Genomic DNA, 56379 nt, shown 5'->3' on the forward strand with positions numbered 1-56379 from the left:
GGCCGCCCAGAGGCTCGTCCAGCGCGCCCGCGATGACGGCCGTGAACAGCGCTTCCTTGCTGCCGAAGTGGTTGTAGACGGTCACCTTCGACACGCCCGCCTCGGCGGCGATGGCGTCCATCCCGACGCCGAACCCCTCCCGCAGGAACGCCTCACGGGCGGCCTCGACGATGGCCCGCCGCTTGGCCTCGGCGCGCGGCCCGCCGGGGGGCTGCTTCGCGTTCCCCCGGCGGCTGCTCTGCATGGTCATGGGGCAAGACTAACAGTCAGCTGAACTGAACAGTTGAGTTCATGTGAACTGATCCGTACAGTTCAGTTCATGAGTCCGCATGAGACGCACGTACAGCAACCTGCCGAACATCAGACCGGGCATCCGCCCGCCCACCCGCGTCGCTGGGCGACGCTCGCCCTCGTCTGCGTCGCGCAGTTCATGCTCGTCCTCGACGTCACCGTGGTGAACGTCGCACTGCCCGACATGGCCGCCGACCTGCACTTGGGCCGCACCGCCCTGACCTGGGTCGTCACCGCCTACACCCTGTGCTTCGGCGGGCTGATGCTGCTCGGCGGCCGGCTCGCCGACGTCCTCGGCGCGCGCCGTACCCTCCTTGCGGGGCTGGCCCTCTTCACCGTCGCCTCGCTGGGCACCGGGCTCGCCGACGGCGCCCCGGTGCTGATCGGGGGCCGGATCGCCCAAGGAGTGGGGGCGGCGCTGCTGTCGCCCGCCGCCCTGTCCCTCGTCACCACCTCGTTCCACGGCGCGGAGCGCAACAAGGCGCTCGGGGTATGGGCGGCGATCGGCGGGACCGGGTCGGCGATCGGGGTGCTGCTCGGCGGTGCGCTGACCGGCGGTCCCGGGTGGCAGTGGGTCTTCTACATCAATGTGCCCGTCGGGATGGCCCTGCTCGCCGCCGTGCCCGCCCTCGTCCCGTCGCGCGCCCCCCAGCCCTCCGCCCGGCTCGATCTGCCCGGCGCGCTCCTGGTCACGGCCGGTACCGGAGCGCTCGTCTACGGACTGGTCGAGGCGGGGGACGCCGGGTGGGGATCGGCTGCCGTCCTTGTGCCGGTTGCGGGGGCCGTGCTCCTGTACGCGGCGTTCGCGGGCGTCGAGCGGGCGGCGAAGCAGCCGCTGATGGATCTGCGGATGTTCACCCGGCGGCCGGTGCTCGCGGGCGCGTTCCTGATGCTGGTCGCGACGGCGCTGCTGATCGCCTTCTTCTTCCTCGGGTCGGTCTATCTGCAGCATGCGCGCGGGTTCACCCCGATGCGGACCGGGCTGGTGTTCCTGCCGGTGGCCGTCGCGGTCGGGCTCGGCGCACATCTGGGGTCGCGGCTGGTCGGGACGGCCGGAAGCCGCGGGACAGCGGTCGCCGGGATGGTGATCGCCGCCGCCGGTTCCGTACCGCTGACCCGGCTGGGAGCGGACAGCAGCGTGTACGGGGCGCTGCTGCCCGGTCTCTCCGTCGCCGCGCTCGGCCTCGGCGCGGTCTTCGTCACCGCGACCACGACGGCGCTGGGCATGATCGGGCACCACGAGGCGGGGCTCGCGTCCGGAGTGGTCAACACGTTCCACGAGGTGGGCGGCGCGATCGGGGTGGCGGTCGTCTCCACGGTCGCGGCAGCCGGGATCGAAAGGGGTGCGGTGGGCGGGTTCGCCGACGCTTTCACGGTCTGCGCGGCGGCGGCCGGTGCCGGCGCGGTCGTCGCGGTGGGACTGGTGCCGCGGGGGAAGCCGGAGACGGCGGGCGGGCCGCACGTGCACTGAAGCCTGCTGTGCGGATGCGGGGCGGGGCGGGGCGGCCGACGATGAAGACCGGGTAATCGGGTGGTCCGGGCCCCGCCCCAGGAGGTTCCCTTGCAGGCCGATGCGCACGCCGACAGCCCGCCACCGCTCGACCTCGCAGTCCTGGCGGCGCTTCTCGACAGCACCATGGCAGGGGTGGGCGTCCTCGACACCCGGCTGCGCTACCTGTACGTGAACCCGGCCCTCGCACGGCTCAACGGCATCCCCGCCGCCGAACACCTCGGCCGCACCGTCTCCGACGTCCTGCCCTACGTCGACGCCCGGGAGGACATGATGCGGGCGGTCCTCGCCGACGGGAAACCTCGCGAGATCACGTCCAGCGGCTTCACGCCCGCGGCGTCCGGCACAGCCCGGCGGTACTGGCACGGCGCGTACCACCGGCTGGAGGTCGAAGGGCAGGTGGTGGGCGTCGCCGGGATCGTGCTGGAGGTGATGGCGCCGGACAAGGAGCAGCGCGAACTGGAACAGGTGCGACGCCACCTCAACCTTCTCGACTCCGCGGTCACCCGGATCGGTACCACGCTCGACATGGACACCACCTGCGCGGAGCTCGTCGACCTTGTCGTCCCCGCGCTGGCCGACGTCGCGGCGGCCGAGGTCTTCCCGCCCGACGTGGCACCTCCCGTACGCCCCGCGCCTCCCGGCATGCTGCGGCTGCGCCGGGCCGCACTGGCGGCGGTCCCCGGGCTGCGGGAGGGGATGGCGGAGTTCGGGCTGTCCGGCGAGTACATCGACTACCAGGACGGCGCGGCCGTACAGCGCTGCCTGGCGACCAACCAGCCCGTCGTCCGGAACCTCACCGGCGACGATCTGCTCGGCCGCTCGGCAGCCGGTCCGGGACGGGTCGCCGCCTACCGCGCCCTCGGCATGCATTCGTCGGTCATCGTGCCGGTCGCCGTACGCAGCCGGCCGCTCGGCGTCCTCAGCCTGGTCCGGGCGGGGGACTCGCCTGCGTTCTCGGACGAGGACGTCGTCGTCGCCAGGGAACTCGCCGGACGGGCCGCGGTCGGTCTGGACCATGCCCGCAGTTACGCCCACGAGCACACCATCGCCCTGGAGCTCCAGCGCTCCCTGCTGTCCGAGCCGCGCCCGCCGCACCCGCACATCGAGATCGCCACCCGCTATCTGCCGGCCGACCGGAGCGTGATGGTCGGCGGCGACTGGTTCGACGTCATCCCGCTGCGGGACGGGCGTCATCTGAAGGCCATCGGCGACGTGATGGGGCACGGGGTGGAGGCGGCGGTCGCGATGAGCCACTACCGCTCCCTGCTGCGGCTGCTCGCCGACGACGACCTCCCGCCGCACCGCATCCTGGAACAGCTCGACCGGATGGTGGAGCGGTCGGGCCCGGACCGGGCGGCGACATGTCTGCTGGCGGTCGTCGACCACTTCGGCGGGATGTGCGAGGTGGCGAGCGCGGGGCATCTGCCGCCGGTGTTCATCGACCCGGGCGAGGCGGGGACCCGGGTGGGCGACGTACCGGCGGGGCCGCCGCTCGGCACCGGGTTCGGCGGGTATGCGACGACGGCCGTGGAGGTCGGTCCGGACACGGTGCTGTTCATGTACACCGACGGTCTCGTGGAGCGGCGGGACGAGGACATCGACGTATCGGTGCGCCGGCTGGAGCAACTGACCCTGCCGGCGAGCGGAAGCCTCGACGATCTGCTGGACGAGGTGCTGGAGAGGTTCGGTCCGGGCGCGGAGGACGACATCGCGGTGCTTGCCTCGCGGAAACGGACACGGATCGGGAAGGAGAGCGGGTAGCAGCCGCGTTGTCGGTGGGCCCTGCGAGGATCGGTGTCATGGAGACCTCGGAGCCGTTGCTGCTCGTCGATATCGAAGCGGCTGTCCGCGCCGGTTGGGGGGCCGACACGGCCACGCCCGATCACCGGCCGCACTGGACGCCGGACAACCCGGCCCGGGACCAGTGCGGGGTCACCGCCCTGGTGCCGGGCGATCTGCTGGGCGGTGAGCTGATCCGCGGCGAGGTCCGGGTCGACGGTGAGCGCACCGACTTCCACTGGTGGAACCGGCTGGGCATGGGCGTGGAGATCGACCTCACGCGGGAGCAGTTCGGGCCGGAGGAGATCGTCACCGGTGGCACGGTGATACCCCGGCCGGCGGAGATCGTACGGCTGCGCGAGGAGTACGAGCTGCTCCGCGGCCGGGTGCTGGACCGGCTCGGGCGGTAGCGGGACGGGCAGAGGCCGACGGCGGCGGTGGGGGCGCCCGTCGGTCAGCCGAGTTCCAGGCTGGTGATGCCGAACAGCCCGGTGTGGTCGACGTCCGGCGTCGGACCCGTGTACATGCGGGCTGTCTCGAACGACGGGGTGAGACCCAGCTGCTCGGCGAGTCGGACCGCCGCCGGATTGATGTCGGGTACGTCGACGGCGATCTCCGTCTCCGGGTCAGTGGCCGAGAGGGCGCTCACCAGGGCGGCGGCCACCTCGGGCGACGTGGCGTGCAGCGGGCCGATGCGTGACGACGTACGGCACGGGCGCAGCACGGCGAAGCCCTGCACCTCCCCGTCGGCCACGGCGGCGAGAGCGGTGCGCATGGGGGTGGCGATCCACAGGGCCAGAAAACTGTCGCGCTCGGCGGGGAAGTAGCGGCGGTCGAAGGCGGCCAGCCGGCCGAAGGGGAGCGACCGGGCGTCGACGAGGGAGACACCGGGCGGTGCGGTGATGTCCGTCGGCGGCAGTCCGACCCGGCGCATGTTCGTCCACGCCGGACGGAAGCCGGATTTACGGTAGTTGGACTGCTGGGCGACGACGCCGTCGAGCCCGACGTTGCGCCCGGCGAGCCGGTTCATTCCGGCGCGCCAGACCTGGGTCCCGTAACCCTGGCCGCGCAGTTCCGGGCGGGTGAGATAGAAGCCCAGGAAGCCGAAGCCGGAGCCGTAACGGATCACGGAGACGGAGGAGACGGGCTCGCCGTCGAGTCTGCCGATCAGAAAGCCGCGAGGGTCGGTGGCGAAGAAGGCGTGGCTGTCGGTGCGGCCCGGATTCCAGCCCTCGGCGTGGGCCCACTCGCCCAGCATGTCGATGTCGGCGGCGCTTGCGGTGGTGATCTCGAATGTCGGCACGGGGCAACCTGTACCCCGTGCGTGATGGGTTCAATGTGCTCCCCGAACTCACCACCCGGTCCAGAGCAGGTGGTTGACGAGCAGGGCGACGACCGCCTGCGCGGCCAGCCAGCCGCGGCGGGCGGACGGGGGGAGCAGGGCGGCGGCAGGCAGCAGCCAGAGGACGAACGGCTGCCAGATGCGTTCCGTCTCGGCCTTGCTCATTCCGGACAGATCGGCGACGAGGAGGGCGAGGAGCGCGGCCAGGGCGAGGAGGCTCAGCCGCTGCGGTGCGGAGGTGGTGCCGGTGCGGACGGCGCGGACGGCGGAGGGGGCACCGGCCGCGGCCCGGCGGAGACCGGCGACGGTGGCGAGCCCGGCGGCGATCGTGGTGGCCGCGAGGTTCCCCCAGACCCAGTAGGCGTACGGACGGATCCCGCCCGCGCCCTGGTAGTAGCGCTGGACCAGCAGCCGGTACGCCTCCCACCAGTTGAAGCCCGCCAGGGTGAAGGCGACCGGGACGACGAGCGCCCCGAGCAGGAGAAGCGGAAGGGGGCGCGCGGTGCGGGCGAGGAGAAGGACGGCGAGGAGCAGGAGCGCGATGAGCGTCAGGCCGTACGAGAGATAGCAGGTCAGGCCGTAGAGGAGTCCGGAGGCGAGGGCGGCCGCGACGGCACGGCCCGGCCGGGTGGTCCGGCGGGTTGCCGCCAGGGCGAGGAGGGCGACCGACCACGCGGCGACCGCGGCGAACCAGGCGTCCGCCGAGGCGCCGGTCCAGACCGCCATCGGCGCGAGGACGAGGAACGGGGCGGCGCGGCGGGCGAGGTGTTCGTCGGCGAGGGCGCGCACCGTGATCAGGGCGGCGACGACCGCGGAGCCGCCGAGCACGATGCACCAGACGCCGGCCCAGCCGCCGCCGCCCAGTCCGATCCGGTCCAGCAGCACGAAGGTGAGCGTGGCGCCCGGCGGATGACCGGCGACATGGGCGGGCCAGTTGCCCGGGGGGCCGATCAGGATGTGCGAGTCGAATCCGCGCAGCGCTGCGCCGATATCGTCGAAGCGACTGATGACCTGCAGGTATTCATGCTTCGTGGTGAGCCGCTCGGCGATGCCTCGCCTCCAGCCGTCGATCATCGCCAGGGAGAAGATCCAGCCGAGGGAGGCGGCCCACGCGGTCGCGAGCAGACCGCGCCAGGGCAGCCGGTCGGCGAGGACCGGCCCGTACGCGACGACGGCCGCGGCGACGACCACGGCGGCCGGGGTGCCGGGGCCGGTGTGCGGGTACCAGGACGCCAGCAGGGGCGGCCAGTGGACGACGAGGCTGCCGTCGGCGTCCTGGATGGCCCGGCCGATCAGCACGGCGGCGGTGACCAGCAGGACACCTGCGGCGGCGGCGATCAGGTCGAGGCGTCGGCCCATGGCGCGGTGGTTGCGGCCGGCGGTGCGCTGCTCACGTTTCACGTGCTCCTCGGTCTTCACACCGGCACGCTATGCAGGGCGGGGCGCTGACGGGCGGTGCCACCGGGGCGCGTCATCGAACTGTCAGTTCTTGGCCCGGTTGGCGGTCATCGGGAGTGACGTCAGAGTTTCGTCAGGAGTCGTACGCGCTCCGGCCCGAGACGCCGGGCTTAGCGTCGGACCATGGGCGACAGGCGTCACAACAGAGCGTTTCGGTTCCCGTTCCGCTTCGACGGGAAGGGCCGTGCCGGGCCATCAGGTGACGGACCGTCCGCGGGGCGGGTCCCGGCCGTTCTCGAACGGCTCCGGACCACGGACCGGCTGCCCTCCTCCCCCGGGTTCTGGCGCAGCTCCGTGCGCGGCGTCCGGTTCACGGCGGTGCTCGGGCTCGTCCTCCTCGTTGGGCTGACGCTGGTGTTCGTGACGGGGCTGCTGTCGTACGCCGCGTACAACCCGGATCTTGCGCCGGTCAACGACAAGACGCCGGGCAAGGGGGTGCTGGGGTTCTACCTGTTCGCCTGGCCGACCGGACCGCACTGGCTGTACCGGCTGACACAGGGGCTGCACGTCACGGGCGGCATCGTGCTCGTACCGGTGCTGCTGGCGAAGCTGTGGTCGGTGATCCCGAAGCTTTTCGCGCTGCCGCCGGCCCGGTCGGTGGGGCACGCCCTGGAACGGGTGTCGTTGCTGCTGCTCGTCGGCGGGGCGCTGTTCGAGTTCATCACCGGGCTGCTCAACATCCAGCTGGAGTACGTGTTCCCGGGGTCGTTCTATCCGCTGCACTTCTACGGTGCGTGGGTGTTCTTCGCCGGGTTCGTCGCCCACGTCGGGCTGAAGCTCCCGAGGGCCGTACGGGTGCTGCGCAGCGGTGAACTGCGGGGTGAGACCGATGAGCTGGCGTCCCCCGCCCCCCATACGCCGACCATCTCCCGGCGCGGCGCCTTCGCCATGGTGGGCGCCGGGTCGCTCCTCCTGCTGGTCACCTCGGTGGGCCGGAGCTTCGACGCGCTGCGCAGCACCGCACTCCTCACCCCGCGCGGGGTCGCCGACCCCGGGACGGGGCCCAACGGCTTCCAGATCAACAAGACGGCCGCGTCCGTCCGGATCACCCCGGCCGACACGGGTGAACGGTGGCGGCTGACCGTCAGCGGACCCGCCGGGGATCTTGCGTTCACGCGGGAACAGCTCCTGGCCATGGACCAGTACAGCGCGGCGTTGCCGATCGCGTGCGTGGAGGGCTGGTCGACCGCGAACCAGTGGTGGCGCGGGGTGCGGTTGCGGGATCTGGCAGCGCTCGCCGGGTATCCGGACCGGCCGCCGGGGGTGTTCGTGGAGTCCGTGCAGCGCAGCGGGCCGTTCCGGAAGGCCGCGCTCCGCGACAACCAGGTGCGCGACCCGCGCTCGCTGCTGGCGCTGGAGGTCAACGGCGAGACGCTGTCGCCGGACCACGGGTACCCGGCGCGGATCATCGTGCCGGCCGCACCCGGCGTGCTCAACACCAAATGGGTGACCCGGCTGACGTTCGGAGAGCTGTGATGCGGAAGGCGAATGGCCCGCGGTCCGCGGCGGTCTTCAGGCGCTGGTACGGGGAAGGGCCGCTGCATCTCCTGCTCCTGGCCGCCACCTTCGCCCTCGCGGGCTACGCGGGTGTGCGGCTGCTGGAGGGGGACACGTTCGGTGTCGCGGTGTGGTTCGTCGGCTCGGCGCTGGTACACGACCTTGTGCTGCTGCCGGTGTACGCGACGGCGGACCGGGCCGTGCGCGCGGTGCTGGGACCGGGCTCCGGGCTGGTCAACTTCGTCCGCGTGCCCGCCTTTCTCTCAGGATTGCTCCTGCTGATGTGGTTCCCGCTGATCAGCAGGCACGCGACCCATTACAAGCCGGCGAGCGGGCTCTCCCCCGATGTGTTCCTCGGGAACTGGCTGCTGATCACGGCGGCGTTGTTCGCGGTGTCGGCGTTCTGGCTGGGCGTCCGGACCCTCCGGGTGCGGCGCAGGGCGATGAAGGGGCGGCCGTCCGCCACCCACTGATCGACGGCCCGCCAGGCATTCGGCTGCGCGTACCGGAGCAGGGCCGGGGTGCCGAGCCGGGCCCAGGGGAAGAGCGCGCCCTTGGTGGCGGCCCGGTCCTCCTCGCCGGTCCCTTCCGGTGCGAGGCGACCGTCGTACAACCGGACCTGGACCCGTTCGTCGATGTCCAGCGGCGACGTCTCCGCGATGAGGAGCCCGCCGGGGGCGAGGAGGTCCGCGGTGCGCTGCAGGAGACCGTGCGGGTCGCCGCCGATGCCGATGTTGCCGTCGATCAGCAGCACGGTGCCCCAGCGGCCCTCGCCGGGAAGCGGGTCGAAGACGGAGCGGTGCAGCGCCGAGCCGCCGACCCGGAGCGTGTGGGCGACGGCGGCGGCGCTGACGTCGATGCCGAGTGCGCGGTGGCCGCGGGAGGCCAGTTCCGCGACGAGGCGGCCGGGGCCGCACCCGATGTCGAGGACCGGCCCTTCGCAGCGGCGCAGCGCCGACAGGTCGGCGGCGTCGGCCTCCGCGCACCAGCGCTCGACGTCCAGGGGCAGCAGCCAGCCGTCCGTACGGCGGAGGAAGAGCGGGCCGTGGCCGTTGCGCAGCGCATCGGTGTAGGGGTCGGTGGACCACGGGGCGAGGTTTTCTCGTTCGGAACCTGCCGTGCTCGTGGCGTCGCGGTCCGCAGCCGTACCGCTCATCGGGCCGCCGCCGCGGTCAGCCGGGCCAGCGCGGCGGCGAACTCCCCCCGCGGTGCGGCGGCGGCGACGTGCGCGGCGTCCGCCGCGGTGTCCACGTCCCGCAGCCGTGGCAGATCACGCACGGTCAGTCCGGCGTCGACGAGACGCCGCCGCTGGACCGCACCGGTCTGCGGGACGGACATGGGCACGCCGCGCACCAGGGCCGGGTCGGGGGCGGCCAGGCCGAGTGCCCAGAAGCCGCCGTCGTCGGCGGGGCCGAACCAGGCGTCGCAGTTGTCCCAGGCGTCCGGGGAGAGCGCGGGTGCCAGATGGGCGGCGGTGATCTGCGGGGTGTCCATGCCGATGAGCAGGGCCGGACCGGTACAGCCGGCGAACGCCGCCGCGAGTCGCTCGTCGAGTCCGCCGGAGCTCTGCGCCACCACGTCGACGCCGGCCGGCAGCCAGGGCCCCGGCCGCCCGTCGAGCACGAGTACGCGCCGCCGGGCGGGCAGCGAGAGCATCGTACGCAGCGTGTCCCGGAGCGCCGCTTCGGCGAGCTGCGCCGCCTCGGCGGGGGTGAACGGCGGGGTGAGCCGGGTTTTGACGAGTCCCGGCAGCGGTTCCTTGGCGATGACGAGGAGGGCGGTCGGTCCGGGCATGCTCACCGGGACGCCTCCCGTCGGGCCGTCCCCGCGGTTGTCCGTTCCGGCGGCCTGTGCAGGACCGCGCGCATGTCCCGTACCGCATGCCAGGTCCCCCGCCAGGTGCCGGTCACCTTGGACCTGCCCGTACGCGGCAGGTACGGGACATCGGTCTCGGTGACCCGCAGCCCGGCGTCCGACGCGCGCACCACCATCTCCAGCGGGTAGCCGCTGCGCCGGTCGGTGAGCTCGAGAGCCAGCAGGTCCGCCCGGCGCCCCGCCCGCATCGGGCCGAGGTCGTGCAGGCGCAGTCCCGTCCGGCGGCGCACCATCCGGGCCAGGGCCAGATTCCCGGCGCGGGCGTGCAGCGGCCACGCGCCACGGCCCTGGGGGCGGCGGCGCCCCAGCAGCAGATCGGTCTCGCCGTCGGCGATCCGGCGTACGAAGCCGGGCAGCAGACCCGGGTCGAGGGAACCGTCGCAGTCGCAGAAGCAGACGAAATCCGCCTCGGCGGCGAGCAGTCCGGCTTGGCACGCGGCGCCGAAGCCGCGTCGCGGCTCATGTACGACGGTCGCCCCGAGCGAGCGGGCGAGCTCCGCCGATCCGTCGGTGGAGCCGTTGTCGACGACGACGGCGCGCCAGCCGTGCGGGATTCGGCCCAGCACCCGGGGCAGCGCGGCGGCCTCGTCCAGACAGGGGAGGACCACGTCGGCGTGGGGGGAGCGGGCGGAGTAGGAGTCGGTCACCCCGCTCACACTACGGAGCGAAAACCGGCATTTCGGGCTTCAGGTTCTTACGGAAGACGGACGTCGACCCTTCGGCGGACCGCCGAGTGCCCGACCCGGTGGCCGGGATGCCAAGGTGACCGTATGGAGAACATCCCGGACCCCCCGGGTCCCGGACCCGCCCCCGGCGGGCCGCGCGGCCATGTCCTCGTCGTCGACGACGATCCGACGGTCGCCGAGGTGGTCGTCGGCTATCTGGACCGGGCGGGTTACGACGTCCGGCGGGCCGGTGACGGTCCGTCGGCGCTGGAGTGCTTCGCCGGGCGCCGGCCCGACCTGGTCGTCCTCGATCTGATGCTGCCCGGCATGGACGGTTTCGAGGTCTGCCGCCGGATGCGGGCGTACGGGCCCGTGCCGGTCATCATGCTGACGGCGCGTGGGGACGAGGACGACCGCATTCTGGGCCTGGAGACGGGCGCGGACGACTACGTCACCAAGCCGTTCAGTCCGCGTGAGCTCGTGCTGCGCGTCGACTCCGTGCTGCGCCGGTCCGCGCCGCCCGCCGCGGGCTCCGCCCGTTCCCCGCTGGAGGGCGCCGGACTCCGTCTCGACCCGGCGGCCCGCCGCGCGACCCGTGACGGTCATGAACTGTCCCTGACCTTGCGGGAGTTCGACCTTCTCGCGTTCTTTCTGCGCCACCCCGGGCAGGTGTTCACCCGGGAGGAGCTGATGCGGGAGGTCTGGGGCTGGGACTTCGGTGACCTGTCGACGGTGACGGTCCATGTGCGGCGGCTGCGGGGCAAGGCCGAGGCGGATCCGGGCCGTCCGAGGCTCATCCAGACGGTGTGGGGTGTGGGCTACCGCCTGGACCTGACCGGGGGGACGGCGGCCGAAGGGACGACGGCCTGGGGCGGGGCGGACGGCTCATGACCGACCTCCTCCTCATCGCCCTCTTCGCGTTCCTGGGCGCCGCGGCAGCCGGACTGCTCGGCGCGCTGGTCCTGCGGCTGTTCCGGCACCGTTCGCTCGTGGTGTCGCTGACCGTCGTCGCCGCCGTCGCAGTGACCGCGATGCTCGCCGGGACCCTCGCGGTCGCCTGGGCGATGTTCCTGTCGCCGCACGACCTGGCCGTCGTCACGACCGTCGTCGCGATGGCCGCCGTGGTGTCCCTCGGCACCGCGATGCTGCTGGGACGCTGGGTGGCGGCCAGAAGCAGGGATCTGACGCTCGCGGCCCGTTCGTTCGGCGACGGCGGTACGTTCGCCGCCCCCGAGGAACGGGCGACCGCCGAACTCGCCTCCCTGGCCAGGGAACTGGCGGCCACCAGCGCCAAGCTCGACAGCTCCCGGGAGCGCGAACGCGCACTGGAGACCTCGCGTCGCGAACTCGTCGCCTGGATCTCGCACGATCTGCGGACACCGCTCGCCGGGCTGCGGGCCATGTCCGAGGCGCTGGAGGACGGCATGGCCGCCGACTCCGGCCGCTACCTGCGGCAGATACGGACCGAGGTGGAGCGGATGAACGACATGGTCGGCGACCTCTTCGAACTCTCCCGGATCCACGCCGGATCGCTCACCCTGACCCCGGCCCGCATCTCCGTGTACGACCTGGTCGGCGACGCCCTCGCAGGGGCGGACCCGCTGGCGCGGGAGCACGGGGTGCGGCTGGTCGGCGACCGGATCGACCCGGTGCCGGTGGAGGTCGACAGCAAGGAGATGAGCCGGGTCCTGGGCAACCTCCTGATCAACGCGATCCGCCGCACCCCGGCCGACGGCACGGTCGCGGTGGCCGCGCAGCGCGCCGACGGCGCGGTGGTGCTGTCGGTGACGGACGGCTGCGGGGGCATCCCCGAGGAGGATCTGCCGCGGGTCTTCGACACGGGCTGGCGCGGCAGCCACGCGCGCACGCCTCCGGCGGGGGCGGGGCTGGGGCTGGCCATCGTGCGGGGGATCGTGGAGGCGCACGAGGGCCGGGCGGAGGTCCGTAATGTGAGGGGCGGCTGCTGCTTCGAGGTCACGCTTCCGGTGGCACGCCGGCCGGGCCGTCCGGAGACGGAGCGGCCGCCGGTCAACCCGTAGCGACCGCCCCTCTCAACGCCGCCCCGGCGAACTCCTCCATCCCCTCCGCGAACCCCACCTCCGGGCGCCAGCCGAGTTCCTCCCTCAGCCGTCGCGAGTCCGCCGTCACATGGCGTACGTCTCCGAGCCGGTACCCGCCGGTGATCTCCGGTGCCGGACCACCGTGCGCGGACGCCAGCGCCGCCGCCATCTCGCCGATCGTGTGCGGATCCCCGCTCCCCGTGTTGTACGCGGCGAAACTCCCAGCCCCGCGTCCCCCCACGGCCTCCAGCGCCACCGCGTTCGCGGCCGCCACATCCCGTACATGGACGAAGTCCCGCCGCTGACCGCCGTCCTCGAAGACCTGCGGCGCCTCGCCCCGCTCCAGCGAGGAGCGGAAGAAGGAGGCGACCCCCGCGTACGGGGTGTCGCGCGGCATCCCCGGCCCGTACACGTTGTGGTAGCGCAGGGCCACCGCCCGGCCGCCCGTCGCCCGCGCCCACGCGGCGGCCAGATGTTCCTGGGCGAGCTTCGTCGCCGCGTACACATTGCGCGGGTCGGTGGGCGCGTCCTCGCCCACCAGCCCCGGCGTCAGCTCCGCCCCGCAGTCCGGGCAGCGCGGCTCGAACCGGCCCGCCGCCAGATCGTCCACGGCCCGCGGCCCGGGCCGGATCCGCCCGTGCCGGGGGCAGTCGTACCGCCCCTCGCCGTAGACGACCATCGACCCGGCGAGCACCAGATTCCGCACACCGGCCGCGGCCATCTCCGCCAGCAGGACGGCGGTCCCGAGGTCGTTGCAGCCGACGTACTCCGGGGCGTCCGCGAAGTCCTTGCCCAGACCGACCATCGCGGCCTGATGGCAGACCGCGTCGACGCCCCGCAGCGCATCGGCCACCGCCGCCCGGTCCCGGACATCGGCAAGGATCAGCCCGTCCCGGCCGCCTGCGGCGCCCACGCCGTGCGCCGACTGCAGCAGCGCGTCGAACACCACCACCTCGTGCCTCCGCGCCGCCAGTGCCCCGGCGATGTGTCCCCCGATGAAACCGGCTCCGCCGGTGAGCAGTACACGCATGTCCGTCACGCTAGGTCGCGCCACCGGCTCGGGCCCGGCGCCGTGCGGGCACGTCACGGAATCGTCAGACCGAACGGGCGGCGGCGGGCCGGGACATCACGGTGGCGACGTCCGGGGCGTCGGTGTCCAGGACCGGCGCCGGGGTCCGGAACGCGAGACGGCGTCGTGCAGGCGCAGTACGCGGCGGCGGAACCTGGTGGCCGTCAGACGAGCAGGAACGCGGCCGCCGTCCCCGCACCCAGCGCCGAGCCCGCCACCGTCTGGGCGACGCTGTGGTAGCCGAGCGCCACCCGTGACCAGCACACGGCGGCCGTCATCGCGTACGCGAGCAGCCACCACGGTGAGTGGACCGCGGCCAGCAGCGCGACGACCGCCGAGGCGACCGACGCGTCCACCGAGATCTTCCAGACGGTGTTGACGGCCAGCAGCACGACCGTCATCGCCCACAGTGCCAGCATCGCCACCAGGATCCCGGTGGGCGCGTGCCCGAGGACCATGACGACCGAGCCCGCGCCGATCGAGCCGAGGATGACGAGGAAGATCGGTGCGCGCTTCGTACGGTCGACGACATGCCGGTCGCCCCAGGTGCCGCGCCCCCGCTCCCACTCGATGTATCCGGCCGGGACGGTCCCGGCGCACAGGGCGCCGAGCAGGCCCCACAGCAGACCGGTCCAGTGGCCGGCGGCGGCCAGCCCGATGGCGAGCATGCCGGCCAGCAGGAGGTTGCGGGGCTGCAGCGCGTCCGTGACCGCGCGGGCGGTCGAGGTCGTCGTGTCGGAGCCGGTGGCCGAACCGGTGGTCGTCATGCCGTCCTCTCCATGGCCGCCGAAGCCGCGAGTATGTCCCGGGCCCGGTCCTCGGTGACGGTCCGGTAGGCCGTCGCCACCTGCACCAGCCACGCCACCTCGCCGTCCTGGTCGGTGGCGTGCTGGGTGCCGACCGCCGCGGCGCTCCCGGCGGGAGCGCCGGTGTTCATCGCGGTGAGGGCGGTCTTGATCCAGTACGCGTCGGCGAGCGGACCGGCCTTCTCGGGGGCAGGGCTGTCCGCCGCGGCAGCTGCCGTGGCGGCCGGGAGCAGGCTGTCCGGTACGTAGTGGCGCAACTTCTCGACCGCGTCCGCGATATCGGCGGCCCACCGGTCGATCCGGAGATCCGCGGGAGTGTCGAACCGGGTCAGTTCGCGGCGCAGCGAGGCCGGGGGCTCGAACGGCTGGTCGGGGAACGCCGTCATCAACTCGTACCAGAGCGCGTGCAGTCGGGTCTGGGCCCGCCACAGCTTCGCCCGGCGCCGCCCCTTGCTGAGGGCGGGGACGGAAGCGCCGACCGCGAAGAACGCGAACAGCACGACCTGCGCGGCCTCGGTGACCTCGTCGAACTCCAGTGCGAAGGCGGCGCTCGGCTGGTCGACGACGCTGACCCACAGGAACAGGGTGCGGCTGACCGTGTAGGCGACCCCGATGAACATCGCGAACGTCATCATCGCGAGCCCCACCCGCAGATGGCGCAGCCCGGCACCGGCGGTGGCCAGCGCCCACTGGTAGGCGCAGACCGCGGACGCGGCGCCGAGGTAGAGGTAGAACACGCTCATGTACAGCGTGGCGCCCCACTGGCCCGCATGGTCGGCGACGAAGCGGTCCGACGGCACGGAACGGTCGACGACGGTGAAGAAGAGCACCGTCAGCAGGATCAGCGTGGCGACGGACGCCTTGGCCGCCACCTGCTGGACCGCCCGGGCGAACCGGACGTGCCGCGGGATGTCACCGGCGTCGGGGTACTGGCCGTAGATGGCGACGATGTAGCTGAGGATCGCCAGGATCGCGATCGTCGCCGTGTAGTGCTTGATCAGAACCGAGAGGTCGGTGACCGGGCTGTCGTTGAGCCCGATCCGCACCACCTGGGTCTTGGTCCACAGGGCGGCGGCGAATCCGGCGTAGCAGCCCCACAGGGCGCGGCGACGCTTGTCCTCCTCGTCGCCCCACAGGGCGGCCGGCATGCGCCACACGGCGACAGCCGTCATCAGGACGGCTATGAGATAGCCGGCGAGGTCGAGCGGGGTCACGGCGGGATTCCTCTGGATGGGGGGAAGGGGACGGGGTCACGTACGGCGGAACAGTCCGCGGCGGCGGTGCGCGACCGGGCGCGACAGCGAATTGGCGAGGCGTCCCACCATGTCGTCGCTGGTCACGTCCCTGGCCATGCGGGGGATGAGCGAGGCGCCGAACTCGGCGATCCGCTCGTCGTGCGTGTCGTACTGGGCGCGGGCCTGGACGGTGGAGTCGCCCGCGCGCAGTGCGTCGGCGACGCCGGAGTCCACGACCCGGGAGATCAGGGACGTGTCGAAGACGGGCAGCAGCCGCTGGAGCTGGTCCGCGTCGAGCGAGGTGCCGTGGTCGAACCACTCGTGGCACAGCTCGTGCAGGATGACGTGCTGGGTCTGGTACGCGGTCGGGCGCCGCCGGTAGAGCACGAGGCTGGTCGAGCCGGAGGCGAGGCGCAGACCGCAGGCGGCATTGACGCGCGCCAGCCGGTCGGGCATTTCGTGCAGCACGATGGTGCGGCCGCGGGCCGCCTCCATGTTGGCCACCAGGCCAGCGATCGAGAACGGTGCGGGGATGGGGAGGTCGGCGAGTCCGGCCTCGCACTCCTTCCGCAGCTTGCGCAGGGACACGGCGGCCTACTGCGCCGAAGGGCCGTCGGTGGCGGAACCGCTGCCCTCGCCGTCGGCGGGGGCGCCGGACCGGTTCTTCGAGTCCTCCAGGAGCGAGATCGCGAACTGCAGCAGTTCCGGCGGCAGACCGTCGTCGGCCAGGCCGCGTCCGGCGAGCCCGCTGATCTCCCCGGTACGCCGCTTGGCGAGGAACCGCAGTCCGGCGACGACGTCGTCGACGACCTCGGACTCCTCCTTGAAGAAGCGCCAGTCGACGCCGAAGCCCAGTCCGAGGGCCTTGAGGATGTCCTCGGACGGCTGGGTGACCTTCCCGGCGAGGATGTTGGAAAAGTAGCTGTGCGACAGCGAGCCGCCGCGTTCCCTGACCAGGTCCGCGAAGACCCGCCCGGAGATCTTCTGGCCGGGGAAGGTCTCCTCCACCATGTATTCGACCTTCTGCTGCAGCGTCCGCAGCTCCGGCGCGCTCTCTTCTCCGTTGTCCATCGGGGCCCCCACGTTCACGTCCGCCGGCCTGCGCGCCCCTGAGACGCTGCGCCTGCCTGGATCCGGTCAACGGGCTCGTACTGTAACCAACCCGGATGAGGGGGTCGCAGCGTGGGGAGGCGGCCGAGACATAGCGGAACATCCTGCTCCGCTGTCAGGAGTGGGCTTGCGTAAACACTCTACGTCACTGTTAACTCGAAAAAACATGGGCAAGGGACCACGAGGGGAGTCCCTTGCCCGTGAAGTCGTCGTGCGCCCGCGCGCCCGTTCAGGCCCGCAACGAGTCGTAGCCCTTCACGACGGGGGATGCGTGAAGGGCTACTCGTACATTATGACCATTGATCACGCCGTCATCAACTGACCGGCTGGTCAGTGTGTCCACCACGCGCGCCAAGATCGCACTCATGTTCGGGTGCGACGCGTCATCTCCCCTGTCCGGTCCGGGAAATCTCTCGCGGCTACCATAGAGATGATGGCTCGCACCATGAGAGTTTCTTTTTCGGTCAACGACGTCAGAGAAACCTTCAGTCGCTTCTCGCCGCGGGCCCGGAAGAGGTGCAAATGCCCCAAGGAACCCCTCCGCATGCTGCCGACCGGCTCGATGACGACGACTACCCCGCCTACACCATGGGCCGAGCTGCGGAGATGATCGGCGCCACGCCCGGTTTCCTCCGGGCGATCGGCGAAGCGCGCCTGATCACGCCCCTGCGGTCCGAGGGCGGCCACCGCCGCTACTCCCGCTACCAGTTGCGCATTGCCGCCCGTGCCCGCGAACTCGTCGACGGCGGCACGCCGATCGAGGCCGCCTGTCGCATCGTCATCCTGGAGGACCAGCTCGAAGAGGCCCTGCGCCTCAACGCGGAGCTGCGCCGGCCGGTGGCGGGTTCGGGGTCCTGAGGCCGGGCCCCGGCGCCGGGGCTCCGCGCCGGGGCGCATATCTGTTGTCGCAAGCACAGAATTTTATGCAATGCGCGATGAGGGTTTATGACGTGCCGGACGGAGTGTAATTACGCGCCGCGCGCGGTCGCATCCACCGTGCTACGGTGGATGTCAGTTGCAGTTGTGGTTCCCAAAACTCCAAGTGCTCTTGTCACCACAATTGGCTGATGAGCGCGCTTATGTATTTCCGGCATCATCATTCCGGACGGGGTAATCATTGCGGCGACGCGGGACCGGCACAGTGCGGGTCCCCGGGCACTGCCCCAGAAGGAGATAAAACATGGCTACTGGCACCGTCAAGTGGTTCAACGCGGAAAAGGGCTTCGGCTTCATCGAGCAGGACGGTGGCGGCGCTGACGTCTTCGCCCACTACTCGAACATCGCCGCGAGTGGCTTCCGTGAGCTGCAGGAGGGCCAGAAGGTGAACTTCGACGTCACGCAGGGCCAGAAGGGCCCGCAGGCGGAGAACATCACCCCCGCGTGATCCTGCAGATGCTCCGGCGCCTGACGCGCTGAGACGCACTTGCGCAGCTGGGGCCCGCACCTTCGGGTGCGGGCCCCAGCTCGTTTCTTTTTCCGGGCCCGCATCCGTGCGCCGGCCCCCAGCTCGTTGCTTGTCCGGGCCCGCACCCGTGTGCCGGCCCCGTCCCTGTGACGGACACGGTTCACCATCCACCGTGTCGGACACGGCTCACTTTTCGCAGCCGGGCTTCGTCCACGCATTTCATCGGCCCGTTCTTGCGATTCCTGCGCCGCTTCGCTGCCGCGCGGAATTCCTCGATACGCGCCATATCGAGGAAGGGTTCTCCTTGAACCGCTCAACTCGCACGAACGACCGCTACTCCGGCAACCGCGGCGGAGCCCCGAGCCGTTCCGGTTCCGGCTACCGTTCCGGTTCCGGTTCCGGTTCCCGATATCGCTCCGGTTCCGGTGGCTACGGCCGCCGGCCCGCCGCCAAGCAGGGCGAGTTCGCCCTGCCGAAGACCATCACTCCGGCGCTGCCCGCCGTCGAGGCCTTCGCCGACCTGGACCTGCCCGCGCCCCTGCTGGCGGCGCTCGCCGCCGAGGGCGTGACCGAGCCGTTCCCGATCCAGGCCGCCACCCTGCCGAACTCGCTCGCCGGGCGCGACGTGCTCGGCCGCGGCCGCACCGGCTCCGGCAAGACGCTCGCCTTCGGCCTCGCCCTGCTGGCCCGTACCGCGGGACGGCGCGCCGAGGCCCGGCACCCGCTGGCCCTGGTCCTCGTCCCGACCCGGGAGCTGGCCCAGCAGGTCACCGACGCGCTCACCCCGTACGCCAAGTCGCTGAGGCTGCGCCTTGCGACCGTCGTCGGCGGCATGTCGATCGGCCGGCAGGCCGGCGCGCTGCGTGGCGGCGCCGAAGTCGTCGTCGCCACGCCGGGCCGGCTCAAGGACCTCATCGAGCGCGGCGACTGCCGACTGGACCAGGTCTCCATCACCGTCCTCGACGAGGCCGACCAGATGGCCGACATGGGGTTCATGCCGCAGGTCACCGAGCTGCTCGACCAGGTGCAGCCGGAGGGGCAGCGGATGCTCTTCTCGGCCACCCTCGACCGCAACGTCGACCTGCTGGTCCGCCGCTATCTGCACGACCCGGTGGTCCACTCCGTCGACCCGGCGGCCGGTGCGGTGACGACGATGGAACACCACGTGCTGTACGTCCACGGCGCGGACAAGTACGCCACCACGACGGAGATCGCGGCCCGCGACGGCCGGGTGATCATGTTCCTGGACACCAAGCATGCCGTGGACAAGCTCACCGACCACCTCCTGAACAGCGGCGTACGGGCCGCAGCCCTGCACGGCGGCAAGTCGCAGCCGCAGCGCACCCGCACCCTCAGCCGGTTCAAGACCGGACATGTCACGGTGCTGGTCGCCACGAACGTGGCGGCGCGCGGCATCCACGTCGACAACCTCGACCTCGTCGTCAACGTCGACCCGCCGAGCGACCACAAGGACTACCTGCACCGCGGCGGCCGCACCGCCCGCGCCGGTGAGTCCGGCTCCGTCGTCACGCTGGTGCTGCCGGGCCAGCGCCGCGAGATGACGCGTCTGATGGCCGACGCCGGCATCATCCCGAAGATCGCCCAGGTCCGCTCCGGCGAGGCCGAGCTGAGCCGGATCACCGGCGCGCAGGCGCCCTCGGGTGTGCCCGTCACCATCACGGCGCCGGCGACGGAGCGTCCCAGGAGCGGCGGTTCGTCGTCCCGCGGCCGCCGCAACCGCCGCCCGGCACCGGCGCGCCGCACCACCTGACCGGAGACGGGCGGGCCGGGTCGAAGGAATCACGAAGTCCCTCACCCGCAGCGCTCGTTCGACGATCCGCGTGTCGCCGGTCCCGTCGTGCATCGGCGGATCGCGCCGACCGCCCGTACGCGTATCCGCCGAGCGGCCACGGCAGTCCTGCCGTGGCCGCTCGGCGGTGCGGGTGGCGGAGTCGCGGGTGACGCCACACCCGTTGACGTACGCGGGAAGAGTGAGGGGGTGTCACTGCCAGAGTGCCTCCGCGACCGCGACCCCGGCGAACACCGCACCCAGCGCCGCCACCACGCTCGCCACGACATTGGTCGCCGCGTAGAACTTCGCCCCGTCCTCGGCCAGCCGCAGCGTCTCGTAACCGAACGTCGAATACGTCGTCAGCGCCCCGCACAGCCCCGTACCGACGAACAGCTGCACCTGCGACGAGGCGGCACCGGCCGCCACCGCGCCGGTCAGCAGCCCCAGCAGCAGGGATCCCGCCACGTTCACCACGAACGTCCCCCACGGGAAGACCGTGTCGTGCCGGACCTGGACCGCACGGTCGGTCAGATAGCGGAGCGGGGCGCCGATCGCAGCGCCGACGATCACGAGCAGCCAGGGCACCGGCCCTCCTCCCGTCCGCCGCGGCGGACGATCTCGCAGGCGTCGAGGACGACGACGCCGTCCCCGGTCAGTTCGTCGATGAGCGGCAGGAACGCGCGGATCCGGTCCTCGGTGTCCACGATCACGACCGCCACCGGCAGGTCCTCGCTCAGCGACAGCAGTCGCTGGGTGTGGATCCGTGACGAGGCGCCGAACCCCTCGATGCCACGGAACGCACTCGCACCCGCCAGCCCGGCACGGTGCGCCCGGTGCACGATCTCCGCATAGACGGGGCGGTGGTGCCAGACGTCGGACTCCCCGACCAGGATCGTCAGCCGCAGCCCCTGCTCGGCCGCCCCGGCCGGCTCCGTCTCCCTCGTCATGGCTGCCTCCACGCCAGCACGCGGCGGGTCACCCACACCGCACTCCACACCGCGGCGAGGGCCGCCAGCAGCGTCAGCCCGAGATACGCGATGCCGGTACGGGCCCGGCCGCTGTCCACCAGCCGTTCGATGTCCGCGGCGTACGTGGAGAACGTGGTGAACCCGCCCAGCACCCCCGTACCGAAGAACGGGCGCACCAGCCGGTGTGCCGCCCATACGTCGCTGATCAGGACCATGAACACGCCGATCACCGCGCACCCGAGGACGTTCACGACCAGCGTCGTCCAGGGGAAGCCGCCCGGCGGGGTGACCCAGATCAGCGACGCCCCGTATCGGGCGGTCGCTCCGGCGGCGCCGCCGAGGGCGATGACGCCGAGGACGGGCCCCTGCCCCTTCGACCGCCGGGTGCGCTGCCCGGGTACGGGCGCGACGCGCCCGTTGCGGTCGGAACCCTCCGTCACGGGTGTCGCTCGGGGCTGCTGGGCTCCCATGGGCACATGTCTCCTACCTGCTGGGTGCCCGGACACGAGCACGTTCCACCGCAAGTAGGGACCGTTGGCGGCATTGCTGCCGCGGTTCGGGTACGGCGGGCCCCACCGCCGCGCAGCAACCGTCACCAGTCCCTGCTCGCACCAGACTATCGCCCGGCCGAACGCTTCGCCCGCGGCGGGTCAGCAGCTGCCGGGCCGCGCATACAGCGTGACCTGACCCCCCTTGTCCTGCACCCGGCGGCATACGACGAACTCCGTCCGCAGCACGTCCCGCTTGACCGCCTCCTCCGGCAGCGCGTCCTCCGGCTGCCCCGGTGGATCGCTGAGCGCCACGACCCGGTCGAAGCCGCGCAGGCGAGCCCGGATCCGGCCGGCCGAATCCTCGGTGCCCTCGAGGGTGTTGTCGGCGCCGGGGCTCCGCAGAAGTGCCAGATCGCTCAGGCCCCGGAAGTCGTCCGGGTAGGAGAGGGCCCATTCCCTTCGCCGGGACGGCATGAAGAGCACGCCGGCGCCGTCCGGCGCCAGGGCCCGTGCATGGGCGGCGAGGGCGGTGACGTTGTCCTTGCGGCTGTCGGGGGTGCGCATCTGAAGCGTCACGGGGAGGAGGGCGACGGCCACGCCGGCGGCCGCGATGCCGAACACCACGGCACGCGGCCGGGGCGCGGCCAGCCGGGGGGTCCGTCCGGCTGCGGCCCACAGCCGGTCCACGGCGAATCCGATGAGCAGGCCCAGGGCGAGCTGGGAGTAGAGGACGTAGCGGTCCACGTACATGGGCTCGTGGAGGGACGCGAGGAGCAGCGCGGCCGTGGGCAGGATCAGCAACGGGAGGGCCAGCCGCACCAGTCGGACAGCGCGCGGCCGGCCTGCCGCGCCCGCCTGCCGCGTCCCGTACACCGCGCAGAGCAGACCGAGGAGGGTGACGGCCGCGATCACGAGCCACTCCTCGGGATGCGGCCACCCGATCCAGGACACCTGTCCCGACTGCCTCAGGGAGAACAGGGTCAGTGGAGCCACCGCGGTCACGGGAAGCACGGCCGCCACCGCCCAGGACCGCAGCACCCGGCGGGGCGGACGCCAGAGATACAGCGTCAGGCCGTGCGCCACCAGGGCCAGGATCGCGAACTCGTGGAGCCATCCGGCGAGGGCGAGAGTGACCCCGTACGCACTCAGGCGCCGACGCGAGGGATTGTCGACGGCGCCGACGAGCAGCCAGGTGGCGAGGGCGACCAGCGCACACACCATGGCGTACGAGCGGCCCTCCTGCGCATACATCTGGACGACGGGGATCAGGGCGAAGGAGAGACCGGCGAGAAGTCCGGCACGCGGGCCCGCCAGACGGGTCCCGGTCGACGTCACGAGCAGGGTGGCCACGGACGTCGCGACCACCGAGGGCAGCCGGAGCAGCAGCAGCCCGTTGCCGCCCAGGGCGAACAGCCCATGCATGAAGAAGTAGTAGAGGCCGTGCACGGCGTCGGCGGTGCCGAGCAGGTGCCAGATCTCGGAGAGGCTCCGGTGCGAGACCTGGTACGTCACCGACTCGTCGCGCCACATGGTGTTCTCGCGACGAATCCCCCAGAGACCCATCGCCAGTGCCAGCAGCGCGGGCCATAACCCGTAGCGGTATGAAATGCGTTGTCCGGCGCCGCCTTCCGGATCCGGTGCGGAACGGTCCCCGGGATCTGCCGCCGCGCTCAAAGTGACCGGACTCTGCGGATGGTTGATGGCGCGACTCCGATTCGGTGACGGAAGAGGTCCATAGAGCTCCGGGGCTCCGCTCGTCAGCGTACCCAAGGTGCCGCGAAGGAGGGAGGGAAATCCGGAGAATTCTGTTTCGCGCATTTAGGGGCACGGGGTGGGTGCTAGGCTCGCGCGGATCGGGCGCGGAACACCGGAGAACCCCCGAGAACGTCTGAGAACGTCTGGGAACCCCCGAGAACACGAGAGAGCGCAAGGGAATGGCCGTGGAGAAGACCTCCCCGAGGATTGTGGTGGTCGTCCCCACCTACAACGAACGGACGAATCTGCCGATCCTCGTCGATCTGCTCATGGATCTGCACCTGCCGAACCTGCACATTCTGGTGGTGGACGACAATTCGCCCGACGGTACGGGGGATGTTGCGGACCGGCTCGCGGCCGAGACCTCGGGCCTGGTCGGGGTATTGCACCGCACCGAAAAGAACGGGCTCGGGCGCGCCTACGTGGCCGGGATGACGCGTGCGCTCGCAGAGAAAGCGGAAGTTGTCATTCAGATGGATGCGGACCTCTCCCATCCGGCGTCGGTGGTTCCGGTCATGGTCGAGAAACTGTTCGCCGAGAATGCCGCTGTCGTCATTGGGTCCCGCTATGTGGAAGGCGGTTCGCTCGCCACCGAGTGGCCATGGCACCGCAAGGCGCTCTCCGCCTGGGCCAATTTCTATGTCAATGCGATTCTGCGGCTGCACGTGAAGGACGCCACCGCCGGGTTCAAGGCATGGCGGGCGGACACCCTGAAATCGATCGATCTGCCGACCGTCCGCAGCAATGGATATTCCTTTCAGGTGGAGATGAACTACCGCACGGTCAGGCGCGGATTGCGGATGGTCGAGGTCCCGATCCGGTTCGAGGAGCGGGTGAACGGCGAGTCGAAGCTCGGGCTGCGCGTGCAGATCGAGTCGGCGGTGGCGCCGTGGAAGCTGCGGTTCGGCAAGCAGGGCTGAGCAACTGCGGCAGTGCCCCGGGTCCGGTCCGTCTGACCCCCGTTAATCCTTCAACAGGGCGAGAACTTCCTCGTCGGGCGTCTGGGAGAAGTCCCGGTACCACTCGCCGACGGCCGAGAAGAGCGCAGGCGTGGAGAGACAGACCACCTCGTCCACCTGCATACGCAGCCAGGCGACCGTGTCCGCGGGCGCCACCGGGATCGCCAGCACCACCCGGGCCGCGCCCTGCGCCCGTACGACCTCGCAGGCGGCCGAGGCCGTGGCGCCGGTCGCCACCCCGTCGTCGACCACGATCGCGGTACGGCCGGCCAGCTCCAACCGTGGCCGGTCGCCCCGGAACTGCCGTGCCTGCCGGGTGAGCTCCGCCTTCTCGGCCCGCTCCACGGACGCGATGTCCCCGCGGCTGATCCCTCCGCGGCGTACGACGTCGTCATTGATCACCCGCACCCCGCCCTCCCCGATGGCACCGAAGGCCAGCTCACGGTGGTACGGAACACCGAGCTTGCGGACCACGATCACATCGAGAGGTGCGCCGAGCGCCGTCGCCACCGCCGCGGCGACCGGCACCCCGCCCCGGGGCAGCCCCAGAACGACGGGGCTCTCCCCCGCTTCCTCCCCCTGCAGATGCCGGAGCGCTTCGGCGAGCTGCTTGCCCGCATCCGTGCGATCGGTGAACAACACGGTGGTTCACCTCCGACCCAGGGGAGACAGAGGCACGTACGCACCTACTTCGAAGCAACCCCATTTGCGGCATCTGCGCAAGTCGGCGACGGTCGATCCATGGAACGGATCGGAGCGGTACTGATCGACATCGACGGCGTGCTCACCGTCGACTGGGAGCCGCTGCCCGGCGCGGTGGCGGCCCTGGAGCGGCTGCGTACCGCCGGACTCCCGTTTGCCCTGGTCACCAATACCACCTCACGCACCCGCGCCCGGATCGCCACGAAGCTGGCCGCGGCGGGCTTCCCCGTCGGCGAGGACGACATCCTCACCGCGCCCGCCGTCACCGCCGCGTACCTGCGCGCCCACTGCCCGGGTGCCCGGTGCGCACTGCTCAACAGCGGCGACGTGAGCGAGGACCTGACGGGCGTGACCCTCGTCGACGTGGGGGAGAGCGCCCCCGCGGACGTGGTCGTCCTGGGAGGCGCGGGCGACGCGTTCGACTACGCGTCGCTCAACGCGGCGTTCCGCCACCTCCAGCACGGCGCCCGGCTGATCGCCATGCACCGCAACCTGTACTGGCGTACGGCGGAAGGTCTCGCCCTCGACACCGGGGCCTTCCTCCCGGGGCTGGAACGGGCCGCCCGGATCGAGGCGGACATCACCGGCAAACCCGCCGAGGCGTTCTACGCCACCGCCCTGGCCCACCTCGGCGCCACCGCGTCCGCCGCGCTGATGGTGGGCGACGACATCGAGACCGACGTACTCGCGGCCCAGCGATGCGGCATCACGGGCGTCCTCGTCAGAACAGGCAAATACCTGCCCGAGACACACCGCTCCGCCAGTGGTACCCCGGACCACGTCCTCGACTCCATCGCCGACCTCCCGGCCCTCCTGGACCGATGAGCCCCGTGGCAGCCCGCAGTCGCTGCCGCGCATGCGATGCGGGCTGCCACTCCCGCCGGTGGTCGGCGTGGTGGGCGTAGGGCAGCGCCAGGTCCAGCAGGTCGTCACAGGGCCAGAGCTCGCCGTCGTACTGACAGTCGTCCCGGTCGTCCCACGGCAGCTCGGGATCGCCGCCGGCAGGACTGAACGCATTGCGGGCGAGGACGCTCCGCTTGGCTTCGATCTCCCGCAGGACGCGGGCCGGGTCGTGCACGGCGATGTGCCGGGCGATGACGGGCGGGCACCCGGAGAGATCCATCTGGCAGAAGTCGACGGTGCCGCCGAGCGCGGTCCACTCGCCGCAGCCGTCACCACCGCAGCGGCGGGCCAGGTCCGCCTCCTCGTCGAGGCGGACGCGCAGGAACTCCACCGGATCGTTGGTCCTGCACCCATCATCTCGCCGTGACGGTACGGACACGCTCCGTGCCGCGACCGTCCGGACATACCCACTCCACCGCCTCCCGCCACCGTCCGAGGGATGTGCCCGCCGCGCCGCGCCTCTCCACCCGCCTGCGCCGCCCGCGAGTCATAACCTCAAAACGCCCCTTTCCCGGTCCCCGTGCACCACACACACCGGTGGAGTCCGCATGTCATCAGCCGTTACCGGAAACCGACGCCGGAACCAGAGGCATCGTCGCGTCTTCACACTCCTCGGCCTCCTGCTGGTCGCCACTGTCGCCGCGTTCGGCATGGACTGGGTGATGCCGTCGAAGGACCCGGACGAGCTCGACCCGCGCATCTCCTCGATCATGCGCAAGCCCGACTACCCGCACGCCCAGTGGGGTCTGTTCGAGCAGAACCCGGAGACCGGCAAGGTGGTGCAGTCGCGCTACGCGGACCAGTTCTTCATCCCCGGTTCCGTGGCCAAACTGTTCGGCGTCAGCGGCGCCTGGCACGCACTCGGCAGCGATCACCGCTTCGTCACGCCGGTCCATGCCGTCGGAGAGCGCCGGGGCGCGACCCTCACCGGGGACCTGGACCTCGTCGCGCAGGGCGACCTGACCCTCGGCGGCCGTACGCGTGCGGACGGCACCGTCGCCTTCACCGCCATCGACCACACCTACGCCGACGACATCCCCGGAGCGACCCTCACCCCGCAGAACCCGCTGGCCGGCATCGACCAACTGGCCCGGCAGGTACGCGCGTCGGGGATCACCAAGGTGCACGGCGACGTGGTCGTGGACGCCCGGCTGTTCCGTCCCGACCCGGAACTCGACCCGACGCCGACGCCGTTGATCATCAACGACAACCTCATCGACCTGCTCACCACCCCCGGCGAAGGGCCGGGCGCGCCGGCCAAGCTGGACTGGCGCCCGAAGGTGGCGCCGTACCGCGTCACGTCCTCCGTCCGAACCGTCGAGGCGGGCAAGCCCGCCGACATCACGGTGACGCCCTCCGCCGACGGCACCCGCATCCGGCTCTCCGGCACCATCGCCGCCGGTTCCGCCCCGGTCCTGCGGGTGTCGGACATCCGGGACCCGAACGCCTTCGGCCGCACCGCCTTGATCGAGGCACTGAAGCGGGCCGGGGTCGAGGTCTCCGCGGCCGCGGTCGGAGCCAATCCGGCCGGTAAGCTGCCCGACTCCTACCGGGGCGCGCCCGAGGTGGCCCGGTTCACGTCCCCGCCGTTCGAGCAGTACGCCCGCCTCATCTTCAAGGTGAGCCACAACCTCGGGGCGAACCTCGGTATCTGCCTGATGGCCGTCAGTACGGGAAGCCATCAGTGCCCGGACGGATTCCCGGCACTGGCGAAGTTCCTGGACGAGGCGAAGGTGGACCGCAAGGCGGTGCAGCTGGCCGACGGCCGTGGCGGCAACCCGGCCGACCGCACCACGCCCCGCGCCGTCGCCCGGATCCTGACGTACTGGCAGGGCACCCCCGATGCGGACCGCTTCCGGGAGGCTCTGCCGACCCTGGGCGTCGACGGCAGCCTCGCGGGCAACTGCCGCGACTGCCCGGCCCGGGGCAAGGTCTCCGCGAAGACAGGCACCGTCGCCGGTGGCGACCTCCTCAACGACCGGCTGGCGGTGGGCGCGGAGACGACGGCCGGATATCTGGAGACGAGCAAGGGGCACTACGACGTGTTCTTCATCGGGGTGAACGGCGCCTCGACGCCCGACATCAGCGGGGTGCTGACCATCGCGAACGACGTGGCCGACATCGCCGCGATCCTTCAGGAGAACGCGAGCGGCAGTTCCTGAGCCGCGCACACCCTGCGGGAAGGGTGGCGCACCGATGTGCTCACCATCAACGCCATCTCCTCGCCACATTGCACGCGGTGGGCATCCTGATCACGGTCCTGACGCCACGGGGCCCTGGCGCTGTGTGACGAACGGACCGCACTCGGAGCGGAATTGAGGACCGTTCAGCTGAAGTCGGCCGACGTGTACCGGCACCGGTTCACCGAGGGCGCCGGTTATTCGCGAAACTCGACGTCAGCGACCGCACGTGCGCGGTGGTCGTGGCGATGGACAGCGGGCTGCTCCAGCGGAGTTAGCCGACGTGGATGCCCCGGGGAACGACGCGCGGACACCCCGTCCAGCAGGAACAGCAGCTTGGCCCGGCGTGCGGGAGAGTCCGCACGTCGGGCCAGGCTGCTGTTCCCTTGGCCGCTCCGCCTCACCTGCGGGTGCGCACCGCCTCCGCGGACGTGAGATCCGGGGCGCGGAGTGGCCGGATTTCCTGGTCCGCTATCGGGCCGTTCCGAAATCCTGCGTCCAGTAGTGGCCGGGCTGCGCGAGTCCGATGCCGATTTCCTTGTACGTGCAGTCGAGGATGTTGCGCTTATGGCCCGGGCTGGTCATCCAGGCCTCCATCACCGACTCGGGTGTGGAGTAGCCGTAGGCGACGTTCTCGCCATAGGCACTCCAGTTGTAACCGGCTCGCGTGATCCGGTCGGCGGGGGACGATCCGTCGGAGCCCGTGTGGGACATGTTCCGGTGGTCGGCCATGTCCTTGCTGTGGTCCTGCGCGGCCTTGGTCAGCTTGGCATTGACGGTGAGGGGGGAGCATCCGACCTTGCCGCGCTCGCTGTTGACGAGCGCCAGCACGCGGGCCGTGTCCGCGGATGCGGGGGTGGCGGTCGGGGCAGGTGCCGCCGGTGTGCTCGCAGACGCCGCAGGCTTCGTGGGCGCACTCGCAGTCGGCTTCTGCCCCCAGGGGCCGGCCGTCCAGTGGTGCGCGGAGCTCGGGGTCTTCCAGTGGTGCGCGGAGCTCACGGTCGTCCATTGGGCGGAGGGCCGGCTGCCCGCGTCCTCCGGAGAGCCCAGACAGGCCATGGCCGCAGAGGGGATACCCACGGCTCCCGCTGCGACGACAGCGATGGCTATCGGCCGGTAGTACGTCTTCCTGCGGTGCTTCCTCATGCGTGACCTCGCTCGGTAATCGCGGAGTGCCCCCGGTAGGGCAGGCTCGGCGCAGTCCTGGGCTTGAGCTGTGGAGATGCTGTGCGGCCGTCATTCTTGGAACTGCCGAGAGGCGGGGCAACACGCCCAAGTACTATCGAGCTTCGTAGTGACGGCCGGCCCTTGCCACGGTCGCCCGGCCGTGCTTGTCCGGCTCCTGGGGCCGTAGGAAGTCCTGTTGCGTCGTCAGGGTTCCCTGCACGCCGAATGAGCGGGCGGGAGCACCCGGTCGTTCGGATTTCGGCCCACCCTGTGGGGGGCATGTGACGCCAAGTCGGACATATCTCATTAAGTCGGCGCCGTGATCGCTACTATTCGGAGACCCTATTGCCGCACATCGATGTGGCAGATGTCACCGGCGAATGAATGCGCCATCTCTTTGTATTTCACGCTGCGCAACTTTGCCGTTCATGAGGGCACACGGAATGGAAAGGTGTCCGAAAGGCAATAAAGAAGATCACCTGGGTCGGGCGGCAAAAAGGGGTGTTCTCCTGCGGCGCCCGGTTTCGTACGCCTCCCGCGATCATCCGGAAACCCCTGCCCGAGCCGTTCGGAGAGCACCCGCAGCCGTGGGCCCGCCAGGAGGATCAATGCCGGCGCGGGCCTTCAGGTGCGGCCGTAGCGGATGGTGTGGTCGGCGAACTCCAGGGCCATGTCGGTGGTGACGGTGGGACGGGTGTGTCTGATCGTGTGGAGAAAGTCCTCGGTGGTGGGCTGGGCCCTCTCTCCGGTGTCGAGGGTGCGTTCGAAGACGGCCTGGGCGACCGTACGGGCGGCCTGCTTGATGTCGGCGGGGGTGAATCCCTCGCTGGCCTCGGCCAGCACGGCCGTGTCGGCATCGGCTCCGGTCTTGGCGATATAGCTGGTCCACAGGGCCTTACGGGCCTCGTGGTCGGGCGGCCCGACGGGCAGGACGTAATCGAATCGGCCATGGCGCAGGAAGGCCGGATCCAGGGCGGCGACCGTATTGGTGGCGCAGATGAGGAGTCTGCCGTCGCGGTCGCGGAACCGCACGATCGATTTGAGGAGCTCATTGACCACGCCGACAGACGTGGGGTCGGCGAGGTTGCGGGTGCCGGCGACTTCCTCCACCTCGTCGATGAAGACCAGCGCGTGGTCGAGTTGTGCGATCTCCTCGAAGCGGCGGCTGAGTCCGTGCGCGAGCCCGTCCTCCAGCGCGAGCCGGGAGGGGAAGAGCTCGATGAACGGCCAGCCGAGCCGACTTGCCACAGCCTTGGCGAACGTGCTCTTGCCCGTACCCGGGGGCCCGAACAGCACGACGGCCTGGGGTGGTTCGACGCCGTGCGCGTCAGCAAGTTCGGGGTTGGCGAGGGGAAGCACCAGTCGACGTTCGACGAGCCGTTTCTCGTCCGCCATACCCGAGAGCTTCTCCCAGAGCCCGACAGCGGGCACCTTCGCCCCGAGCGAGGACAGGATCGCGGAGTCCTGGGCGGTCACCGACTGCACCTTCTCGAAGTACGTCAGCCCCCGATGCTGTCGGAACCCGGAATGGCCGAGCGCAGCGGCGCCCGTCTCCTCCTCGGGCAGAACCGCGGCGACGATCTTGGCTCCGGCACTCTGCAGGCGCTGCTCCAGGGCGGAGAGCAGCGCCGTGCCCAGCCCCAGGTTCCGCCAGGCCGGGTGCAGGGCGATACGCAGCACCCAGGCCCGGTCGCCGTCCACCCGCCCCACCGCCGCGCCCACGAGATGTCCGTCGGCCACCGCGACGACACCGGGATTCTGCGCCTGCACCGCGGCGACGACCTCGGACAGGCGGAACACCGCGGGCTGGTCGGTCGTGGCGCTCTCAGCGTCGAGCCGCACCACCGATTCGAGATCGTCCGGCGTGAAGTCCCGCACATGCCACACCGCCATGGCCCAGCCTTCGGACGTCGCTCCTTGAACTTCCATCATCAGCCAGGTCCCGCACGGTCGCCAATCAACGGCATGCGGTCGAGCCGGGGCGCCGGGCGAAGGGCCCACCGGTGCGGGCCGCCTCATGGTGACGGGCGAGGTGCATGCTGCTTCAAGCCACTCCCCGCGTACGGGAATTCGCGACCCGCACCCGGAACCACCGCAGCCCGGCAGGAAAACCCTCAGGACGTGGACTGCTCCGGCAGGGCTCCGGGAGGCGTGCGGCTCACCGTCCGGCCCAACGCGGCCGCTGCGCGGGCGAATTTCACGGCGTCCACGACGGCCGCACCACCCAGGTCGTTGTTGAAGTACACATACACATCGTCCTCGTCGGGCCAGGCGTCGACGATGCGACGGGCCCAGGACGTCAACGCCTGGCGACCGTAGCGCGGCGGCGGCTCCGCGATGCCGCCGTGAAACCGTACGTACCCCCATGGCGCGGTACGCCACAGCGGCGTCACCGGGCGGGATCCACGATCTGCCCAGCACAGCGCGCTGCCATGCCGCTCCAGCACCGCCCTGAGCTCCCGCTCCGCCTCCCACCACGAGGTGTGCCGCAGTTCGACGGCCACCCGAACCCTGTCGGGAAAGCAGCTCAGGCAGGCGTCCAGAGCCCCGATGTCCTCACGGAAGTTCGAAGGCAACTGGAGCAGTACGGGTCCCAGGCGGTCGCCGAGACCCTCGGCATGATCCATCAGCCGGAGCACCGGCTCCTCGGGATCGTGCAGCCGCTTCAGATGGGTCAGGTAGCGGCTGGCCTTGACCGCCATGACGAAGCCCTCCGGCGTCCGCTCCCGCCAGGAGGCGAAGATCTCCGCCGTGGGAAGCCGGTAGAAGGCGTTGTTGTTCTCCACGGTGGCGAAGTGCCGGGCGTACTCCTCCAGCCACAGCCGCTGCGGGTGCCCGGGGGGATAGAGAACGCCGCGCCAGTCCTTGTACTGCCACCCTGAGGTTCCGACGAGCATGGGCATGGTCCGATCCCTGCCCCTGAGGCCGAGGGCCGTAACGCCTCACCCGGCGAGTGCGCCGTGGTGGAGGCACGGACGGGCAGGGCCGGCGTCAGCGGCGCGGCGTATCCGGCAGCGCGTCGCCGATTCTGCGGGGCGATCTCGTCGCGCACCGCTCCGGACGGTCCGAGGACGCTCCTGGTGACAGCTGTCCACCGTCCTGAGTGGCGCACAGGGGCACGGGCGGCGCGAAGGGTACGGGTGGCACGCCGTCGCTCATCGGTGCGTGCGCCACGCGGCGAGCAGTTCTTCGGGGCCGTAGACGGCCTGCAGCCCCGAACAGCTGACTCCGCAGCGCGAGACCGCGACGAGCGGGACAGGAGCATCGGTTACGGCTGCCCGGTGTCTGTGCAGTGCGGTGAGATCGTGCCCGTCGAACGGTGAGGTCTCCAGCCATTTGATCGAGCCGAGGAACAGCAGCCGTTTGGCGACGGGCTGCCGGTCGGCACCCACCAGGTCGATCTCGACGTCGTTGCTGCGTGTCCAGTAGCCGCCGATGGCCGGTGCGGCGGGCAGCCGGTCATCGGGCAGGGCGCGTGCGAGCGACTCGCGGATCAGCGGCTCGACCGCGCGCCCGCGCCAGGTGGTCCAACGGTCCCTGATCCGGGCGAGCGTGAGGTCCCCGCGCAGGCGCTCGATCTCCGCCATGTGGGGTTCGACGAAGGCCAGCCAGAACCGCATGTAGGGGTCCGCCACCCGATAGCGGCGTTCCTTGGACGGGCGCAGGGAGAGCGGGAGCTCGGCAGCCACCGCACGCTTGTCGATGAGCAGTTCCGCGGCCCGGCTGAGGGTGCTGTGCGCGATGCCTCCGGCGGCCCGCGCGATGTTGCTGAAGGTCCGCTCCCCGGTGCCGATGGCGCGCAGGACTTCCCGGCCCATCGCCTGGGGCGGGAACTCCGCGGCCAGTGAGCGTTCCGCGGAGACCAGGAGGGCGGAGGTCGGGTTCTCCAGCGAGGTGGTCAGGAACTCCCACATGGAGGCCCCAGGGCGCCACTCCCGGCAGAGCAGCGGGAGCCCGCCGGTGATCAGCGTGGCGTCGAAGGCGGTGGCGGCGTCCAGGTCGAGCATCTCGGCGATGTCGGCCGGGGTGAGCGGCCCCAGAACCATGTCGCGCCCTCGCTGATGGAAGGGGCGGTCGTAGCTGCCGAGCGCCTCCATCATCGACAGATCGGAACCGATCAGGAGCAGGAACACCGGCTTGCGGCTGAGCAGCCGGTCCCAGGTTCGCTGCAGCATGCCTTCGAAGGCGTCGACGCGGTCCATGAGGTACGGAACCTCGTCGATGACGACCACGCTCGGAGTGTCCTCGGGCAGGATCTCCGCAAGCAGTCTGAAGGCCGCGTTCCACTGGGTCGGTGCTTCTTCGGAGTACAGGCCGCGCTCCGGCAGGGTGGAGGTCGCCACCGCATCGGCGAGCTCGGCGAGCTCGTCCTCGGCCGACCCGCCGGCCGCGGTGAAGAACAGATACGGCACCCCGGCACGCTGCAGGAACTCTTCGACCAGGCTGGACTTCCCGACCCGTCGCCGACCACGCAGAAGCGTGCATTGTCCAGGCTTCGCAGACCCTGCGGCGGCCCGGACCTCGTCGAGCGTCCGCCCCAGAATGCGCAGCTCCTGGGCCCGGCCGATGAAGCGGTGCACAGCGGTCCCTCCTGACTATCCAGTCGAAAAGATAGTAGCGCGGAAGATACTATCTCGTCCGCTAGTAAAGTCTGGCGCCGCGAAGGCGTGGTCCGGTGCGGCGCGGTCGAATGCGCGACAGCCTCCCGGGCGGGGCTGCGCCGGGTTCGTACGGACGGGTCGGAGGCCGACGTCGACGGACGATCGGGGCCGCATGGGGCCGCGCCCCGTACCCCTGTGCCCTCGCTGTCCCCTGGTCGGCGAGATCCGGGCAGCCATGAGGGCGTCCGCATGCCCACGGCGCCACAATGGAGATGCGGGACGCGCCTGCCATTGCGGAGAGCGGGGCCTTCGATGCCGTACATAGCCGTCACTGCATTGAGTCACACCGGGCTCATTCGCGATCACAACGAGGACAGCCTCGTTGTCGGACCGTGGACGCTGTGCGGCACCGTGACCGAGAATCCGCAGACGCTGTTGTTCCCTCTCGGCACCCCGATCGTCGTCGCGGTCGCCGACGGGATCGGCGGGCAGCCCGCCGGCGAAGTGGCCAGTGCGCTGGTCGTCCGCCAACTCGCTTCGTTCGGGCCTTCATTGGACAGCGAGGAAGCCGTTCGTGACGCTCTGAACGCCTGCAATGATGCGGTGTACGCAGCCGCCGACGGCAATCCGGAACTGGTCGCCATGGGGACCACGGTCGCGGGCGCCGTCGTGCTGGCGGAGTCGCTGCTTGCCTTCAACGTCGGCGACAGCAGGGTGCTCGACGCGACCGGGGACGGACTCCGCCAGGTGAGCGTGGACGACAGCCCGCCGTTGGCACCGGGCCGGCGCACCACATCACTTGTCACACAGGCACTCGGCGGCGCCCGCCGGTTCAGCGCCATCACGCCCCACGTGACGACGGCGCCACTGTCCGCAGGTGATCGCTACCTGGTCTGCACCGACGGGCTGACCGACCCGGTGACGGAGGACGCACTCGACAGTCTGCTGCGCGTGCACAACGACGGCAGGGCCGCTTTCGAGCTGTGGAAGGCCGCTATCGAGGCGGGAGGCCCCGACAACATCACGCTCGCGATGGTACGTATCGGCGAGTAGTGGCGAGCGGGCCGTTGCGGAGCGGGCGACGAGAGGCGAACGCGTCACCCGCTCCGAGCTCGGGAATCAATGACACCCGCAGCGATCGGGGGCAAGAACCTGAGCACGGCGCTCACGGCACCCGCCACCACCAGGGCATTCGGGTCGCCGAGCGTCAGGCTTCGCCGCGCAACCGCTCTGCCTCCTCGATGAGCCAGGCCGGACGGACCATCTCGACATTGCCTCCGACGCCGTCGGCGGCCCGGGCCAGCGCGTCGGCGGCCGCCTGCGGATCCGGCACCGTCCGGGCGCGGGCCGCCTCGGCGAGCGCCTTCGCCGCGGCGGCTTCCGTGGCCCCGGCGAGCTGCAGGGAGGCGGCTGCTCGCTCGGCTGTCTCGGCGGCCTGTCCGTATCCGCCGTCGGTCCAGTGGGCCCACGCCATGTTGTAGAGGCAGACACCCTCGGTGCGCGGATTCTCCATCGCTGACGCCGCTTGGAGCGCAGCCTCCAGCGATGCCAGAGCTTCCTCCACCCGCCCCAGCGCGAGCATGGCCACGCCCTTGGCGTTCAGCGCGTAGTCCGTGGCTTCCTGGATGCCCACGTCCTGGTAGGCGCGCACGGCCCTGTCGCCCGCTGCGATGGTCTCCTCCCAACGGCCCATGGTCAGCAGGGCGGTGAAGCGGGCGTTCCATGAACGGGCCTCGGTAAGCAGGTCCCCTGATGTCTGTGCGAGTTCGCGCAGCCGGTCGGCACCGGCAAGGGCCGCCGCCCCGTCGCCCAGGGTGCTGTGGGCGAGGCTGAGGCTCAGGATGGCATGCACCTCGGCTTCGGCGTCGCTGTTCTCATGCGCCAGATCGCCGGCCCGGGCCAGCGGGCCGATGGCGGCGTCGAGGCGTCCCAGCTGACGGTAGGCATCGCCCAGGCCGAACATGGCGTTCTGCAGCGCATGGCGGTCATCGAGGCGCTCGGCCAGGTCGGCCGCCTCGGTGAAGAGGTCCGCCGCGTGTGTCAACGGGCCGCCGCCCAACCGGACGTGCCCGAAGCTGATGAGATGGGCGAGACGCGCCCGGTCGTCGGTCAACTGTTCCTCCAGTGTCAGGTGCATCGAGTTCGCCGTAAGCACCGAGCCGTGCCAGACCATCCATTCGCTGATCGTGCCGAGGACCAGTGCGGCCTCGTTCATGTCCCCGGCGCGCACCCGGTGGTCGAATTCGCGTCGGTACGGCTGTATGTCGTCCAGACCGCGCCAGTCCTGGCGGGGCGGGGCGATACTCGCGTACCAGTCGGCCGCCCGCCGCTCCATGGACTGCCGTCCCAGAGCGCCGTCCCGTGGCATGGCGCCGTGCGCGAGGTCGGCGTCCATCGGGTGCAGTGCGAAGGTGCGGCTGGCCCGGTCCACCGACAGCATGCGCATCCGGAGCAGGTGGGACAGGACAGACATGACGTCGAGGCCGGGATCGAGGCCGCGCACGATCCACTCGATCGCCTCCCGCGGCACGGGCGTGCGCAGCACCGCGAGGACGTTCAACACCGTGCGGCCTTCAGGGCCGAGCCGCTGGTACCGGTCCTCGGCGAGGCCGGCGACCACGTTGCCGCGCAGGGTGAAGTCCTCCAGCACGTCCTGCAGCGTCGGCAGCATCAGCGTGTCGTCGGCCATGGCGCCCACCAACAGCTCCAGTGCGCGCGGAACCCCGTGGACACGGACCGCCGCCTGCAGCAGCTGATCGTCGGACAGCTGCGCCACGCCGAGGCTGCCGTCGTGGTCGAGTTCGCGCAGCAGCGCGACGGACTCGGTGGGCGGCAACCCGTCGGACAGCTCGACTTCCGCGGCGAAACGGCGCAACTCGGGTGCGAGCCGCAACGGTATCTGCGACGTGACCAGCAGCCGTGGCGTGGACCGTGCCCGGAAGAGGCAGTCGAGGAAGATCGCGAGTTCGTCGTCGTCGAGTCGGCCGTCGTCCTGAAGCCGGTCCTCGAGATTGTCCATCAGGATGATGAAGAGCTGGTCCCCCATCGCGGCGAACAGCTCACCGATCTTGTCCTGTACAGGGCGGTTCGTGGCCCAGATGTCCAGCAGACGCGTCTCGCGATCGGAGCCGAGCGCGCGGGCGCAGTCGAGGTAGAGGCGTTCCAGGGAGACACCGGAGGTGCGGGTGCTCAGATGGACGAGTCCCGACGGAAGCGGCGCCTGGGCGTGGCCCGGCCACTCGCCCTGCTCCAGCATCGCCATGACCTTGGCGGCGACCGCACTCTTGCCCATGCCCCGTCGGCCCGTGACGGTCACCATGCGGACGGCTGGATCCGCGAGGTGACGGCCGATCATCTCGCGTATCTCGGTGCGGTCCTTGAACAACTCGAGCCCATGCGTGACGGGCAGCCCGATGACCTTCGCGCCCGCCTGCGGGGGCGGAGAATCCGAGACGGGCGGCTCGGCACCCACGTCAGGCAGCGCCTGCGGGTCGGTGATCACCAGCAGCTCGGCCAGCTCACTCCGACGTGGCTCACCGACCCGGCGCAGGGTGTGGTCGATGCGGGCTGCTGCCAGCCGGCCCAGCCCTTCCCACCGGTGGTGTTCGGCGACCACACCGACTATGCGGCTCCCGGCCCATACGGCGGCGCCCGACATCCCCGACCATGGCGACACCTTGGGGTCGGGGTCGGCAGCCGCCACCGGAACGGTGATCTCCAAGGTGCCGGTCCTCAGGTTGGACAGGGCCGCCACGGTCCCGTCCGCCTGGTGCAGTTCCCGGAACTGCCGCCCATCGGGGCTGCGTCGCCGCTTCCACAGCGGGAATCCCGCTGCATGCACACCGATGACGGCATGACGGTCGTCGCCGATACGCCCGAACCGTGCGGGCGTGACGGGAGTGGCACCCGGCTGGGGCGCGAAGGTCAGCACAGCCACATCGGTGCCGGTGTCCGACCAGGCCACCACCGCGGTTGCGACCCACTGCCCCGGTCGGTCGGCGTCGAAACGCACCTGCACGTCTGCGGCCTCGGCCACCACATGGAACGCGGTCAGCACTGCCGTGTCGCCGACCCGGTACCCCGACCCGCGCCGCCCGCTGCCGCCGGTGGTGGTGACGATGACCTCCGCGATGCGGTGCGGGTCCAGGCCGCCGCTCACGGCCGCCCCCTCAGTCCTCACCGAGCAGCTCGTCCCCGGAGATCAACGCCATCTGGTCCGGCGTGTCCGTGCGCACCGGCTGCAACGTCAACGTGAGCTTCTGAGTGACCGTGGCGGACCGCTTCGCCGTCGCACTCGCGTCGAACACCCAGAACCTCACCTTCACCCCCGGCTCGTGGGTCCGTTCCACCCCCACCGTCAGCTCCAGCTCCACCCGCTCCGCCTTGAACCGCAGGTCGGCGTCCTCACCGGCTGACATCGCCCGGCTCAGCTCCTGGCGCAGTTGCGCAATCATGTCCGCCAACTCGACCGCATCATTCACAAGCAGGACCCCCAACCGGCTCTTCTGACCAACTACCCACTGAGCTGGGCAACATCATCACGCATCAGCCCCCCGCCCCGTCCACCCCGACAGGCTCTCAGGGGCCTTCCGGTGCAGCATCCGTGCACAGAACCACGGTGCGGGAGCGGGCGACGCCGACCTGAGCTCACTCGGCCTGCGTATGCCGGAAGCCGCGGATCCGCAGCACCGGCCCGTTCGAGTCAGGTCAGCTGAGCTGACACCCGTTCAGGAGCCGGGCGGCGGAGAGACGCGCTGCCGTGACCGCTGCCGAGCGCGGTTCTGTACCCGTTCCGGCCGCGGCGCCGGGTGCGCGTCCGGGAGACCCACGCGCAGCGGCCGGGGTGCCGCGCGCCACCGCGGAGGGAGACGGAAAGCTGCCCCGGGGACGGGGCGGCTGCGCTACAGCGCGCCCGGGCCCCGCTCGCCCGTGCGGACCCGTACCACCGTGTCCACGGGCAGCGCCCATACCTTGCCGTCGCCGATCTTGCCGGTCCGGGCGGCGCGGACCACCGCGTCGATGACCAGGTCCGCTTCCGCGTCCTCGACGACGACCTCCATGCGGACCTTGGGCACCAGATCGACCCGGTACTCGGCGCCCCGGTACACCTCGGTGTGGCCGCGCTGACGCCCGTAACCGCCGGCCTCCGTGACGGTCAGTCCGTGCACGCCGAGCTCCTGCAGAGCGGTCTTCACCTCGTCGAGGCGGTACGGCTTGACGATCGCGGTGATGAGCTTCATGGGGGCAGGGTTCCTGTCCTTGGGAAGAGGTGTCCAGTGCCCCTCACGGCACTACTGGTGGGCCGGGGTCTGCGAGGCGGCATGCCCCAGGACGCCGTGATCGTAGGCGCTTTCCGCGTGCACCGTCTGGTCCAGGCCCGTGAGCTCCTCCTCCGCGGAGGCCCGCACCCCCATCAGCTTGTCGATCGCCTTCCCGATCCCGTAGGTCACGAGGAACGTGTACGCGGCCACGGCAACCACGGCGACGGCCTGCCGGGCGAGCTGACCCGGTCCGCCGTCGTAGAGGAGACCCTCCGTGCCGCCGGTCATCGTGGCCGTCGCGAACAGGCCGATGAGCAGCGTGCCGACGACGCCTCCGATGAAGTGCACGCCGACCACGTCCAGCGAGTCGTCGTAGCCGAACCGGAACTTCCACGCGACCGCGTACGAGCAGACGGTGCCCGCCGCGAGTCCGACCACGGCGCCGCCCAGGATGCTGACCGTGCCGCATGCGGGCGTGATCGCCACCAGGCCGGCGACCGCGCCCGACGCCGCGCCGAAGGTGGTCGGATGGCCGTCCCGCTTCTGCTCGACGAAGAGCCAGCCGAGCAGGCCGGTGGATCCGGCGACGAGGGTGTTGAGGAGCGAGGCCGCCGCCAGACCGTTGGCTCCGAGGGCCGAGCCGCCGTTGAAGCCGAGCCAGCCGAACCAGAGCAGGCCGGCGCCGAGCATCACCATCGGCAGGTTGTGCGGACGCATCGCGTCCTTCTTGAAGCCGATGCGCGGGCCCAGCACGAGGGCGAGTGCCAGGCCCGACGCTCCGCACGTGATCTCCACCACGAGGCCTCCGGCGAAGTCCAGGGCGCCGAGGGAGTGCGCGATCCAGCCGCCGGGGCCCCACACCCAGTGTGCGACGGGGACGTATACGAGCAGGGTCCACACCGGCACGAAGACCAGCCAGGCCGCGAACTTCATGCGGTCCGCGATCGCGCCGCTGATCAGTGCCGCCGTGATGATCGCGAAGGTGAGCTGGAACGTGGTGAACAGCAGGGTGGGGACGCTGCCGGTGAGGGTGCCGGGGCCGATGCCCGCCATGCCCGCATGGTGGAGGTTGCCGATGAGGCCGGCGAACCCGTCGTCGCCGAAGACCAGTGAATAGCCTGCGACCAGCCAGACGACGGTGACCAGCGCGATGGACACGAAGCTCATCATCAGCATGTTGAGGACGCTCTTCGTGCGGACCATGCCGCCGTAGAACAGGGCCAGTCCGGGGGTCATCAGCAGGACGAGCGCGGTGGCGGCGAGCAGCCAGGCGGTGTCGCCTGTGTCGAGGCCTGCCGCGGCCAGGGTCACGGGGTTCAAGAGGGAGTCCCTCCTCGGGGCGGCGTGCGGGTCGGCCGACAGAGAGGGTGACCGGCGCGCGTTTCGTAATGAACACCCGCGCGTTTCCGGCGTATTTCGTTGCGCGGGGGTGACCGAGTTCTCGCCGCGGCCGTGGCGGGGGCGGGGTCCTGCGACAACCGCCGCAGGACCCGCCACGCGGCTCGCGCCGTGTGTGCCGAGCCCGGGCGCGCTCCGGGGCGTACCCGGTGTGGGTTTCACCGTGGCAGCCGTCGTGATGCCGGAATGACAGGTGGCGGTTCACCTGGGAACGAAGGCGACCCGGAACATCTTGGGCCACCACTTGCCGGTGAGCAGGAACTGATCGGTTCCGGGAACAGCCGCAATACCGTTCAGGACGTTTGCGTGCCGCCTCTCGGCTGCGCTGAGCAGGGCCGGAACCCGGATGTCTCCGGTCACCCTGCCGGTGGTGGCGTCGATACGCACGATCCGGTCCTCGGGCCAGACGTTGGCGTACACGATGTCGCCGACGCATTCCAGCTCGTTCAGCTGCCCCACAGGCCGCGCATCGGCGGTGACGGTGATCTCCCCTGTCCTGAGGAGTGTTCGGGGGTCCCGGAAGGTGAGCCGGGCGGAGCCGTTGCTCGTCACCAGCCGCCCGCGCTGCCGCTGGTAGCAGACCCCCCAGCCTTCGTCCCGGTAGGGGACCCGGCGCAACTCGGCCAGCGTCCTTGCGTCCCGTTCGACCGCGATGCCGTTCTGCCAGGTGAGCTGCAACAGCGTCGGCCCCATGACGGTGATTCCTTCACCGAAGAGCGGCGGGGGCAACTCGGCGCGGGCCACAGGGGACTTGCCCGGCCGTCCCATCCGGGCCGAGGACTGTCCGGTCAGGCCCGTGCTCTCGTAGAGCATGCCCTCGGTCATCTCCAGGCCCTGGGTGAAGGCCTTCGGGTCGTGGGGCAGGATCTCGGCGACCTCGACGGTCAATTGCTCGATCCCTGCCGCCGCCCGCCCCTGCATGCCGGGGCGGCCGGGGTCCTCGGCTCCGCTGCCCGCCCCACACGAACGGACGAGCATGACACCGGCCAGGGCCGCGACCGCGAAGGGGGCGGCCAGCGCACGACGCATGACCTCACCCTGGCACAGATGCCGACCGGAGCAGCTTTGCCCCGCCCGGCTCGGAGGCGTTTGCTCGCAGGGCGTTGTTGCCCCGGGGCCGGCGGCGCCCGGGACCGGGCCCGCTGGGGGACGAGGTCGCCGATCGGTGCAGTCCGTGCACGCACACGGGCCGGTGCCACCTGATTCCACGGTCGTGTCCCGGCCGGGACCGGCTTCCCGTCCCGCACCGCTGCCATCGGCCGCCTCCATCGCTTTTTGCGGCCTTCTCGGCTTCCTGAACGGATGGGGGCCGGTAGCTGCCGGCCCCGGTGGAACCGCGATCCGGGGCGGCCCATGTGCACGGCCGCCCCTCTATGCGGTCATCGGCACGGGAGTTTCGCCGGCACGGTCGACTGCGGCCTTGGTGAGGACCGCGGAGGTGCCGACAACTGTCCCGGCCGGGCCGGCGTCGCCGGCTTCGGTGAGGACCGTGCGTTCACCGAGGAATGCGTACGTGGTCCGGTCGAAGACCCACTGCGTCTGCTGCCCGTGCGCCGTACGGGCGACGGCAACGCCCTCGCGTCCCGTGGCGTCGGTGGCCGCATGGATCACCGTGACCCCGGGGATCCTCGCGGCGGCCTTGTAGAGCGCGGCGCTGACCTGTGGTGGTGCCCAGGTCTCGGCCAGCAGTTCGCCGATCGCGGTGAATGCTCGCTGGTCCGGGTCCTGACCCTGTCCGCGGGTCTCGTCCCGGATCAGTTTCAGCAGGGCGTCAGGGTCGGTGGGCAGCGACGCGACGTACTGGTGGGTCGGGTTGCTGATCGACGGGCCCCTCTTGCCCGCGGTGCTCGGCCGGGGTGTCGCTCCTGGGCCGTCGAGGGTGTGGACCGGTGCGTCGGCGTCGAGCGGGGTGTCGGGCCCGCCCCCCTCGCGCAGCAGGCCGGGGCGGCTGCCGTCGGCGGGCGACCACACCTGCCGCGTGTGTACGGGAGCCATGGTCACGGGGCCTCCTCCGGCGCTCTGCGCGGCGTAGGCGACCTTGCTCTCGATGTACACGAACTGGTCGGCACGGACCGTCGGTTGCTTCCTTCCGGCGGCGGCGAGTGCGATGCGGTCGAGGAGCTGTGTCACCTCGGGTGCGCGGGGGGCGCCGCCACGCGTGACCGCGGTGGTGCCACGCCCGGGCTTGTCCGCGAGGTTCACGGCCACGACGCCGCAGACCGCCACGGTGCAGGCGACGGCCGGCGCCAGGACCCGGACCAGGCGCCGGCGCGGGCGCGAGGCCCCGGTGGTGAGGACGCCGGGCGGTTCGGCGAGGGCGGCCTTGCGCAGCAGTGCTTCCTTCAACAGCAGTTCACGGTCGGGATCCAGGCCGGGGACCGGCGGCGGGGGCAGCAGGCCGGTGAGTCCGAGGCGTTCGGTGTCCTCGGACCGGTGATGCGTACGGCGCCGCGGGGAGGTGTTCATCCGTGGTTCTCCTGGGTCAACGGCCGGGCCACGGGGATGCGGTCCGGTACTGGCTTGGCGGGGCTGGCGGAGTGGTCCCTGCTTTCCGCCGCGGCCGGCCGATCGGCTCCGGCGGGCGTGGTCTGCGAACGTGCGGCGCGGGCTTCGGCGCCGGCGAGCTCGCGCAGTCGGGTACGGGCGCGGGACAGGCGAGACCGGACGGTGCCGACCGGCACACCGAGTGCGTCGGCCGCGGCCGCGTAGTCCAGGCCGGCCCACACCACGAGGGTGAAGACCTCTCGGTCGCGGCGCCGCAGGCGGGCGAGTGCGGTGTGCGCGGCGCGCAGTTGCTCGGCATCCGCGAGGTGCGTGACGAGATCGTCGACGAAGTCCGGAATCGAACCACGCTCCGGCACGCGGGCGAGCGCGATCTCGCGGCGTCGGCGTGCGCGTGTGTTGCGGCGCATGATGTTGGTGGCGATTCCCAGCAGCCACGGGCGCAGACTGTCCCCGTCGGGGCGCAGCTTCTCCCGGCTGCGCCATGCTTCCAGGAAGGTCGCCGAGACGACGTCTTCGGCCTCCGCCCAGTTGCCCGTCACCCGCAGGGCATAGCGGTACAGCACCTGGGCGTGCTCGTCGTACAGCTCTCCCAAGGCGTCGCGGTCTCCGCGGCGGAAGCGATTCCTCATGAGTGATTCCACACTCTGCTCTGCCGCGTCCGTTGCGCCGGTTCCGGTGACGTGCGCCACACGTGCCGCCCTGGGCCGCGCCGTTGCACCCGGCGTGACGCAGCTCACGGGAACGCCGGCGCCCGGAAGCGCAGAGCAGATCATGAACAGTTCTTCCGTACCCCGCCGGAGTGTCCTGCGCACTCTGGCTCTCGCCGTGGCCCTGGTCGGCAGCGCGACGCCCGCATGGGACACCACCGCCTTCGCCGCGGAGCCGGCGACATACGCCCTCACGATCACTCACCTCGACCGCACCGGCCACAGGACGGGGGACTTCGCCACCAACGTCACCGGAATCTCCGGCCCGGGTGCCGACGAGGCCGTCCATCCGTACGACGCCTCCGGCACGACCACCGTGCGCCTGCCCCGGGGCCGGTATCTCCTGGACAGTTCCCTGACCACCGGTAACGAAGCGGACGGGACGGACTGGATCGTCCAACCGCGCCTCGACCTCGACCGCGACACCACCATCACCGTCGACGCGCGGACCACCCTCCCCGTCGACGTACGGCCGCCCGACCGCTCCGCAGGCTTCCTGCACAGCGCGATGTTCGTCCAGGTCACGCACGACGGCGCCACCCGGGACGCCAACCTGATCAACTCCAGCCCGAACCTGCGCGTCGCGCACCTGGGCCCCGACAGCGAACCCGGATCGGTGAAGCAGTGGTTCGACGCGTACTGGACGACCGAGACCGTCGGCTACGCGCTCGGCTACACCTTCACCGGCCCCCGCGCCCTGACAGGGCTCACCCGGCACCCCTCCCCGGAGGACCTGGCCACCGTGCAGATCCGCGGCGCGGCCCGACCGGGCACCGCAGGGACCGCGTCCGTCGACCTGCAACCGAGTGCCGGACCGACCGTCGGCGTCGCCCAGATGCTGGCGACCCCCGGCACCGCGACCTACCTCGTGACACCTGAACGCGGCACCTGGGACATCGCCTACACAGCCCCCGGTACGCCCGGCGCGGCATCGAACCGCTACAGCGCCAATGGTGTCGCCGTGCGGGCCGGGGGCACGACCACGCACACCTTCGACAACGCCGTCTTCGGTCCCGACCTCACCGGCCGCCCCGGCGTCGTACGCGACGGCGACCGCGTCGCCGTCGATGTCCCGCTGCTCGCCGACGGCGATGGCCACGTGCCGTCGTCACCGCAGTACGACAAGGCCTCGACCACTCTTCACCGCAACGGCGTGCGCGTCGGGACCCAGGCGGGCGCCCCCGGACGAGCCGCGTTCACCGTGCCGCCGGGGAGCGCGGAGTACCGGCTCACCAGCATGGTGAATCGCAAGGGTGCGCCCGGCACCACCACGCGTGTGACCGCGTCGTGGACCTTCACCTCGCTCACCACGACCGGCCCGACCCCGGTGCCGGTGAGCGTCGTGCGGTTCTCGCCCGCGCTCAGCCCGACCGGCACCGCGGCGGCGAACGCGACACTCCGTATCCCCGTCACGGTGCTGGGCGCCGCCGCGGACGGACGTGTGCGCTCGCTTGCCGTCTCGGTATCCGTGGACAGCGGCGCCTCGTGGACCCCGGTTCCGGTCGAGGGCGGCGCCGTCACGATCCACAACCCGCGCGCGGGGGCCGGCGTCTCCTTGCGCGCGGAGCTGACCGACACCGGCGGGAACACCCTCACCCAAACCGTCATCGACGCCTACCGGACACGATGACCCCGTAGTCCGATCAGAGGTCACCCGACAGGCTCTGAGACCTTCGGCTTCCGGCACCTTGGGCGAGGAGGAGCTCCAGGGCAGCCGGCTGGACCTCTTCGATTGTGGGCAAGAGGTGGGGCATCTCTTCCTTGTGGTGTCTTCCGGCCGGCGGAAAGAGCTCAGGTGACGCGTGCAGAACTCCTGGGCGAAGGAACGGAGTTGATCGGCCCGTTCCTGCCGGTCGGAGGGTTCGGCCGTCTTCATGCGGCTGCGGCGGCGGTTCCAAGGAGTGATCCGGCGGCCGCGAACCGCATGAAGACGGGCAGCCCCCTGCCCGCCGTCCCGCCCCGACGGGGTGCCCGACGAATCAGGGTCGGTCGTGCCAGGCGACTGCCGTGATCCGCCAGCCGTCCGCGGTGCGGACGAACTGGATGGTCTTGGTCCCGGCACCCTCGAACGGCTCACCGTCCAGGATTCCGGACTTGCGGTATTCGCCGAACCGCGACGCGATATCGCCCGCGACCTCGGTCCGTTCGGAGGTCTCCCACTCGGAGAACTCGACCAGTCGGCCGTCGGACAGCAGCCGCCGACGGGGCTCGATGAACTCGTCCACGGTGTAGACCGTGAACCTGGGGGCGGTCGTGACGATCACGCCGCTTGGAAGGACCAGCCGCCGGATCCGGTCCACGTCGGCAGCCTTGCCGCCCCGGTTGTCAAAGGCGCCGAAGAACTCGGCGGTCAGTGCGTCGATCTCGGTCTTGGACATGGACGCGACGCTAACACCGAAGGAGCGAGGGCTCAGCCGCCGAGACCAGCCGGCCGACCGGGGGTGGACGCAGCCATCCTGACCTGCGGCGGAGCTGCCCGTGATCCGAGGCCCGGACAGCCTCGGACAGGGCTGAACGCTGTCAGTCCCGCAACGACGGCCGGGCAGCGGTCTCCTGGTCAGGGTGACTGGTCGGAGCCCCTGAGCCGGCTCTCCCAGGCCCAAGCGGCGGTCTCGACCCGGTTGCGGACCTGGAGCTCGGCCGCGAGGGACGCCAGGTGGCTCCTGACTGCCGCTGCTGACTCCCGTCGCCGCCCTGAATCACCTTCAGGTCGTCAGTGGGCGAGCCGCACCACGGGACGCACTCGCGAGGTGAGGTCGGCCAGCAGTCGGTCGGCCTGCGGCAGTACGCGGGGTCCGAGGGCGGCGGCGCCGATGGCTACGGCCACGCCGGCCCACGCCAGTGGGCCCAGCGGCGTGCACCCGAAGAAGTGGCTGACGACGGGCGTCTGGACGAGGGCGATGAGCACGGCAGCAGTGCCGAGGACGGTGGCCAGGACCAGTGGGCTGTGGCGGCGTCCGACGACGGTCTGGGTGAGCTGGGCGCCGACCACACCGCACAGGGCCATCGTGCTGGTGCGCCGCGCCGAGCCCGGAGTGAGGCTGCCGATCAGCCATGCGATGGCGGCGCCGATTCCGGTGATCAGGCCACGATGGCGGATCTGGCGGGTCAGGGGCTGGCCGAGGACGGCGAGGCCTACCGGTGCGTCGTCGGCTGCGGTGGGCTCACCGGTGGGCTCCGGATCGTGGGGGGTGACCGCGACCGCCATCGCCGGGAACATGTCGGTGAGCAGGTTGACCAGCAGCAGTTGACGCGTCGTCAGTGGCGACGTACCGGACAGCAAGGTGCCCAGTACGGAGAAGCCGACCTCGCCGGCGTTCCCTCCGAGCAGAATGCTGATCGCGTCGGCCACGCTTCGCCACAGGGCACGGCCCTCGCCGATGGCGTCGATAAGAACCGACAGTTCGTCGTTGGTGATCACGAGGTCCGCGGCGTTGCGTGCGGCGGCCGATCCGCGCGCCGCGATGCCGACCCCGACATCGGCGGCGCGGATGGCGGCGGCGTCGTTGGCGCCGTCCCCGACCATGCCCACGACGCGTCCCGCCTCCCGGAGCGCCTCGACCACCTGCAGCTTCTGCTCGGGTGCGACGCGAGCCACCACGCCGCAGTCCCGGAGCAGGCGCGCCCGCCCCGCCCGGTCGAGTGCGGCCAGCTCGTCACCGGTGACGACCGTGACATCCGAAGGCCAGCCCAGAGCGACCGCCACGGAACGGGCGGTCTGAGGGTGGTCGCCGGTGAGCATGACGGGTCGTACGCCGATCTCGCCGAGACCGGACACGAGCGGAGCCGAACTGGCGCGAGGGGTGTCGGCCAGTGCCACGAATCCGATGAGTTCCAGCAGTTCAAGGGGCTTGTCCAGTGCCTCCGCCGCATCTTCCGCCGCGAGGCGGCGCTGGGCGACGGCCAGCAGCCGCAGGCCCTGGGCGGCAAGGGCATGCACCGTGTCGACGGCTGTCGGATCCGCATCGGGGCAGCAGGGCAGCATGACTTCAGGCGCCCCCTTGACGACCAGCATGTCCTCGCCGTCGTCGTCTCTTCCGACGGCGGCCGCGTAGCCCCGGCTCGCCTCGAAGGGCTGGGCCCGCACGGTGGTCCACCCGATCTCGCGCGGGGCGGCTGCCAGGACGGCCTCGTCGGTGGCGTGGGCGTGGACACCCGGCTGCTCGGCGACGCGCGGGCAGGCCCGGGCGGCGATGCGAAGGATCAGTTCCGCTTCGGGGTCCGACGCCGGGTGCTCGGCGCCGGCGGCAGTGACCAGGTGGACGACCCGCAACCGGTTCTCGGTGAGGGTCCCGGTCTTGTCGAAGCACATGGTGTCCACGCGTCCCAGGGCCTCCAGGCTGCGCGGCGTGCGGACCAGGACACCCAGTCTGCTGAGCCGCCGCGCCGCGGACATCTGCGCCACCGTCGCCACCAAGGGCATGCCTTCGGGGACGGCGGCCACCGCGACAGCCAGCCCGCCCTGGAGCGCGGTGCGCACGGGGCTGCCGCGCAGCAGGGACAGACCGGCCACCGCGGCGCCGCCGGCGAGGGTGAGGGGCAGGACCCGGCGGGTCAGCCGGTGCAGTCGTGCCTGGACCCCTGCCGAGGTGGGGACCCGGGCGGCGAGGGACGCCGCGCGGCCGGCTTCGGTCTGGTCGCCGGTGCCCACCACCACGGCGCGGGCGTGGCCGGCCACCACCGTGGTGCCCTCGAACACCATGCAACTGCGGTCGGCGACGGGCGCCTGTGGTACGGCGTCCACCTGTTTGCGGGTGGGCAGTGACTCGCCGGTCAACGAGGACTCGTCGACCTCGAAGCCGCTGACTTCCAGCAGGCGCGCGTCGGCCGGCACGACGTCATTGGTGCGCAGCTCGATCACCTCGCCGGGCGCCAGTCGTTCGGCCTCCACGAGGGATGCCTCATCTGCTGACACGTCGGGGAGGCGCCGGGCTGTTCGCCGTTGCCCGGTGACGAGCTCGGACAGTGCCTGCTCCGCGCGCAGCCTCTGCACTCCGCCGACCAAGGCGTTCCCCGCGACGGCGCCGATGACGAGGAATGCGTCCACAGCGGACCCCAGCAGCGCCGACGCGGTGGCACCGACCAGCAGGATCGGGGTGAAGGGGTCGTCGAGTTCGGCCCACACGGCGCCTGCCAGATGTGCGCCGACCCGCGTCGGCGCGAAGGCCGGGTGAGTGGCTGCGGCGCCCACGACGCGGCCGGCCCGGGTCCGCACCACCGCCCATGCGGTGGGCGCGGCCCGCGGCGCCCTCGCCAGCCGGGCCATGACCTCCTCCGGATGCAGAGCGTGCCAGGGCACCCGCGGCCCGGGGTGCGGGGTCGTACGGGCGGCGACACCCAGCGCGGTGAACCAGCCCGACACCAGAGCCGCGGCGGTGGCGATGTTGACAGGGCTGATCCGCAGTTCGAGGGGGAAGGGGACCCGTTGCGTCCGGGCTCCGCGGGTGAGTACCAGGAGCTCGGAGAGCGTGGCGCCCGCCTCGGCAAGGAACTTGGCCCGTCGGGCGGCCGCCCGTGCAGCGGGCACGGCGGACAGCAACCGCCACGTGCCCTCCAGCCCGCGCAGCGGCAGAATGTCCGCGCCCCAGACGACAGCGCTGCGCTCGTCGGCGACGGCGACGGCGATGTCACTGCGGAGCAGCCCGTCGAGTACGTCGCGGGCGGCCGCGGTCGACGCCTGTTCCGCTGCAGCTCGGCCGTCCGGCACGCGCGCCACCGTGAGGACCGTCCGCCCGTCGCTCTGCAGGCCGGCCACCACATCGGCCAACGGCATCCCGGCAGGGACGAGTTGGTCGGCCAGCGTCCCGAACTCGCCGAGCGAGTGGTCGTCCAGCACAACAACGTGCAGGCCGGCCCGGCGCGCCGCGTCCAACGCGGCCTCGGCCATCGGGTCGACCTCCCAGCCGACCAGGACGGTACCGACGTCTTCGCCGCGCACCGACGCGATCATCAGTTCCGTGTCCGACCGTCCCGTGTGCGACGCCAACTCGTCGGGCACCGGTCGCAGGCCGAGTCCCGCCTCCCCGGAGGGCACTGCCCCGTCCCCGGGCGCACTCAGGGCTGCGGTGGACTCCCGCCACAGCCGACGGTGATCCCAGCCGGCCGTGCTGGGGTGGACCTCGAGCACCGCGCGCCGAGTGCCGCGCAGCGCTTCAGGATGAAGGACCACGGTGTCCACAAGCTCCAGTCGGCGCAGCCGATCGGGGCTGCGGACCAGCACGTCCTCGCGCGCCAGGGCACTGCCGAGCGCCGCGGTGAAGGCCGCCGGGCCGTAGCGCGCAGCCTTGGGCGAACCGGCCAGTACGGTCTCGGCCGCCTCATCGAGGTTGCGGGTGAACAGGAGCGTGGTGAGGGCGCCGCCCAGCATCCCGTTGATCGCGGCGTCGGCATACTTGTCGCCGGGGCACGAACGCAGCGGTGGACGTACGACGTCGTCTCCGGCCACGGTCAGCCTGTCCGGAGCGCACAGTGTGTCGTGCAGGGCGTCGAACGTCGCGAGCTGGGCAACGGACTCCACCAACTGTGCGGTCCGCAATGCCGCGTCGAGCAGCAGCGGACTCGGCGACTGCCCGACCCCACAGACAGCCGCATGGGCCGCGGCGAGCACCAGATCGGCCATGTCCGGGCCCAGCGCGCGGCTCAGCACCGTCCGTACCCGGGAGTCCTCACGCATCACGACGACCGCGGCCACGACGACCTCCGGCACCGGCTTCAGAAAGACTGTCCGTGCCACGAGGGAGGTGGCGATGCCCGCCGCGTCGCACGCCACGGCGACAGCATTGGCGCGCACGCCCCCGGCTGCACCCGGGTGCGCGTGTTCCAGCGTCTGGTCACCGACGTGCACCAGCCCGTGTTCGGCGGCCAGTTCGGACACCCAGTCCACCACATGCTCGCCGATCGCATCCTCGGTGGTCTGCATGACCAGCCGCCCCAGGCCGCCGTCCCAGTAAGCGATCAGCACGTCAGGGTGCTCGGCCAGCTCGACCGCCACTTTCTCGGCGGCTGCCTCGAGCTGCTCCGCGGTGGGTTCCTGCGAGTCCGGATGGTGCCGCAGTGCGACGTGCATGCGGGAGCCGGCGCGCCAGTAACCGACGTGAGGGGTCACGGCGTTGCGGGCGACCCTGCCGACCCGCAGTGCGGTCGCCGACACCGCCGCCGCGCCGCTCACGGCGCCACGCGCACCGGCGCTCACCAGCTCAGCGACCATCCGGGCCGTGTCGGTGGCCGGCGGGGCGATCCTGCGCGTGGCCTCGACGGGGGCAGCCAGGGCGTTCTGGAGGACCACGGCGGGCAGCCCGGTCAGCAAGCGGAGCAGCATGTCTCACCTTCGCGGGCTTGCCGCACGGGTCGGCGGCGGAACGGTGGTCGGAGCGGGTGGAAGGCAGGCGTCAAGGCTTCTTCCGCCCACCTGCCTTGGTGCGTGAGGTGTTCGCGGCAGCGCGCTTGGACGAGCGGGCCTTCGCAGTGCCCGAGGTGCTCGTCGACTTGGGCGCGCGGGTTTTCGCCGTCCCCGACGTGGCCTTGCCCGGACGGGACTTCGCCTTCCCGGTGGCGGTCGACGCCTTGGCCGACCCGGCGGCGTGCTTCGCCTGCAATGCTTCGGCGCGGGCCTCGCCGGCTGTCTGGGCCGCCGCGACATCCTTGGGACGCGGCTGCGTGAGCCATACCACGGCGGCGCCCGCCGCGACCACTGGCCACTCGACCACACCGGCCACGCCGAGCAGCCCGGCACCGGTGTAAGCCGCGACACGCCGTGTATGGGGCGAGACGATCCCGACGGAGTCCAGAACACCGTCGACGAATCCCTTGACCCTCTCGGCGCCAGGGACCTTCTCCATGGCCGTCGTCACCGTCTGCATGGGGTGCGCCAGCGTCTCCTGGACGGGATGCTGCACCTTCGTGTCCCCTGAGCCATGCGCATGGGAACTGTCAGTCATGGTCGCTCTCCCTCCGTAGTGAAGGTGAGGCATGCACGTCGACGCCGTGGCGCTTCTCACCTTTCCGGCAACCTTGACCAGATCGGGCTACTTCGGCAACTCTGGACATATCCAACTGCGCCGTTCGGCGTAGTCGGCGGTGAAGTGCGCTGCGCTGTGAATTCCCTGCTGAGACAAGTCCGAGAAGATCGGCGTCCCGGTCCCGGCAGAGGCCGCTGCGGATCGCTGACCGACACCCCGCGCGAGTCCTGGGCCGTTGAGGAGGCGACGGCAGAGTGCCCGGCTCGGCCCCGAGCCGTCATCCCGAACGCCCACCGCAGTCAACGGGCCCAACCTCCTGTGGAGGCCGCTTCATGCGCATCGAACTCACCTGGCCGCGCCCCGACGCCGACGACCGGACCCTGACCCTTGCGCTTCCCGACCTGCCCGCCCTGCGGCACGCGAGCCGACTGTGGACTCCTGCCGTCCTTCTGCGCGCCGTCGCATACGCAGAGCCCGTAGTCGCAGCCACAGCCATCGCCGCCGGCGCCGGCCCGCTCACCCGGGCCGCACTGCCGTACGCCCTCCGGTTCGCCCGGCAGGCACTCGATATCGGCACACCCGCCGCCACCGCGAGCCGGACAGCGCGGGCACTGCCCCATGGATCGTCCTCGCCGGCTCCTCGACCGCCTGCGTCCTGAGCGACGTACCGACGTACCGGAGAACGGCCGTAGGGGCCAGGGCCAGGTCGAGCTCCCCGGCGCGAGCGCCTCTCACCTGCGCCCCGACGACCGCTCGCTGCGGCGGCGCAGCGTAGACCTAGGCTGGCCCACACGGGACCGGGCGGTGGAGAAGGGCGTCAGCATGTCGGAGCACGAGCGGGAGCTCGCCGGGGCTCAGCGGGAGCACTGGCAGCGGACATACGGCGAGCACCCCGGCATGTACGGCGAGGAGCCGTCCGAGCCGGCCGTCCACGCCGCCCGGGTGTTCCGGGCGGCCGGGGCACGCCAGGTTCTGGAGCTGGGGGCCGGGCACGGCCGCGACGCCGTCTACTTCGCCCGTGAGGGCTTCACCGTCCAGGCGACCGACTTCAGCCCGGTCGGCCTGGAGCAGTTGCACGAGGCGGCCGGCGCCCAGGGCATGGCCGAGCGAGTCGCGACCGCGGTGCACGACGTACGCGAGCCGCTGCCGCTGGCGGACGGCTCGGTGGACGCGGTGTTCGCGCACATGCTGCTGTGCATGGCCCTGTCCACGAAGGAGATCCACGCCCTGGTCGGCGAGGTGCGCCGGGTGCTGAGGCCGGGCGGCGTCTTCGTCTACACCGTCCGTCATACCGGGGACGCCCACTACGGGGCCGGTACGGGGCACGGCGATGACATCTGGGAGCACGGCGGATTCGCAGTGCACTTCTTCCCCCGCGACCTGGTCGATGCTCTCGCCGACGGCTGGCAGTCGCAGGAGGTCCACCCCTTCGAGGAGGGCGACCTGCCCCGCCGGCTGTGGCGCGTCACCCAGACCCTCCCCCGGTGAGCGCCTCCCCGGTACCGGCCGCCGACATCACCGTCGACGGCACCGGTCTGCTGTGCGTCACTCTCCTGCTCCGCCTGCGGTCCCGCATCGCCGACGCCGAGCCGGGCACGGTCGTCCACGTCATCGCCACCGACCCGGCCGCCCCGCTCGACCTGCCGGCCTGGTGCCACATGGTCGGGCACGACTACCTCGGCCCCCTGTCCGGCGCCGACCGGGCGACGTACGCGCTCAGGCTCGCCCCGGACGCCCGCCCCACCCGGCCCGGCGCCCCCTGGCACCCGGCCGAGCCGGTCCGCTGACCGGCTCGGCGAGCACCGCGCCCCTCGGTATCGTCCGGCGCGCGCAGCGGCCGGAGCTTCTTCTTCCCAACTCGGGGAGTTGGGACGCCGTGCCGATCCTGGGTCTTCGTCCACGAGCGGGTGACGAGAATCGAACTCGCGCTCCGAGCTCGGGAATCAACGCCGCCGCCTGCGGTCGACATGGGGCTTACCAGGCCAGTTGCCGACGGAGCGCCCGTACACGGGTGCACGGGGCCGTTGTTGACCGCTGTTTGCCGCGGCGCTGAGCGCACGGACGGGCCACGAGGGCCGCACTGCCGTCGTACGCCCTCGCGAAGCGTGAGGCCAATCCCTATCGGTGGGGGCGCCTCACCGTTCCCGTTCCACCAACTCCTTGAAGTGCTCGAGGTCGTCCCGTACAAGCCGTTCGATCGCGGTTGCCTGGGCGAATCCCTTCGGCCCGCCGAACGCCTCCTTGAGGGTGCCCGGGTCGTACTCGATCCGGGCCTGGACTCGGGTGTGCTCCCGGTCGATGGGCAGCAGTGAGAAGGTTCCCGACAGGTCGGGACCGCTCGTGGTCTGCCACTCCATCATGTGTTCCTTGCCGCGGTCGGTGATCTCGGCTTCGAACTCCTGAGCTCGGCCGCCTGCGTCGATGTCCAGGCGCGCCCGGTGCCCGTCCTGCGAACGAGCCTCGCGTACTCCTTCGACGAATCTCGGATAGGTCTCCACCTGGTGGAGACTTTCCCAGGCCACAGCGATCGGAACATCAACGTCGATCTGTTCTTCGAGAGTGCTCATCGGCCACCTCAAAACTCGGTTCACCGTTTATGGGGCCATGACTCCATTGTCGCCCCGGAGGATCGATGGGGGTCGGTGTCGGTGTCCGCGGGGCCGGCGGGCCGGTGCTGTCCGTCCTCGCCCGGCGTTCCGGAACGCGGGCACAAGGACCGCGGCGGCTTCAGGCGTGCCCGACTCCGAGTTCGCGGCCGCGGTAGAAGCCTTCCCGCTCCTCGACGATGTAAGGGGCCATGGCCTCACGCCGCTGTGTCTCCGCCGCGGAGGCCCGCCAGGAGTCGCACGCCTCCTTGGTGTCCCAGAACGACACCCCGGTGATCTCTTGCCCGTCCTCGGACCAGTACGCGTAGGCGCGGCGCAGCGCCTGTGGGTACGGGTCCGGGCGCCAGGCCCTCTCGAACTCCTCCAACGCGCCCGGCTTGATGCGGCGCGTCGTCACCCAGACAAAGTGCTCCACCATCGCGGCCTCCTCTGGAATGCCGGTTCGACTTGATGGCGCCTTCTCGAGCCATCGTAGGTTTGTGGCACCGCTTCCGCCCCTGCTGCGGGGGAGCGCGGTAGCCCCAGGCCGCTGAGCGGGCCCCGGGCGACGGGGCAGGAACTGACGAGCAGGCGTCGGTGTCGTGCCCCACCATCAAGGGAAGTCGACTGTTCCGATGGGCCACCTTCCAGATAGCCGCCGGCGAGTTGTTGAGGTCGCGCCTGGGGTCGATCGTGTAGTGCCTCGTGCACACGGAACTCGTGCCGTCGGCCACACACGTCGGCGCCTTCTCGCTGCTCTTGAGGACAGCGTCGGCCTTGGCCAGGCTGCGCGCGCCTGCACCGCCTCGCACTCCGATCGACCGTGGTTCACTGCTCGATCCGGCAGGACCGCCGGGCGGACCAGAACAACACCCCGGGCCCCCGCGAGGGGCGCCCGGGGTGTGATGCCCCAGCCGCGGGGGCACCGGCAGTCCGTGGCCAGGCACTCCTGGTTACGCGAACTGGCCGGGCTGGTAGTCGCCGGCGGGCTGCTGGATGATGACGTTCGCCCGGTTGAAGGCGTTGATGAGGGCGATCCCGCACACCAGCGCGGCCAGCTGCTCCTCGTCGTAGTGCTTGGCAGCGTTCGCCCACGCCTCGTCCGTGACCCCGCCGGCCGCATCCGCGATGCGGGTGCCCTGCTCCGTCAGCTCCAGCGCGGCCCGCTCGGCCTCGGTGAAGACCGTGGCCTCCCGCCACGCCGCGACCAGGTTGAGACGTACCGAGGTCTCACCGGCGGCGGCGTCCTTGCTGTGCATGTCGGTGCAGAAGCCGCACCCGTTGATCTGACTGGCGCGGAGCTTCACCAGCTCCTGCGTCGCGGTCGGCAGCGTCGAGTCCGCGAGCACCTTTCCTGCCGCAATGATGTGCTTGAAGACCTTGCCGAAGGCCGGACTGCTGAAGGCGTCCAAGCGGGCACTCATGGTGATCTCCTCTGCCGTTGTCGGTGCTTACACACTTACGACGGCACAGCTCGGCAGGATGTGACATGAACGTCTGTGACCTGCGTCTCCCCTCCCGCACCGCAGCAGGGGCCACCACGACGACGTTCAGGTCCGCCGCCGAGACGTCGCCCCTGGCCCCGAGCGTCCCCAGTCACTCAACGTTCGGTGGCACGGACCGGGTGGTCACCGACCCTCAGTGACAACGATCAAACTCTGATGACACGGGACAGAGGTTTCCCGATCTGTAGTCACGGCAGGGTGGATGTCCCGTCTCCTTCGATCCGGCCTCTGTCTCAAGTGGTCCGGTCCGATTCGCTCGTCGCGTCAGATGATGTGGTTCGCCGGGAGCTGTGGACAAAGCTCGCGCGACAAGATCGCGCGAGCGGCAGACTGGCCCCATGACCGCATCGGATCCCAAGACTGACCTGCACTTTTACCTGCAGTCCGCCCGCGATGCCCTGCTGTGGAAGCTCGAGGGGCTCTCGGAGTACGACATCCGCCGCCCGCTGACGCCGACCGGCACGAACCTCCTGGGCCTGGTGAAACACGTGGTCGGCGTGGAACTGGGCTACCTCGGCGACACCTTCGGACGGCCGTCCGGCGAACCGCTGCCCTGGGTCGAAGACGGTGCTGAGCCCAACGCGGATATGTGGGCCACCGCCGACGAGTCACGTGAGCACATCGTGGAGCTTTACCGCCGGGCGTGGGCGCACGCGGACGCGACGATCGACGCGCTGGCGCTGGACACGATCGGCCGGGTGCCGTGGTGGCCCAGCGGTAGGGACGAGGTGACGTTGCATCATGCAGTAGTGCGCGTGATTGCCGATACGCACCGCCACGCCGGGCACGCCGACATCATCCGGGAACTCATAGACGGTGCCGTGGGGATGAACAAGG

The 56379-nt window shown here is 71.2% G+C and carries 51 protein-coding genes and 1 pseudogene (2 of these 52 running past the window's edge); 18 read left to right on the forward strand and 34 right to left on the reverse strand.

All coding sequences use genetic code 11. The annotated features are described in order from the left end of the window. Positions 1-250, reverse strand: the start of a protein-coding gene (locus OG972_RS21835) for a TetR/AcrR family transcriptional regulator (RefSeq protein WP_266983951.1). The gene continues 419 nt to the left of window position 1, outside the view; only the first 250 of its 669 coding nucleotides appear in the window; the start codon lies at positions 248-250; its stop codon lies off the left edge, out of view. A gap of 69 nt (positions 251-319) precedes the next feature. Between OG972_RS21835 and OG972_RS21840 the strand changes: the two genes are divergently transcribed. The 3 genes from OG972_RS21840 (at position 320) to OG972_RS21850 (ending at position 3993) form a co-directional block, all read left to right on the forward strand. Further along, positions 320-1762 carry a DHA2 family efflux MFS transporter permease subunit gene (locus OG972_RS21840; protein WP_266983953.1) on the forward strand — a complete coding sequence of 481 codons (1443 nt, stop codon included), beginning with the start codon at positions 320-322 and terminating at the stop codon, positions 1760-1762. 90 nt (positions 1763-1852) lie between these two features. Beyond that, on the forward strand, positions 1853-3565 hold the full coding sequence (locus OG972_RS21845) for a SpoIIE family protein phosphatase (protein ID WP_266983955.1): 1713 nt from the start codon (positions 1853-1855) through the stop codon (positions 3563-3565). A gap of 38 nt (positions 3566-3603) precedes the next feature. Further along, positions 3604-3993: a hypothetical protein gene (locus tag OG972_RS21850; protein ID WP_266983957.1), complete on the forward strand. Its 390-nt coding sequence runs from the start codon at positions 3604-3606 to the stop codon at positions 3991-3993. Between the two features lie 44 nt (positions 3994-4037). Here OG972_RS21850 and OG972_RS21855 read toward each other — a convergent pair whose 3' ends face one another. Together OG972_RS21855 and OG972_RS21860 are read right to left on the reverse strand one after the other, a co-directional pair. Continuing rightward, entirely contained in the window at positions 4038-4886 is an 849-nt protein-coding gene (locus tag OG972_RS21855; RefSeq protein WP_266983959.1) for a GNAT family N-acetyltransferase, read from the reverse strand. A 48-nt stretch (positions 4887-4934) separates the two neighbouring features. After that, entirely contained in the window at positions 4935-6284 is a 1350-nt protein-coding gene (locus OG972_RS21860) for a hypothetical protein (protein ID WP_266990652.1), read from the reverse strand. A gap of 222 nt (positions 6285-6506) precedes the next feature. On the opposite strand from OG972_RS21860, the gene OG972_RS21865 reads away from it, so the two are divergent. After that, positions 6507-7859: a molybdopterin-dependent oxidoreductase gene (locus tag OG972_RS21865; protein ID WP_266983962.1), complete on the forward strand. Its 1353-nt coding sequence runs from the start codon at positions 6507-6509 to the stop codon at positions 7857-7859. 337 nt (positions 7860-8196) lie between these two features. Here OG972_RS21865 and OG972_RS49270 read toward each other — a convergent pair whose 3' ends face one another. The 3 genes from OG972_RS49270 to OG972_RS21885 are packed head-to-tail and all read right to left on the reverse strand — an operon-like array spanning position 8197 to position 10402. Then, positions 8197-9036: a methyltransferase domain-containing protein gene (locus tag OG972_RS49270; protein ID WP_323135887.1), complete on the reverse strand. Its 840-nt coding sequence runs from the start codon at positions 9034-9036 to the stop codon at positions 8197-8199. After that, the gene (locus OG972_RS21880; RefSeq protein ID WP_266983966.1) at positions 9033-9674 is read right to left on the reverse strand and encodes a DUF2064 domain-containing protein; all 642 of its coding nucleotides are present in this window, start codon (positions 9672-9674) and stop codon (positions 9033-9035) included. The genes OG972_RS49270 and OG972_RS21880 overlap by 4 nt, the downstream gene beginning before the upstream one ends. Positions 9675-9676: 2 nt before the next feature. Continuing rightward, complete coding sequence (locus tag OG972_RS21885) at positions 9677-10402, reverse strand: glycosyltransferase family 2 protein (RefSeq protein WP_266983968.1); 726 nt, start codon at positions 10400-10402, stop codon at positions 9677-9679. A gap of 123 nt (positions 10403-10525) precedes the next feature. On the opposite strand from OG972_RS21885, the gene OG972_RS21890 reads away from it, so the two are divergent. Together OG972_RS21890 and OG972_RS21895 are read left to right on the forward strand one after the other, a co-directional pair. Continuing rightward, positions 10526-11311 carry a response regulator transcription factor gene (locus tag OG972_RS21890; RefSeq protein ID WP_266983970.1) on the forward strand — a complete coding sequence of 262 codons (786 nt, stop codon included), beginning with the start codon at positions 10526-10528 and terminating at the stop codon, positions 11309-11311. Then, positions 11308-12459: a sensor histidine kinase KdpD gene (locus OG972_RS21895; RefSeq protein ID WP_266983972.1), complete on the forward strand. Its 1152-nt coding sequence runs from the start codon at positions 11308-11310 to the stop codon at positions 12457-12459. The genes OG972_RS21890 and OG972_RS21895 overlap by 4 nt, the downstream gene beginning before the upstream one ends. On the opposite strand, the gene OG972_RS21900 is transcribed toward OG972_RS21895, so the two are convergent. The 5 genes from OG972_RS21900 to OG972_RS21920 form a co-directional block, all read right to left on the reverse strand. After that, complete coding sequence (locus OG972_RS21900) at positions 12449-13510, reverse strand: NAD(P)-dependent oxidoreductase (RefSeq protein WP_266983974.1); 1062 nt, start codon at positions 13508-13510, stop codon at positions 12449-12451. The genes OG972_RS21895 and OG972_RS21900 overlap by 11 nt on opposite strands. A 203-nt stretch (positions 13511-13713) precedes the next feature. After that, positions 13714-14316: a hypothetical protein gene (locus tag OG972_RS21905; RefSeq protein ID WP_266983976.1), complete on the reverse strand. Its 603-nt coding sequence runs from the start codon at positions 14314-14316 to the stop codon at positions 13714-13716. Beyond that, positions 14313-15569 carry an MAB_1171c family putative transporter gene (locus tag OG972_RS21910; RefSeq protein ID WP_266983978.1) on the reverse strand — a complete coding sequence of 419 codons (1257 nt, stop codon included), beginning with the start codon at positions 15567-15569 and terminating at the stop codon, positions 14313-14315. Before OG972_RS21910 ends, OG972_RS21905 begins: the two co-directional genes overlap by 4 nt. 36 nt (positions 15570-15605) lie before the next feature. After that, the gene (locus OG972_RS21915; RefSeq protein ID WP_266983980.1) at positions 15606-16178 is read right to left on the reverse strand and encodes a toxin; all 573 of its coding nucleotides are present in this window, start codon (positions 16176-16178) and stop codon (positions 15606-15608) included. A 6-nt stretch (positions 16179-16184) separates the two neighbouring features. After that, positions 16185-16661 (reverse strand): hypothetical protein, encoded by a 477-nt coding sequence (locus OG972_RS21920; protein ID WP_266983982.1) that lies wholly within the window; start codon positions 16659-16661, stop codon positions 16185-16187. A 561-nt stretch (positions 16662-17222) separates the two neighbouring features. Here OG972_RS21920 and OG972_RS21925 point away from each other — a divergent pair. The 3 genes from OG972_RS21925 to OG972_RS21935 all read left to right on the forward strand — a co-directional run bounded on the left by OG972_RS21925 (position 17223) and on the right by OG972_RS21935 (position 19876). Then, complete coding sequence (locus tag OG972_RS21925) at positions 17223-17558, forward strand: MerR family transcriptional regulator (protein WP_266983984.1); 336 nt, start codon at positions 17223-17225, stop codon at positions 17556-17558. Between the two features lie 322 nt (positions 17559-17880). After that, positions 17881-18084, forward strand: a complete 204-nt coding sequence (locus OG972_RS21930; protein ID WP_015609674.1) for a cold-shock protein — start codon at positions 17881-17883, stop codon at positions 18082-18084. Between the two features lie 325 nt (positions 18085-18409). Beyond that, on the forward strand, positions 18410-19876 hold the full coding sequence (locus OG972_RS21935) for a DEAD/DEAH box helicase (RefSeq protein ID WP_266983986.1): 1467 nt from the start codon (positions 18410-18412) through the stop codon (positions 19874-19876). Between the two features lie 231 nt (positions 19877-20107). On the opposite strand, the gene crcB (OG972_RS21940) is transcribed toward OG972_RS21935, so the two are convergent. From crcB (OG972_RS21940) to OG972_RS21955, 4 genes are all read right to left on the reverse strand, one after another. After that, the gene (gene crcB, locus OG972_RS21940; protein WP_266983988.1) at positions 20108-20482 is read right to left on the reverse strand and encodes a fluoride efflux transporter CrcB; all 375 of its coding nucleotides are present in this window, start codon (positions 20480-20482) and stop codon (positions 20108-20110) included. Continuing rightward, positions 20464-20844 (reverse strand): DUF190 domain-containing protein, encoded by a 381-nt coding sequence (locus OG972_RS21945; RefSeq protein WP_266983990.1) that lies wholly within the window; start codon positions 20842-20844, stop codon positions 20464-20466. The genes crcB (OG972_RS21940) and OG972_RS21945 overlap by 19 nt, the downstream gene beginning before the upstream one ends. Beyond that, on the reverse strand, positions 20841-21335 hold the full coding sequence (crcB, locus tag OG972_RS21950) for a fluoride efflux transporter CrcB (protein WP_266983992.1): 495 nt from the start codon (positions 21333-21335) through the stop codon (positions 20841-20843). The genes OG972_RS21945 and crcB (OG972_RS21950) overlap by 4 nt, the downstream gene beginning before the upstream one ends. 180 nt (positions 21336-21515) lie before the next feature. Next, entirely contained in the window at positions 21516-23030 is a 1515-nt protein-coding gene (locus OG972_RS21955) for a glycosyltransferase family 39 protein (protein ID WP_266983994.1), read from the reverse strand. 260 nt (positions 23031-23290) lie between these two features. Between OG972_RS21955 and OG972_RS21960 the strand changes: the two genes are divergently transcribed. Then, positions 23291-24031: a polyprenol monophosphomannose synthase gene (locus OG972_RS21960; protein ID WP_266983996.1), complete on the forward strand. Its 741-nt coding sequence runs from the start codon at positions 23291-23293 to the stop codon at positions 24029-24031. A 51-nt stretch (positions 24032-24082) separates the two neighbouring features. On the opposite strand, the pseudogene OG972_RS21965 reads toward OG972_RS21960, so the two are convergent. Continuing rightward, positions 24083-24712, reverse strand: a pseudogene (locus OG972_RS21965) (phosphoribosyltransferase); the annotation flags it as partial. A gap of 99 nt (positions 24713-24811) precedes the next feature. Here OG972_RS21965 and OG972_RS21970 point away from each other — a divergent pair. Continuing rightward, a complete protein-coding gene (locus OG972_RS21970) occupies positions 24812-25597 on the forward strand; it encodes an HAD-IIA family hydrolase (RefSeq protein WP_266983998.1) in 786 nt (261 codons plus the stop codon). Here OG972_RS21970 and OG972_RS21975 read toward each other — a convergent pair. After that, the gene (locus OG972_RS21975; protein WP_323135888.1) at positions 25494-26054 is read right to left on the reverse strand and encodes a DUF6221 family protein; all 561 of its coding nucleotides are present in this window, start codon (positions 26052-26054) and stop codon (positions 25494-25496) included. The genes OG972_RS21970 and OG972_RS21975 overlap by 104 nt on opposite strands. Before the next feature lie 169 nt (positions 26055-26223). Here OG972_RS21975 and dacB point away from each other — a divergent pair, with 169 nt between their 5' ends. Continuing rightward, complete coding sequence (gene dacB, locus OG972_RS21980) at positions 26224-27837, forward strand: D-alanyl-D-alanine carboxypeptidase/D-alanyl-D-alanine-endopeptidase (RefSeq protein WP_266984002.1); 1614 nt, start codon at positions 26224-26226, stop codon at positions 27835-27837. Between the two features lie 489 nt (positions 27838-28326). On the opposite strand, the gene OG972_RS21990 is transcribed toward dacB, so the two are convergent. From OG972_RS21990 to OG972_RS22005, 4 genes are all read right to left on the reverse strand, one after another. Continuing rightward, positions 28327-29001 carry a CAP domain-containing protein gene (locus OG972_RS21990; protein WP_266984004.1) on the reverse strand — a complete coding sequence of 225 codons (675 nt, stop codon included), beginning with the start codon at positions 28999-29001 and terminating at the stop codon, positions 28327-28329. 645 nt (positions 29002-29646) lie between these two features. After that, complete coding sequence (locus tag OG972_RS21995; protein WP_266990653.1) at positions 29647-30915, reverse strand: ATP-binding protein; 1269 nt, start codon at positions 30913-30915, stop codon at positions 29647-29649. Positions 30916-31136: 221 nt separating this feature from the next. Further along, positions 31137-31925, reverse strand: a complete 789-nt coding sequence (locus tag OG972_RS22000) for a DUF72 domain-containing protein (protein ID WP_266984006.1) — start codon at positions 31923-31925, stop codon at positions 31137-31139. Positions 31926-32177: 252 nt separating this feature from the next. After that, positions 32178-33602, reverse strand: a complete 1425-nt coding sequence (locus tag OG972_RS22005) for an ATP-binding protein (RefSeq protein WP_266984008.1) — start codon at positions 33600-33602, stop codon at positions 32178-32180. Positions 33603-33935: 333 nt separating this feature from the next. Here OG972_RS22005 and OG972_RS22010 point away from each other — a divergent pair, with 333 nt between their 5' ends. After that, positions 33936-34676 (forward strand): PP2C family serine/threonine-protein phosphatase, encoded by a 741-nt coding sequence (locus tag OG972_RS22010; RefSeq protein ID WP_266984010.1) that lies wholly within the window; start codon positions 33936-33938, stop codon positions 34674-34676. Positions 34677-34830: 154 nt separating this feature from the next. Here OG972_RS22010 and OG972_RS22015 read toward each other — a convergent pair whose 3' ends face one another. The 7 genes from OG972_RS22015 to OG972_RS22045 all read right to left on the reverse strand — a co-directional run bounded on the left by OG972_RS22015 (position 34831) and on the right by OG972_RS22045 (position 43416). Beyond that, a complete protein-coding gene (locus OG972_RS22015; RefSeq protein WP_266984012.1) occupies positions 34831-37782 on the reverse strand; it encodes a trypsin-like peptidase domain-containing protein in 2952 nt (983 codons plus the stop codon). Positions 37783-37792: 10 nt separating this feature from the next. Next, complete coding sequence (locus tag OG972_RS22020) at positions 37793-38104, reverse strand: trypco2 family protein (protein WP_158719168.1); 312 nt, start codon at positions 38102-38104, stop codon at positions 37793-37795. Between the two features lie 420 nt (positions 38105-38524). Continuing rightward, the gene (locus OG972_RS22025; protein ID WP_266984017.1) at positions 38525-38863 is read right to left on the reverse strand and encodes a P-II family nitrogen regulator; all 339 of its coding nucleotides are present in this window, start codon (positions 38861-38863) and stop codon (positions 38525-38527) included. A 51-nt stretch (positions 38864-38914) separates the two neighbouring features. After that, a complete protein-coding gene (locus OG972_RS22030) occupies positions 38915-40204 on the reverse strand; it encodes an ammonium transporter (RefSeq protein WP_266984019.1) in 1290 nt (429 codons plus the stop codon). A 279-nt stretch (positions 40205-40483) separates the two neighbouring features. Beyond that, positions 40484-41311 carry a glutaminyl-peptide cyclotransferase gene (locus OG972_RS22035; RefSeq protein WP_266984021.1) on the reverse strand — a complete coding sequence of 276 codons (828 nt, stop codon included), beginning with the start codon at positions 41309-41311 and terminating at the stop codon, positions 40484-40486. Between the two features lie 342 nt (positions 41312-41653). Beyond that, a complete protein-coding gene (locus OG972_RS22040; protein ID WP_266984023.1) occupies positions 41654-42748 on the reverse strand; it encodes a CU044_5270 family protein in 1095 nt (364 codons plus the stop codon). After that, complete coding sequence (locus OG972_RS22045) at positions 42745-43416, reverse strand: RNA polymerase sigma factor (RefSeq protein ID WP_266984025.1); 672 nt, start codon at positions 43414-43416, stop codon at positions 42745-42747. Before OG972_RS22045 ends, OG972_RS22040 begins: the two co-directional genes overlap by 4 nt. A gap of 142 nt (positions 43417-43558) precedes the next feature. Between OG972_RS22045 and OG972_RS22050 the strand changes: the two genes are divergently transcribed. Then, positions 43559-45124 carry a serine protease gene (locus OG972_RS22050; protein ID WP_266984027.1) on the forward strand — a complete coding sequence of 522 codons (1566 nt, stop codon included), beginning with the start codon at positions 43559-43561 and terminating at the stop codon, positions 45122-45124. Positions 45125-45473: 349 nt separating this feature from the next. Here OG972_RS22050 and OG972_RS22055 read toward each other — a convergent pair whose 3' ends face one another. The 3 genes from OG972_RS22055 to OG972_RS22065 form a co-directional block, all read right to left on the reverse strand. Beyond that, positions 45474-45872, reverse strand: a complete 399-nt coding sequence (locus OG972_RS22055) for a DUF4440 domain-containing protein (RefSeq protein ID WP_266984029.1) — start codon at positions 45870-45872, stop codon at positions 45474-45476. Between the two features lie 335 nt (positions 45873-46207). Continuing rightward, a complete protein-coding gene (locus tag OG972_RS22060; RefSeq protein WP_266984031.1) occupies positions 46208-50812 on the reverse strand; it encodes a cation-translocating P-type ATPase in 4605 nt (1534 codons plus the stop codon). A 70-nt stretch (positions 50813-50882) separates the two neighbouring features. Next, positions 50883-51431: a hypothetical protein gene (locus OG972_RS22065; protein ID WP_266984033.1), complete on the reverse strand. Its 549-nt coding sequence runs from the start codon at positions 51429-51431 to the stop codon at positions 50883-50885. A gap of 353 nt (positions 51432-51784) precedes the next feature. Between OG972_RS22065 and OG972_RS22070 the strand changes: the two genes are divergently transcribed. From OG972_RS22070 to OG972_RS22080, 3 genes are all read left to right on the forward strand, one after another. Beyond that, a complete protein-coding gene (locus tag OG972_RS22070) occupies positions 51785-52111 on the forward strand; it encodes a hypothetical protein (protein WP_266984035.1) in 327 nt (108 codons plus the stop codon). Between the two features lie 163 nt (positions 52112-52274). Continuing rightward, positions 52275-52940, forward strand: coding sequence for a class I SAM-dependent methyltransferase (locus OG972_RS22075; RefSeq protein ID WP_266984037.1), 666 nt, complete (start codon positions 52275-52277; stop codon positions 52938-52940). Further along, a complete protein-coding gene (locus tag OG972_RS22080; RefSeq protein WP_266984039.1) occupies positions 52937-53239 on the forward strand; it encodes a sulfurtransferase TusA family protein in 303 nt (100 codons plus the stop codon). The genes OG972_RS22075 and OG972_RS22080 overlap by 4 nt, the downstream gene beginning before the upstream one ends. A gap of 348 nt (positions 53240-53587) precedes the next feature. Here the strand turns inward: OG972_RS22080 and OG972_RS22085 are convergent, their stop codons facing one another. The 3 genes from OG972_RS22085 to OG972_RS22095 all read right to left on the reverse strand — a co-directional run bounded on the left by OG972_RS22085 (position 53588) and on the right by OG972_RS22095 (position 55461). After that, positions 53588-54019 (reverse strand): SRPBCC family protein, encoded by a 432-nt coding sequence (locus OG972_RS22085; RefSeq protein ID WP_266984041.1) that lies wholly within the window; start codon positions 54017-54019, stop codon positions 53588-53590. Between the two features lie 160 nt (positions 54020-54179). After that, positions 54180-54476, reverse strand: coding sequence for a hypothetical protein (locus OG972_RS22090; protein ID WP_266984043.1), 297 nt, complete (start codon positions 54474-54476; stop codon positions 54180-54182). A 514-nt stretch (positions 54477-54990) separates the two neighbouring features. Next, a complete protein-coding gene (locus OG972_RS22095; protein WP_266984045.1) occupies positions 54991-55461 on the reverse strand; it encodes a carboxymuconolactone decarboxylase family protein in 471 nt (156 codons plus the stop codon). 419 nt (positions 55462-55880) lie between these two features. Here OG972_RS22095 and OG972_RS22100 point away from each other — a divergent pair, with 419 nt between their 5' ends. Next, on the forward strand, positions 55881-56379 hold the 5' portion of the coding sequence (locus OG972_RS22100; protein WP_266984047.1) for a DinB family protein. Its footprint extends 98 nt past the window's final position; the window shows 499 of its 597 coding nt (coding positions 1-499); the start codon lies at positions 55881-55883; its stop codon lies off the right edge, out of view.

It is taken from the genome of Streptomyces sp. NBC_01669 (assembly GCF_026339735.1).
In the GTDB taxonomy this organism is placed as follows: Bacteria; Actinomycetota; Actinomycetes; order Streptomycetales; family Streptomycetaceae; genus Streptomyces; species Streptomyces yanii.

Excerpts from the sequence above, each read along its gene's own strand:
- OG972_RS21840 (WP_266983953.1), top strand. The coding sequence starts at position 320 with ATGAGTCCGCATGAGACGCACGTACAGCAACCTGCCGAACATCAGACC.
- OG972_RS21850 (WP_266983957.1), top strand. The coding sequence starts at position 3,604 with ATGGAGACCTCGGAGCCGTTGCTGCTCGTCGATATCGAAGCGGCTGTC.
- OG972_RS21860 (WP_266990652.1), bottom strand. The coding sequence starts at position 6,284 with ATGGGCCGACGCCTCGACCTGATCGCCGCCGCCGCAGGTGTCCTGCTG.
- OG972_RS21865 (WP_266983962.1), top strand. The coding sequence starts at position 6,507 with ATGGGCGACAGGCGTCACAACAGAGCGTTTCGGTTCCCGTTCCGCTTC.
- OG972_RS49270 (WP_323135887.1), bottom strand. The coding sequence starts at position 9,036 with ATGAGCGGTACGGCTGCGGACCGCGACGCCACGAGCACGGCAGGTTCC.
- OG972_RS21880 (WP_266983966.1), bottom strand. The coding sequence starts at position 9,674 with ATGCCCGGACCGACCGCCCTCCTCGTCATCGCCAAGGAACCGCTGCCG.
- OG972_RS21890 (WP_266983970.1), top strand. The coding sequence starts at position 10,526 with ATGGAGAACATCCCGGACCCCCCGGGTCCCGGACCCGCCCCCGGCGGG.
- OG972_RS21895 (WP_266983972.1), top strand. The coding sequence starts at position 11,308 with ATGACCGACCTCCTCCTCATCGCCCTCTTCGCGTTCCTGGGCGCCGCG.
- OG972_RS21900 (WP_266983974.1), bottom strand. The coding sequence starts at position 13,510 with ATGCGTGTACTGCTCACCGGCGGAGCCGGTTTCATCGGGGGACACATC.
- OG972_RS21905 (WP_266983976.1), bottom strand. The coding sequence starts at position 14,316 with ATGACGACCACCGGTTCGGCCACCGGCTCCGACACGACGACCTCGACC.
- OG972_RS21920 (WP_266983982.1), bottom strand. The coding sequence starts at position 16,661 with ATGGACAACGGAGAAGAGAGCGCGCCGGAGCTGCGGACGCTGCAGCAG.
- OG972_RS21925 (WP_266983984.1), top strand. The coding sequence starts at position 17,223 with ATGCCCCAAGGAACCCCTCCGCATGCTGCCGACCGGCTCGATGACGAC.
- OG972_RS21930 (WP_015609674.1), top strand. The coding sequence starts at position 17,881 with ATGGCTACTGGCACCGTCAAGTGGTTCAACGCGGAAAAGGGCTTCGGC.
- OG972_RS21945 (WP_266983990.1), bottom strand. The coding sequence starts at position 20,844 with ATGACGAGGGAGACGGAGCCGGCCGGGGCGGCCGAGCAGGGGCTGCGG.
- crcB (WP_266983992.1), bottom strand. The coding sequence starts at position 21,335 with ATGGGAGCCCAGCAGCCCCGAGCGACACCCGTGACGGAGGGTTCCGAC.
- OG972_RS21960 (WP_266983996.1), top strand. The coding sequence starts at position 23,291 with ATGGCCGTGGAGAAGACCTCCCCGAGGATTGTGGTGGTCGTCCCCACC.
- OG972_RS21970 (WP_266983998.1), top strand. The coding sequence starts at position 24,812 with ATGGAACGGATCGGAGCGGTACTGATCGACATCGACGGCGTGCTCACC.
- dacB (WP_266984002.1), top strand. The coding sequence starts at position 26,224 with ATGTCATCAGCCGTTACCGGAAACCGACGCCGGAACCAGAGGCATCGT.
- OG972_RS21990 (WP_266984004.1), bottom strand. The coding sequence starts at position 29,001 with ATGAGGAAGCACCGCAGGAAGACGTACTACCGGCCGATAGCCATCGCT.
- OG972_RS21995 (WP_266990653.1), bottom strand. The coding sequence starts at position 30,915 with ATGGCGGTGTGGCATGTGCGGGACTTCACGCCGGACGATCTCGAATCG.
- OG972_RS22000 (WP_266984006.1), bottom strand. The coding sequence starts at position 31,925 with ATGCCCATGCTCGTCGGAACCTCAGGGTGGCAGTACAAGGACTGGCGC.
- OG972_RS22010 (WP_266984010.1), top strand. The coding sequence starts at position 33,936 with ATGCCGTACATAGCCGTCACTGCATTGAGTCACACCGGGCTCATTCGC.
- OG972_RS22025 (WP_266984017.1), bottom strand. The coding sequence starts at position 38,863 with ATGAAGCTCATCACCGCGATCGTCAAGCCGTACCGCCTCGACGAGGTG.
- OG972_RS22035 (WP_266984021.1), bottom strand. The coding sequence starts at position 41,311 with ATGCGTCGTGCGCTGGCCGCCCCCTTCGCGGTCGCGGCCCTGGCCGGT.
- OG972_RS22040 (WP_266984023.1), bottom strand. The coding sequence starts at position 42,748 with ATGAACACCTCCCCGCGGCGCCGTACGCATCACCGGTCCGAGGACACC.
- OG972_RS22045 (WP_266984025.1), bottom strand. The coding sequence starts at position 43,416 with ATGAGGAATCGCTTCCGCCGCGGAGACCGCGACGCCTTGGGAGAGCTG.
- OG972_RS22050 (WP_266984027.1), top strand. The coding sequence starts at position 43,559 with ATGAACAGTTCTTCCGTACCCCGCCGGAGTGTCCTGCGCACTCTGGCT.
- OG972_RS22055 (WP_266984029.1), bottom strand. The coding sequence starts at position 45,872 with ATGTCCAAGACCGAGATCGACGCACTGACCGCCGAGTTCTTCGGCGCC.
- OG972_RS22060 (WP_266984031.1), bottom strand. The coding sequence starts at position 50,812 with ATGCTGCTCCGCTTGCTGACCGGGCTGCCCGCCGTGGTCCTCCAGAAC.
- OG972_RS22065 (WP_266984033.1), bottom strand. The coding sequence starts at position 51,431 with ATGACTGACAGTTCCCATGCGCATGGCTCAGGGGACACGAAGGTGCAG.
- OG972_RS22070 (WP_266984035.1), top strand. The coding sequence starts at position 51,785 with ATGCGCATCGAACTCACCTGGCCGCGCCCCGACGCCGACGACCGGACC.
- OG972_RS22075 (WP_266984037.1), top strand. The coding sequence starts at position 52,275 with ATGTCGGAGCACGAGCGGGAGCTCGCCGGGGCTCAGCGGGAGCACTGG.
- OG972_RS22085 (WP_266984041.1), bottom strand. The coding sequence starts at position 54,019 with ATGAGCACTCTCGAAGAACAGATCGACGTTGATGTTCCGATCGCTGTG.
- OG972_RS22090 (WP_266984043.1), bottom strand. The coding sequence starts at position 54,476 with ATGGTGGAGCACTTTGTCTGGGTGACGACGCGCCGCATCAAGCCGGGC.
- OG972_RS22095 (WP_266984045.1), bottom strand. The coding sequence starts at position 55,461 with ATGAGTGCCCGCTTGGACGCCTTCAGCAGTCCGGCCTTCGGCAAGGTC.